Source organism: Alistipes sp. An31A (genome assembly GCF_002159425.1).
Classification (GTDB): domain Bacteria; phylum Bacteroidota; class Bacteroidia; order Bacteroidales; family Rikenellaceae; genus Alistipes; species Alistipes excrementigallinarum.
Map to the genome: position 1 here is coordinate 1 of NZ_NFIO01000012.1, position 47,892 is coordinate 47,892.

The following is a 47,892-nucleotide window of genomic DNA, read 5'->3' on the forward strand; positions in this document are numbered from 1 at the left end:
TCGAGGTGAGTGAGAAACGGCCCTTTCACTGGAGTATTGGCTCCAGTTGGGTCCAAAAATGAAAAAAGGGGCTCCGAAACGGAGCCGAAAATATAAAAAAAAGATGAGTTCGATCGGAAAAATTACCGGGACAGTCTGCCGATTGACTCATAATGACGGTATTAAACGACTGTCCCTAACTAACATAAAATTAACTAGTTACAACGCTTTTCTGCATCGAAAAGTAACGAAACCTCCTTCTGCCGGCCAATTGTTCGGCAAAATACCGCAAAGAAAACAAACAGTCAAGCCGAAGCGCCGCACACTGGCACCCCGACTTAACAGATTATTCGCCAGCGACTTACACGAACGCGCGTAACGCCCGCAGACAGCCGCGTCGCCACGCCCGCCCGCCGCCGCGGGTCAATACTTGTCCTGGATGAAGTGGGTGCGCAGACGCGGCTCGTAGTGCGGCTTCTCGATGCCGTTGCGGCGTCCGCTCTCGATGCAGCGGAGCAGCCACGCCATGTTCTGCCCCAGCACGCGCATCGTCTGCAGCCCCTCGCGGTCCTTGCGCACATCGTCGGGCGTAAAGCCGTGGACCGAATTCCAGTACTGCGACGAGACGATGGGCATGCTGCAGATGGTGAAATACTGGTTGAGCTGCTCGAAGGTGGCCGAGGCGCCGCCCCGGCGGCACGAGACAACCGCAGCGCCGACCTTGCCCGCCATGCGCCCCTCCGTCGCATAGAAGAGCCGGTTGAGGAAGGAGATAAGCTGCCCGGTCGGGCCGCTGTAATAGACCGGAGAGCCGATGACCAGACCGTCGAACTCCTCCAGCCGTGCCTGAATCTCCTGCACCACGTCGTCGCGGAAGCAGTGCCCCGTCTTGAGGCAGTTGCCGCAGGCGATGCAGCCCGCCAGGGGCTTCTTGCCCAGATAGAGCATCTCGGTCTCGATTCCGTTCTTCTGCAGCGTGGCGGCCACCTCGCTCAGGGCCGTATGGGTGCAGCCCTCACGGTTGGGGCTGCCGTTGACAAGCAATACCTTCATCTTCGTTCGTTTTAATTCACGCGCGGGACCGCGCCGCATTCCGCATCGGACGGCAGGCCCCTTCGCCGTTCATTTCCAAAGGTACGTCAACGCCGCCGCTTGTGCAAGCAGCGAAAAATTTTTCAGTGTAGCTTCCCCGGCAACCGGTCAAAGCTCTCCGCAACACCGAAAGCACGGGCCGCGCCGCCCGCCGCCAACGGAGCTGCCGCCCGGCGACGCCAAATGGCAACATATTCGGGCCGCTGCAACCGAACTTCGCGCAAAAGTGCTATCTTTGCAGCGGAAAAAACCTCAAACACAATGAACGCTATCACTCGCACCGATTTCACCTTCGAAGGACAGAAGAGCAAGTATACGGGAAAAGTCCGCGACGTCTACGACATCGACGACAAGTACCTGGTCATGGTGGTCACCGACCGCATCTCGGCCTTCGACGTCGTCCTGCCCGAGGGCATTCCCTACAAGGGCCAGGTTCTGAACCAGATTGCCGCCAAGTTCCTCGACGCCACCGCCGACATCCTCCCGAACTGGAAGCTGGCCGTGCCCGACCCGATGGTCACCGTCGGCCGCAAGTGCGAGCCGTTCAAGGTGGAGATGGTCATCCGCGGCTACCTCTCGGGCCACGCATGGCGCGAGTACAAGGCCGGCAAGCGGACCATCTGCGGCGTGGAGATGCCCGACGGCATGGTCGAGAACCAGAAGTTCCCCGAGCCGATTATCACCCCGACCTCGAAGGCCGCCGAGGGCCACGACGAGGATATCTCGAAGGAGGAGATTATCGCGTCGGGACTCGTAAGCCGCGAGGATTACGAGCAGCTGGAGCGCTACACGCGCGCCATCTACCGCCGCGGCAGCGAGATTGCTGCAAAAATGGGGCTGATTCTCGTCGACACGAAGTATGAGTTCGGCAAGAAGGACGGCGTCATCTACCTCATGGACGAAATCCACACGCCCGACTCGTCGCGCTACTTCTACGCCGAGGGATACGAGGAGCGCCTTGCACGGGGCGAGCGCCAGCGCCAGCTGTCGAAGGAGTTCGTCCGCGAATGGCTCATGGCCAACGGTTTCCAGGGTCAGCAGGGGCAGCGGGTTCCCGAGATGACTCCGGAGATTGTGGCGGGCATCACCGACCGCTACGTGGAGCTCTACGAGCACATCACCGGCGAGAAGTTCGTCAAGGCCGAGGCGGCCGACGCGCAGAGCATCCTGCAGCGCATCGAGAAGAACGTTTCGGAGTGCCTGAAGAGCCTGCGCCAATAGGCGTCCCGACACCACACTACAACGCGAGAGCGGCACCCTCTGCAACAGGGATGCCGCTCTCGTCGTTTCGCCCCGCCCGCATCGTCCGAAAATTTATGCGGCCGAAAGGGTTCCATATCCCCGTTTTTTCGTACCTTTAGAATAAATTGAGCTCCATCCCGGCCACACGGCCGGCAAACGCGGAGCGGATGTTGAACCTTGCTGATATTTGCGGAGCGCTTCTGCCCCCACAACCGAATGTGGCTCCGCCGTTACAAACCATGAAATCGACCCTGCTGCTTCTGCTGCTGAGCCTTGCCGGCAGCTTTGTTTGCGCCCAGGAGCGCATCGACTCACTCTACTACGACCGCAACGGAATCGCCACCGGCAACCGACTTTTTGCCGACTATCTGCGCATTGCCCGCTATCCGGCCGATACGCTTGCCCGCCGTGAATTCAGGGATTTCTACCCGACGGGCGAACTGCGTCGGGAGGGATATTTCCGGACCATCGACTCGCTCGACGATGCCCGCAGCCGCTTCGACGGTGAAAACACCACCTACTACCGCAACGGCCATGTGCACGAACGGCTTCACTATGCCAACGGGCTGCTCGACGGCGAATACCTCCTCTACGACGAGGAGGGCGGACTGCGCGAGGAGCGCTTCTACGTGGCGGGGGCCGAGACGGGGCTGCGCCGCACCCACCTCGACGACGGCATCTGCCGCATCGAGGAGTACAACGCCGGGCAGCCGCTCCACGACTACTACCTGCTGGCCGACAGCCAGGGCAATACGCTCAAGTTTTCACGGGCGGACAACTCCCAGATTATGGAGTCGCCGCAAATTACCGAACGAGCCGTCAGCTACCACGACGGAAGGCCCTGGCAGTTCTACTTCAAGAACGGTATCACGGTCGCCCTCTCCAACTCCGTCGTCCGGGACTACGGCAAATGGCACCGCATCGAGCTGTCCATCACCAACAATTCGCTCACCCCGATTGACTTTATCCCCGAGCGGGACATCACCTCCTTTTCGATGGACGACAACGCCGCACCCGATTCCATCCGCACGCTGAAGGTCTGGTCGTGCGACGAATATCTGAAGAAGGTCAACCGGCACCAGACCTGGGCGGCCGTGCTGGTGGGGCTGAGCGAGGGTCTCGCCACAGCCGGAGCCGGGTACTCGACCTCCTACACGACGGGCTACAGCTCCGACGGCGGATTCTCCACCTACACGACAAGAAGCTACAGCCCCGCTGCAGCCTCGATGGCTTCGATGGCTTCGGCCGAGCGCGTGGCAAACTTCGGGCTGGCGATGGAGCAGGAGCAGAACGTCAAACGCATGGGCTATCTCAAGCGAAACACCATTCAACCCGGCGAGACCGTCACCGGATTCGTCCATGTTGACTGGGAACGGGGAACGCGCGTCTATTTCATCATCGACATCGAAGGGGCTCAATACATCTATGAATGGGGCTTCGACCGGAAAAGCACCTTCCCCAGATAACCGACGTCATCACCGCTACAACTCTCCCACGGCAGGGCCCTTTCGCCCGGGCGGAAAGGTGGTCGCGAACCCGACGGACATCGGCTCCGCCGGGAGGGTGTGCGCCTGTCCCGAGGAGAAAAATGGACAACAATTTGGATAAAACGGAAAGTTTTCCTATCTTACCAACGACGCGACCCTCCCTTCCGCCGGTCGAACCGGGACGAAAGCGTGCTGCCGAAACAGGTCGGCACGACGAAAACGGCAGCATTCCAGAGCGATGAAGTTCACAGGCGGGAAGGGACAAGCCAGCCACAAGAGAGAAAGAGAGCAAGCAACAAAAACGACAAAGAGCCGGGCGCCTGAAAAACGCCCGAAGTGCAAGAGACCGAGCGAGAGCGATGAAGAGTGAATGAGGTGAAATGAAGTGACGGAAGCGTGTGAATGTCGGAGGCAGTGTCCGGTCCGCAGCGCGGCGACGCAGGGCAAATAACACCCGGCGGCCGAGCGGGACGGAACCGGATGAACGGGCAGAACAGGACGGAACGGACGGGACCGGCTGAACGGACAGAACGGAACGGAACGGGCCGCGTCGCAAAGTGCAAAGAACCACACCCCCGGCAACGCCTCACGGGGCTGCAGAACCGACGCCGGGAGATTGTTAACCCACAAAACCCTCATCCCATGAAACACCTCAACACTCTGTTGCTCCTTGCGGCTCTTTTGCTCGCACTGATGCCCGAACGGGCCACGGCCCAACGGTTCGAAATCGACCCGCTCTTCACCGATTCGGTCAAGGTGGTCCGCGTCGTGCGGGCCGAAAGCGGATGGACCGAGTACCAGCCCTACTCCTTCGCCACGCTGCCCGACGGCTACACCTTCGACCTGGTCGAGATGGACGAGGGGCGTCTGGTCTTCGATATGGACGGTGTCCACTACCGCGTCATGCCGGGTTCTGTCCTCTTCAGCAGCGACAACGCCCCCGACGTGGCCAACCCCCTTCCGAAAAAGATTGTCCGCCGGCATTCGCCGCTGGCCCACCTCTTCGCCAGTTCGGCCCCCTACCTGGCCATCGTGCTGCTGGTGGTGGCCGGCACGCTGCTCGGACTGCTCGGCCAGCGCAGCCGCGCCCTCCGCTCGGTGGCACTCAAGGCGCTTCCGCTCTGTCTGGCTGCAGCCTCGCTGCTCGAGGTGGCCGCCTTCATCGTCCTGGGGTCCGACATGGCCTGGTGGTGCGACGACGAGCTATGGGGCTTCTGGGGCGCTCTGTGGCGTGCCATCCCCTTCGTGGTGGTCGTGCTGATGCAGTACTACAGCATCCGGCTCTATGCGCGGCTGCTCTTCGACGGCCGTCGCACCGAAGAGGGCGACGAGCCGCGCATCTCGCTCCGTCCCGTAGCGTGGGCCATCGGACTGCTGCTGCCGATGCTGGTGGTGGCCATGCTGCTCTTCCAGCTCGCGGGCTTCACGGGCTTCGTGGCCGACCTCCTCTCGCTGCTGATTCCCGTTGCCGTCTCGGCACTGCTCATCGGCCGCGGCGCACGGAAGAACATCGCCACCTTCGGCCGCTCGAACGGCATCCTCATCACGCTCTTCAGCATCGTCTATCTGCTGGGACTCATCATCTCGGCCGTGATGCTGGCGGTGGTCATCTTCAAGATTATCCTGCAGATTATCATCATGGCGGTGCTGGTCGGCCTCTGCATCTTCGCCGTCAACGTGGGGGCCAAGGAGTCGCCCCAGCCCCAGATTTACCGCGCGAAGGACGGCTCGCAGCACAGCACCCTCTACGGCGCCCGGGAGCAGGACCGCAAAATCGACGCCCGGCGCAAGGATTAGATTCGAACCGGCACCGATACACACGACCGCGCTCCGTCGACCCGATACCACAGATACGAATACCCACAAATACCCACAAGCCTATAAAAAAGTATCTCTTACTGATTGCAATGTCCGCCGCGCTGCTGACAGGCTGCAAGAACGATGACTCGGGAACGACGGAACAGCCGACCGACGCCCCCGAAATCGAGGTCGGAGCACAGACCCCGCAGACCATTCCGGCCGAGGGTGGAACCGTCACGCTGGCCTATGAAATCGTGAATCCCGTACAGGGAGGTCTCCTCTCCGCCACGTCGGCCGAAGAGTGGATACACGACTTCGACTGCGACCAGGCCGGCCAGCTCACCTTCACGGCCGACGCCAACGAAAGCGACCAGAGCCGCAGCCAGACGCTGACGCTGACCTACACCTACGGCCAGGGGAAGAGCGTCGAGGCCCGCATCACCGCCGTGCAGGATGCCACAACGGCTTCGGAGCAGTATGACTTCGACCTCACGCTGGATATCTTCACGGGGACCTACTACGGAGACGATTTCGGAAGCAACGGCGAACACAACTGGTACATCTGGATTTCCGACAAGGAGTTCACCCCGGACGGCTACGCGCAGAACGGCGGCACCTACTATCTGTTCGACACCTACGGTCCGGCTCCCCAGGCCGGCACCGGCATCGCACTTCCGGCCGGCGAGTACAGGCCGGGGGCATCCGGAGCGACCGCCGAGATGACCTTCTCGTCGGACTACTCGAAATTCATGCAGGTCGACGACCAGGGCAATACCATACACGACGCCGAATTCACCGAGGGACGGATGGTTGTCTCGTACGAAGGTGAGACGCTGCTTCTCGAGGCCTTCCTGACGGACCTCGAGGGCAATACCCACCACGTCGTATACAAAGGCCCGGCATCCTACGCGAGCGACACCATCTACGAGGACATCGACCTGAAGGCCACCTCCTGCTCGGCAACCTACGAGGGCAGCGACGGTGAACTGATGGAGCTTCTCATCGAGATGAGCGACATGGCGTCGGGTTCCGTCACGGCCCCGGGAACCACACTGACGCTCAACGCCTTCATGCCTGTCAACGACACGGGAGAGCCCGTCGCCGGGACCTACACCGTATCCGACGGAGGAGGCTCCATGACGCTGCAGCCGGGTTCGAGCTACTACGGAATCCCCGACGGAAGCTATGCCCTCTACTTCAAGGACGACGTAAGCATCCAGACGGGACTCATCGCCTCGGGAAGCATGACCATCACGGGCGGAGGCGACAGCTACACGGTAACGTGCGACCTGGTCACCGCCGAAGGGTGCAACGTAACGGCCAGCTACACGGGCTCCATCGCTCTGACCGACTCGTCCGGCGAGACGGGCGACGCCGTCTCCACCCTCACGGGCGACTACACGCTCGACCTCGATGGGGCAACGGCCGAAGCCTCCTTCTACGGGGACTACTACGGCACCGGCGGTGGAAACTGGACCATCTCCATCCTGCCCACGACGGGTCCCGACGGCCTGCTCATCGACCTGGTAGCCGGGGAGGGCAGCTTCGACGGCGGCATCACTTCGGGCACCTACACCGCAGCGGACAACGACTACCCCGCACCGGGCGAATATCTTCGCGGCATGGTGAGCAGCGACGGCGGACTGGGTGGAACCATCTACGTCGGCGACTTCGACTCGGAGGGCTACGTATATGCCTATGCCCCCGCCATGTCGGGCAACCTCGACATCACCAACAACGGCGACGGAAGCTACACCCTCTCGTTCGACTTTGTCGACGACCAGGGATATGCCTGGGACGGAAGCTGGAGCGGAACCATCTCGACGGCCGATTACTCCTATTACAGCGCATCGGCCATGACGCGCAGCCTGCTCCGGGCTCCGCACATCGGCGTTCGGGAGCAGGGACCGTCGGTGCGACCGCTCGACCGCCTCAGGGAGCGCAGCGCAAAGGCTCCGGGCTCCGCACAGCGGATATCCAGGTACAAGAGATAGCCGCATCGCGCAACGCAACAAAGAAAGAGGGAGGTCTCCTGCAACAGGAGACCTTCCTCTTCGTTTCGGGCCGGTTCGCAGGCACGGCTCCGCAACGGGACGCAACGGTACAGGCAGAAGCACGGCGGGATGCAACCGAAGCTCGGCCGGTCACCTTACCCGGTTACCGCACACCCGGTCACCGCACACCCGGTCACCGCACCCGAACGGGCGTTACGGGCTGCTCGCGGACACGGTCGAGCGGCTCGGAGCGGTACTTCACCCGCGCGAAGTCGATATCCGTCAGGTCGAAGCAGCGGATGGCGCTGTCGTACATCGTCCGGTAGTAGAGCCGGCAGTGGGTCAGGTCGGCCGCCGCGGTCCACTGTGTGGCGCTGGGGATGTCGGTCGGCTGCTGCCCGGCCGCGAATTCGACTCCGATGGGGATATCGAAGTTGTTGAGAATCTGGAAGCAGCAGCGCACGGCCGCCTCACCCGTCGCCTGACGGGGCGCCGTGGCCTGGTAGAAGGCCGCCCGCACGAAGCGCGACGGCGGAGTGACGTCGCCCGGCAGCCCCAGCATGCCGCTGCCCGCCCCGAAGGGGGCCAGCGCCACGGAGTCGAGTGACTGCCCGGGGGCCGAACCGCCGTGCAGGTTGACGTAGTTGCAGAGGTTGGTCATCTGCCACTCGAAGCCGGGCGAATTGGTCAACACCCCGAGCCGGTTCTCGTAGAAGTGCGCCTGTCCGTCGACAATCTCCAGCACCAGCTGACTGCCCGAAGGGTCCGTAAAGCGCCAGTGGACGGTCGACGCCCCGGGATAGACGGAGACAATCCGTACGCGGGCGACGGCCTGCCGCACCTCATCGAGCGTGCGGCAGCTCCCCAGAATCCAGGGAACGACCTGCAGGTCGGCGATTGTCACGTCGCGCTGCGCGGCGTCGAAGTCGACGTAGCGCCCGTAGCCGGGGAAGTAGAAGAGGCCGGCCGAGAGCCCCTCCTCGTTGAGCCCCTCGGCAACGAACTCCGGCCGCTCGACGGCCAGTCCGACGTAGCCGTAACGGGCCGTGAACGACATGCCCGTACCGCCGTCGGGGGCAAACGAGTGCTGGGCATAGCCGCGCGGGGTGACCACATAGCGGCTGTTGAGGTCGCTGCCGCCCCACTCGATGGTGCGCGCGACCACCTGCGACCCGTCGGCGGCCCGCAGCGTGATGCCCGTGCAGGCCTCGGCCCGCAGGGCGCCGAGCCCCGCCGCAAGGAGCAGCCCCCCGGCCGCAAGGCTCCAGAAAAGTCTCTTTTCCATAAGCTGAACTATCTTATCAGGTTTCACTACTCGCTGCGGGGGCCCGTCGGACCTCCGCATTGTTCTTGCCTCCTGCAAGAGTCGGGCCCCGATTGCCGGTCCAAGGCACGACGGCAACATTTTTCCGCACCGCGGCTGCCGGCGCCAACCCTGCCCGGGAGAGGGAACGAACGGTCTTCCCGCAAACAAACGGGGACCCCGCCGTGCGGAGCCCCCGTTCAATCGGGAAAAGTGACCCGGCTCCGCCTATTCGGCCGAAGCGGGGAAATACTTCATGTACTGCACGCGCTGCGCCATGGCTGCCGTGTCGTCGCCGAACTTGAGCCGGCCGCGGAACTCCTCGAGCGAGGAGAAGCCGTGACGCGAAGCCCACGCGTCGAGGTATTCGTTCATGCGGGCCACCACCTCGTAGCCGCCGCGGTGGAGCGCCGAGCATACCTGCACGCTCCGGGCGCCGCAGAGCAGCGCCTTGACCACCGCCTCACCGTCGTGCACGCCCGTCGAGACCGAAAGGTCGAGCTTGGGGAGCACCGTCGAGCAGATGGCCGCCGTACGCAGCACGTTGCGCAGCTCCGAAGGCTCGCTGTAGGGCGAGCTCTCGATGAACTGCATCCGCTCGACGTCGATGTCGGGCTCGAAGAAGCGGTTGAAGAGCACGACGCCCTTCACGCCGCGGGCCTCCAGCGAGTCGGCCACCGCAAAGAGGTTGGTGAAGCGCATCGAGAGCTTCACCGAGACGGGCACCCGGACGGCCGAGGCCACCTTGCCGGCGATTTCGGCATAGCGGCGCTCAAGCTCCTGCGACGAGGTGTGGATGTCGGTCGGCTGGAGGAAGATGTTCAGCTCGAGGGCCGAAGCGCCGGCCTGGGCCATCAGCGTGGCGTAGTCGACCCACTCGCCGTCGAGACCCACGCAGTTGATGCTGGCGATGAGCGGCATCGAGCACTTGGCGCGGGCGTCGGAGAGCAGCTGGAGGAACTCCGCCTTGTAGTTGTCACCCAGGTAGCGCTGCAGATAGAGCTCCGCATCGCCGTAGTAGGACTCGGACTGACGCCCCAGCGAGGCGGCGTGGTGGAGAATCTGCTCCTCGAAAATCGACTTCAGGACGGCGGCGCCGGCGCCATTCTCGGCGCAGCGCACCAGCCCCGACACGGTGGAGGTATAGGGCGAGCTGCCGACGATGACCGGACTGGAGAGCTCCAGTCCCAGGTATTTGGTTTTCATAATCGTTATGTGTTTGTATTGTTGACCGAATCTGTCTGTTCCGCACGCTGCGAAAACACAGCGAATATAGGAAGAAAGTCGCTAACGGCCAAGAAAAAGCGTGAAAATCGCCCGTTTGCCCCTTCGGAGCGGAAATCCGACCGGGCGGCGCACCGCAACGGCCGCGCGGTGCGAAGCGGCGCGTTTTCGCGTTTTTATTCGTACCTTTGGGCCGCCCAAACCGATTATCGTCATGCCTGCAATGCTTCGAGAGGGTGCCGGATTTCCGCGCAGCCTGCTTCTGACGCTGGCCGTCATTGCCGGCGTCTCCGTCGCCAACCTCTACTACAACCAGCCGCTGCTGGAGATGCTCCGCACGGAGCTCCACACCACGACGCTCGAGGCCAACCACATCGCCCTCTACACCCAGGGAGGCTACGCCCTGGGGCTCTTCTTCATCATTCCGCTGGCCGACCTGGTGAGCCGCCGCCGCATCGTGCTGGTCAACTTCTCGGTGCTGGTCCTCTCGCTGCTCGCCATCGCCGCCGCCCGCGACATCCGCACCATCCACCTCTTCTCCTTCCTGACGGGGCTCTGCTCGGTCATGCCCCACATCTTCATCCCCTTCGCCGCCCAGTACTCCCGGCCGGCCGACAAGGCCCGCAACGTGGGCATCATCCTCTCGGGACTGCTCAGCGGCATCCTCGCCTCGCGCGTAGTGAGCGGTGCGGTGGGCGAGGTGCTCGGCTGGCGCGAGATGTACTGCATCGCCGCGGGGCTTATGGTTCTCTCGGCGCTGGTCATCCTGCGCGTGCTTCCCGACACGCCGCGCAACTTCACGGGGGGATACGGCGCGCTGATGCGCTCGCTGGCCACGCTCTTCAGCCGCTACGCCGCGCTGCGGCTCCATGCGCTGCGCGCCGCACTGGCCTTCGGGTCGTTCATGTGCTTCTGGGCGTCGCTCGCCTTCAAGATGGCCGGGGCTCCGTTCCACGCCGGCAGCGACGTGGTGGGGCTGCTGGGGCTCTGCGGCATCGCAGGGGCCGTCACCGCCTCGCACGTGGGGGTCTACATCCCGCGCTACGGCGTCCGCCGCCTGAGCGCCGTCGGGGCGCTGCTGCAGCTTGCCGCCTGGGGGCTCTTCGGCGCGGGCGCCGGGAGCTATGCGGCCATCGTGGCGGGCATCGTGCTGATTGACATCGGCATGCAGGGCATCCAGCTCTGCAACCAGGCCCCGCTGTTCGAACTCGAGCCGCAGGCCTCGAACCGCATCAACACGCTCTTCATGAGCATCTACTTCATCGGCGGCGCCTTCGGCACACTCCTCTCGGGGCTGGCGTGGAGCCGCTGGGGCTGGCCGGGCGTGGTGGCGGCCGGCGCCGTGCTGGCCTTCGGTTCACTGCTCACCACCCTCACGCCGAAGCGGCCGCAGCAATAGCCCGGCAACAACCCCTCTGCCGTCCCGACCGCATCCCTTCCCGCCGCTGAAAAGCGGCGCGACCGCCCGCCATATCCCATGCACGGGACAAAAAAGGCGGAGCGAACGCAACAGCCACGTTCGCTCCGCCGATGCCGACATCGTCGGGCCGCTCGCTACAACGGCGAGTACATGTCGGGAAGGTCGTTCTCCAGCAGCACCTGCTTCTTGGCCGCGAAGTCGAGGAAATCCTCCTCGGAGTAGCATCCGCGGAAGGCGCCGAAGTAGTGGCCGCCGTTGCGCGGGAAGTCGCCGTTGCGCCATACGAGCACGAAGCTGACGGGCTGCCCCTCGATGACCTTGTAGAGCATCTGCGTCCACCACTTCTTGTTGAAATAGTCCGAATCCTCGGGGCTGTTGTTCTCCAGACCCGTCTCGGTCAACGCCAGCGGCTTGTTCTTCGTGTAGGCGATGTTCTTCATCAGGCGAACCATCTGCAGCCCCTTGTGGCCGTAGTCCTCGCCGTCGCGGTCATAGGCGTCGAGTCCCAGGATGTCGACCCACTCGTCGCCGGGCCAGTACTCGAGGTAGGCATCGCGCGAATTGATGTGAATCATGTCGGGCGAATAGGCCCAGATGATGTTGTGCAGCCCCTTCACGTCGCGCAGATAGGTGATGGTGAACTGCCACAGGGCGATGAACTCGTCGGCCGAGGCGTTGCCCTTGCCTCACCAGAAGCCCGAACCCGAATGCTCGTGCCAGGGGCGGAAAATCACCGGAATGAGCTCACCGTCGGAGGACTTGAGGCTGCCGATGAAGTCGGCTATGCGGTCGAGCCAACCCTTGAACTTCTCGTGGTTCGCACCGCCCGGGATGATGGTGTAGACGGCACGCGTAACATCCCACGCATTGCCGTCGGTCACCGGGTTGGCGCAGTGCCACGAAAGGGTGTTGATTCCGCCGCGCTCGAAGGCGGCGATGATGTGCTTGCGCACGTCGTCAAAGACATCGCCGTCGATGTTGGCATCCAGTCCGAACTCGAGGTTCGAGAGCTCCCAGCCGCAGACGGCCGGATGGCTGCCCGTCAGATACTTGGTATCCGAGAGGTCGGTCCGCTCACCGGCATACCACTTCTGGTTGTTGTCCAGACCGTAGAGTGTGGGAATCTGGCGGCCGAACATCGTGCCGCGCTCGGCCAGCACGAAGAGGTTTTCGTAGAGCGTCCGCGTGATGGCCGATGCGGCGGGGTCGACCATCGTCTTGGGACCTTCGGGATAGCCCGTCGGCGTCCGGTTCGGCGTCTCGGGTTCATCGGTGCAACCGACGGCCGTCGAAATGGCCATGGAGGCGCATGCGAGCAGGAGCGAGAATTTCAATTTCATGTCGTTCAGGGATTTAAGGTTGGTTATACGTTGATTTTCTTTTGCGAATAATAGGTCTTGAAGTCGCGCGGGGTCATCCCCTTGCAGCGACGGAATATCCGGTTGAAGTTCGAGAGGTTGTTGAAGCCGCTCATGTAGGCCACCTCGGAGATGTTCTTGGTCGGCGACTCGATGAGCAGCCGCGAGGCGGCGCCCAGCCGGATGTCGTTGAGCAGCGTGACGAAGCTCTTGCCCGTGTGCTGCTTGATGAAGCGGCGGAAGGTGGGCTCGCTCATGTTGACCAGCGCCGTCACCTCCGCAAGCGGGATGTCGCGGCGGTAGTTCTCGTTGAGGAACTGCATCACCTTCCGAATCCGGGGGCTGTTGTAGTTGTCGGGCTCGGTCGAGACGCTCCGCTGGGCCAGAATCTGGTAGTCCCCCTCACAGGCAAGGAAGTTGAGCAGCGCCAGGAAGTGGAGCACCGACGCGAAGCGTTCGCCGCTGGAGACCAGCCGCTCGAAATAGGGCTCCGCCCGCACGATGGTCTGCTCGGAGAAGGCGATGCCGCGCTGCGCATATTCGAACATCCGCCGGATGGGGTGGAACTGCTTCTTGTCGATGAAGCCCTTCTCGAAGAGCTCGGGCGAGAACTGGATGCAGACCTCGTGCACGTCGGCATCGCAGGCATAGTTGCCGTTGAGCCAGGCATGTTCGAGATAGGAGCCCGTGATGAGGGCCAAATCGAGCGCCCCGATTTCGCGGATGGAGTCTCCCACGATGCGCGTGGCTCCCTGCGCGCCGCAGACCAGATTGAGCTCGTACTCCTGGTGGATGTGCACCGGGTAGCAGAACTCGCGCTTGTAGCGGTCGAAGACCACGAAGCAGTCCTGGGGCGAGATGGGCGGTATTTCGGTCAGTATGTTGGGGTTGGACATGGCAGCAGGTGTTTAGGATTCGACAGGTTGTCCGTCTCGCAACGGATAGCGCAGCACGAAGACGAAGGCGCCCAGCGCAGCGGCGGCCGGCAGGATGCTCTGCAGGAAGCCGATGACCGAGAGCGTCGCCTCGCTCTGCACGGCATTAGCCTCGAAGCCGGCCAGCGAGAGAATCCACGCCGTGGCGGCGCTTCCGACCGACCAGCCGATTTTCTGGGCCATCGAGTAGGAGGAGAAGATGAGCCCCGTGTCGCGGCGGCCCGTACACCGCTCGGCATAGTCGGCCACGTCGGCCGACATGGCCCAGAGCAGCGGCAGCACGCCTCCGACGGTGAGGCTGATGAGTGCCTGAGCGGCCAGCAGCGCCGCCAGACCCGCCCCCTCGGCCAGGCGGAAGCCCAGCGAGAGGAGCGCCGTGACGAGCAGCACGCCGGCCAGTGCGCGCCGGCGGCCGAAGCGGGCGGCCAGCGCCGGGGTGAAGATGATACCGACGATGTTGAAGAGCTGCCCCACGGCCACGAAGAGGACCGAGCCGGTGAGGGCCACGCCTCCCAGCACGACGGAGGAGTCCCCCTCGCCGATGCAGTATTTGAAGTAGTAGACCGTACCGCTTTCGCGGAAGGCGTTGAAGAGCTGCAGACAGATGGCCGCCGCGGCGAGGATGAGCCACGGACGGTTGTGCATCAAATCGCGCAGCGAGACGGCTACCGAATGGCGTTCGCTCCGCACGGGACGTACCCGCTCGCGCGTCGAGAGGAAGGTGGCCAGCAGCAGCGCCACCACCAGCGCGCAGATGACGGCCACCGAGGCGGTCCACCCGCCGGGATGCCCTGCCTCACCGCCGAAGAGGCGCGCCAGCGGCTCGATGAGCAGCACGGCCAGGATGCTGCCGCCCGCGGCGAAGGCCATGCGGAAGGAGGCGAGCGTCGTGCGCTCCTGCGCATCGGAGGAGATGACCCCCAGCAGCGAGGCGTAGGGGACGTTGACCAGCGAATAGACGACCATCATCGCCGAGTAGGTCACCGCGGCATGGGCCACGCGGTCCCCTTCGCTCCAGTCCGGCATCGAAAAGGTGAGCACCCCCAGCAGACCGAAGGGCAGCGCGCCCCACAGCAGCCACGGACGGAACGTTCCCCAGCGGCTGCGCGTCCGGTCGCACACGAGCCCCACGAAGGGGTCGAGCAGCGAATCCCACACGCGCGTCACCAGAAAGAGCAGCCCCACCACCCAGGCGTCGAGGCCACAGATGTCCGTATAGAAGAACATCAGGTAGACGCTGAAGAGCTTCCAGAACATCGAGCAGGCGGCATCGCCCAGTCCGTAGCCGATTTTTTCGGAGAGACGCATGGCCGGCGGCATCAATGTTTGACAATGCGTGCGGCGAAGCCTCCGCCGGGGGCGAGCTCCACGTCGAGCCCCTCAGATGCGTCGAGCGTCAGCACCTCGCGACGGTAGTCGCGCGCGATGCGGCGGGCATTGGCCCCGTCGCGGAAGAGCTCCACGTCGTACGTACCTTCGGGCAGGAACGAGAGGTCGAGATGCACGGTGCGGGCCTTCCAGCCCGTCATGCCACCCACGTACCACACCTCGCCGCTGCGGCGGGCCGTCACGATGCAGTGACCCACCTCGCCTTCGAGCACGCGGGTCTGGTCCCAGACGGTCGGCACGCCGGCAATGAAGCGCAGGCACTCCTCCTCGCGCTCGTACTGCGAGGGAGCGTCGCACAGCATCGACAGCGGCGCGTCGTAGACGACGTACTGCGCCAGCTGGCGGCAGCGCGTCCCCTGGCTCATCGGCTCGCCGTTGACCGGGCGGAAGTTCTCGCGCACGGCGTTGCGCATGGCCCCCTGCGTATAGTCGACCGGACCGGCCATCATGCGGATGAAGGGCATCGTCACGTCGTAGGTCACCTGGTCCACCTCGACGGGCGACCACTTCACCTGTTCGAGGCCGTGCACGCCCTCGAAGTTGATAACGTTGGGATAGGTGCGCTGCACGCCCGTCGGCTTGTAGATGCCGTGCAGGTCGAGCAGCAGCCCGTAGCGGGCGGCCGTACGCGCCGCCTCGTAGACGAAGTCGGTGAGCAGCTGGTCGTCGCGGTCCATGAAGTCGACCTTGAAGCCGCGGATGCCCATCTTCGAGTAGTGGGCGCAGAGCTCTTTGGATTTGTAAAATGTTGGCGGAAATGGCGTTCAGATAGAGATTCAAATCCTTTCCGCCACGGCATTTTTCGTTGGCTTTTCCTTTATCCGAGTTCCAGGCGTGCGGTTCGATAAATCGCTTGATTGAAGCATCTGCGCGTTCTCCATTGATTGTCAGACGCATAAATACGGGAGCTTCGCCTCTTTTGTTGAGCTTGTCCCGCCGAATGTAAAACAACAGGCTGAAAGCAGTCCTTTCCATAAGTACACCGAATTAAGGGTTACAAAATTAGTTTCCCAAGTGTCTTAAGTCAAGAGGAAGACCGCTGCAAATAAGTGCAAACCAATCTGTTACGAGCAATTCGGTGTACTTTTTCGGCCCGAAAAAAAGTACACCGAATAGGCCACAGATAACCTGCTTTCAAATGCCTTTTTCAGCACTTTTGCCAAAAATAAAAAAACCTGTAAATGCGTGATTTACAGGGTTTTTCGCTACTTTTCTAAGTGTGCCTTGCGGAGAGAGAGGGATTCGAACCCCCGGTACAGTTGCCCGTACACCGCATTTCGAGTGCGGCCCGATCGACCACTCCGGCATCTCTCCAGATGTTTCCCGCAACCGAAAACCTCTCGGTTTGGGACTGCAAATATAGACATATTTTCTGAAAAAAGATATTTTTGGCCAAAAAAAATGCATTCACCCCGATTTTTTCGATTCGGGAGGTGATTTTTCCTATCTTTGTAGAGGATGCCGGAGGCCGCTGCAGCGCACCGGAAGGCCATCTGCGGGGCAGACCGGCTTTATCCGGGCATTCGGGCGGCCGGGCAAGGAGCGGGCCAGGAGCCGGGCCAGGGCCGGACAAAGAACGGCCGACAGCGGAAGGCCGCGACGCCACACGAGGCGGGAAACGGTCGGCCGCGACGCCACACGAGGCGGGAAACGACCGGCAATGGAGGGCCACGATGCAGTATTTGTCGCCCGGGACCGTTTATATAAAGGAGACGAATCCCGGGGCCGCAATATTGGAAAAGCCCGGGACCGTAACACTGGAAAAGCCCGGGACCGCAACACTAAGCCCGGGACCGCAATGCCGGAAAATACTAAAAACGGTACGGTTTTCGTTTTCTTGACAAAGAGACTTCCGTCCCAAAAAACAGGATACCATGAAAAACAGAACCATCATATTCGGACTGCTCCTCGCGCTGGGAGCGACGGGGTGCTCCTCGTCCTTCTACCGCGAGGCAAGCTATGCGTCGGACGACCTCTACGGGCTACACGACCGCACGAGCATCGCCCATGAGCAGCAGGCGCGGGCCGAGGCGCGCAAGGCCGAGGCCGAAGCGCGGCGCGCCGAGTGGGAGGCCCTGCTGGCCGAGGCCAACGCGGCCGACGCCGAGGCGGCCTACTACGATTCGAACCCCTACGAAGGGGTGCTGGCCGACACCTACGAAAGCGCCTATGCACGGCGTCTGCGCGGCTTCGAGTCGCCCACCTACCGCCTGCCGTCGAGCTACTACAACTTCTGCTACAGCGGCGAGTTCACCTACCTGACGGCCTACGACCCGGCCTTCTACAACATCATGATTTCGGGCGACGAGGTGTGGGTCGAGCCCAAGTACATCACCTCGATGTTCGGCACGTGGGGCGCCACGCCCTACTACGGCAGCTGGTACTACGGCTGGGATTACGGCTGGCCCTACCGCTACGGCTGGTGGGGATGGGGATACCCCTCCTTCGCCATCGGCAGCTGGGGCTGGAGCCTCGGATTCTATCCGTGGTACAACCCCTGGTACTACTACGGGTGGTATGACCCGTGGTGGGGACCCGCCTGGGGTCCGGGCTGGGGCGGACATGTGCACTACCGTCCGCACAACATCGTCAACCGACCCTCCTACTCCCGTCCGGGCGGCTCGCTGTCGGGCCGCGGCAGCTCGTTCAACCTTCGTCCGGGACGCGCCACGGGTCTCTCGGGCCGCGGCAGCGCATTGCAGGGCGGCCGTACCTTCAACAGCGGAACACGCGGCGGCAGCTCGTTCAACCGAGGCTCCGCATCGTCGTTCAACCGAGGCTCCGCATCCTCCTTTAACCGCGGCTCCTCGTCGTCGTTCGACCGGGGCTCGTCGTCGTTCAACCGGAACAACAACCGGAACACAACGAATTTCAACCGCGGTACGACGAACTTCAACCGCGGCAGCAGCCCGTCGTTCAACAGCGGCAGCTTCGGCGGTGGCGGCGGTTTTGGCGGCGGCGGTGGCGGCAGTGTAGGAGGCCGCAACGCCGGAGGTCGTTAACACAGTGCAGTAAAGAAAGGAGTGCAACAGATGAAAGGATTCGTAAAAGCAGCAGGCCTGCTGCTGGCCGGGGCGCTCTTCGCAGCCCCCGCAGCGGCACAGAGCCACCTGGTAACGGGCGGTCTGATGGCCAACAAGGACATACTCATGCCGTCGAACTTCGCCGAGCTGTCGCAGACACAGTTCAACTTCGGCACGGCCCGTTCGATGGCCATGGCGGGGGCCTTCACCTCGCTGGGCGCCGACCTCTCGTCGATGGCCATCAACCCGGCCGGACTGGGCATGTACCGCCACAACGAGATATCCATTACGCCCCTCGTCACGATGACCCGCGCGCAGAACAGCGCCGAAGCGTGGAACTCGAACGCCAGCAACCGCTTCGCGTTGAGCAGCTTCGGCTTTGTCTTCAACCTCTACGAGGGGACGGGGCGCACCACGAGCGTCAACTTCGGCTTCGGCTACAACCGCCTGGCCGACCTGAACTACCGCTCCTCGTTCCGCTCGACGGGCAACATGGGCTCGATTGCCGACATGTACGCTCTGCAACTGGGTCAGGCAAAAATCAAGGCCTACGACATCACGGGCGACAACCTCGACTGGTTCAACCAGAGTCCCGAGCTCTGGCCGGCGATTCTGGGCTACAAGGCGGGTATGGTCGACGATTTGAGCGCACCAAAAGAGGACCCGTTATGGAACCCCTCGTGGATTGGCAGCGACCGCAACAACATCGACATCGGCCACTATGCAGGGGTCGAGAGCCGCGGCTCGGTGGGTGAATACGACCTCTCGCTGGGCGCCAACTTCGGCAACAAGCTCTACGTGGGCGTCACCCTCGGTATCCAGGCGATTCACCAGGAGCTGCAGTACACCTACGCCGAGGACTACTACTATCCGGGCGGTACGACGGAGCGCCCCGAGGGCGTGGCCTCCGACCTGCGCTTCCAGCAGCTCTGGTCGAAGCTCAACCAGGCGACCGTGACCGACGGCGCGGGGGTAAACCTCAAGCTGGGCCTCACCTACCGCCCCATCCCCGCCCTGCGCATCGGCGTGGCCTTCCATACGCCGACCTACTACTCGCTCGAGACGCGCTATCAGGGGGCCTCGCTCGGCGTGGCCGTCTGCAACGACCCCGACTACAACCCGGGGCCGGGCGAGTACCCGCAGCCCGACGGCAACGGCTACATCAACTGCCCGGGCGAATCGCCCGTGCTGAGCAGCAAAAGTTGGGCCTTCACCACCCCCGCACGGCTGCTCTTCGGCGCATCGTACAGCTTCGGCGGCCGAGCGGTCATCTCGGTCGACTACGAGCGGGCCTGGTTCAACGGCATCCGCGTGAAGGAGTCCCCCTCGTTCGCCTACGCCCCGGCCGACTACAACGGCATCTTCCGCAGCAGCTTCAAGGGGTCGAACACCCTCCGCGTCGGTGCCGAGTTCAAGCCGCTGCCCATCCTCGCCCTGCGTGCCGGCTTCGGCTACAGCGGCTCGTGGCTCGCGGGTGAGGATGCGGACTACTCCTCGCCGCTGGCCCGTGAAATCATCTACTACGGCGCAGGCGTGGGCATCAACCTCTCGCGCACGGTGACGCTCGACGTGGCCTACAGCTACCAGAAGACCAAGCAGAACGCCTACTGGCTCTACTACGCCGACCTCTACACGGGTTCCAACGTGGAGCAGAACAGCAGCGCCCTCTACAAGACCGACTATGCGCGTCACGCCGTGGCGCTGACGCTCGCCTTCCGCTTCTGAGCGGGCCGGCAAGGGGGGGGGAGCCGCCCGGCCCCGTGCCGGGAAGAACGGCGACGGCCGAGCAGTCGCCCGGCTCCGGACCGACCTCGCTCCGACATCATCCCGACACCATCCCGACACCATCTCGGCGTCGCTCCGGCACCGTACAGACAAGGCAAACTTGAAGGCCTTCCGCCCCGGCGGAGGGCCTTTTTTGCACGCCGCGCGATTCTCACGCGGGGAATGAGGTGAAAATTAAATTAAAATCGTTAATTTTGCGCTCCGGAACAACCATTCGAACTCAAAATAGACAACAGATATATGGCAAAGGAACTTAAAGACCTGACCAAGTCGGAGGAGAACTACTCGCAGTGGTACAACGACCTGGTCGTGAAGGCGGGGCTGGCCGAAAACTCGGCCGTCCGCGGATGCATGGTCATCAAACCCTACGGCTACGCCATCTGGGAGAAGATGCACGACGCGCTGGACAAGATGTTCAAGGAGACCGGGCACCAGAATGCCTACTTTCCGCTCTTCATCCCCAAATCCTTCTTCTCGAAGGAGGCCCACCACGTCGAGGGCTTTGCCAAGGAGTGCGCCGTGGTGACGCACTACCGCCTGAAGAACGACCCCGAGGGCAAGGGCGTGGTGGTCGACCCCGACGCCAAACTCGAAGAGGAGCTCATCGTCCGCCCCACGTCGGAGACCATCATCTGGAACACCTACAAGAACTGGATTCACTCCTACCGCGACCTGCCGATTCTCTGCAACCAGTGGGCCAACGTCGTACGGTGGGAGATGCGCACGCGTCTGTTCCTGCGCACGGCCGAATTCCTCTGGCAGGAGGGCCACACGGCCCACGCCACGCGTGAGGAGGCCATCGCCGAGGCCGAGAAGATGATTCACGTCTACGAGACGTTCGCCCAGGATTGGATGTCGCTGCCGGTCATCGTGGGCCACAAGTCGCCCAACGAGCGCTTCGCCGGCGCCGAGGATACGCTCACCATCGAGGCGCTGATGCAGGACGGCAAGGCGCTGCAGAGCGGTACGTCTCACTTCCTGGGTCAGAACTTCGCCAAGGCCTTCGACGTGCAGTACGTCACCAAGGAGGGCAAGCTCGAATACGTCTGGGCCACCTCGTGGGGCGTCTCGACCCGTCTGATGGGCGCCCTCATCATGGCCCACTCGGACAACAACGGTCTGGTGCTGCCGCCGCGTCTGGCCCCCATCCAGGTGGTGATGATTCCCATCTACAAGGGCGAGGAGCAGCTCGTGGAAATCCGCAACCGCTTCGAGAAGCTGGCCGCCGAGCTGCGCGCCAAGGGCATCAGCGTGAAAATCGACGACCGCGACAACGTCCGCTCGGGCTTCAAGTTCGCCGAGTACGAGCTCAAGGGCGTACCCGTGCGTCTGGCGATGGGTCCCCGCGACATGGAGAACAACACCATCGAGCTCATGCGCCGCGACACGCTCGAGAAGGAGACCCTTCCGCTCGAGGGTCTGGTCGCCCACATCGAGCAGCTGATGACCGACATCCAGAAGAACATCTACCTCAAGGCGAAGGCCTTCCGCGACTCGATGATTACGAAGGTCGACACGTGGGAGGAGTTCAAGGAGGTGCTCGATACGAAGGGCGGCTTCCTGCTGGCCCACTGGGACGGCACCGTCGAGACCGAGGTGGCCATCAAGGATGCCACGAAGGCAACCATCCGCTGCATTCCCTTCGATGCACCGGAGGAGGAGGGACGCTGCATCTACACGGGTCGTCCGTCGCACCGCCGCGTGCTCTTCGCCCGCAGCTATTGATGCTCGGCCGGAGCGCTCACCGGACTACGGGCGGAACGGATGCATGGGAAGCCATGCACCGCTCCGCCCTTTTTCCCGCCCGGGGTGCCCGCTGCCGTGCAAAAAAATCCGACGCCGGGATACCAAAGCCGCACCCCGCTGCGTTTCCCGCAATGATTCTTCTTTTTAGCTACGCACAACAATGGATTCCGCTGAATTCCGCAAACGTGAGATTTACCGCGTCACCTTCGTCGGTTTCGTGGCCAATCTGCTGCTGACGGCCGCCAAGTTCGCCGCCGGCATTCTGGGCCGAAGCGGAGCGATGGTCGCCGACGCCGTCCACTCGCTCTCGGACATGGCCACCGACATCGTGGTGATTGTCTTCGCCGGCATCTCGGCCAAGCCGCGCGACGACGGCCATGACTACGGCCACGGCAAGTACGAGACGCTGGCCTCGATTCTCATCTCACTGGCGCTCGTCGCCGTCGGCGTGGGCATCCTCCTGCAGAGCATCCGCTCCATCCGCATGGTCGTGGCGGGCGAGGAGCTTCCGCGCCCGGGCGTCATCGCGCTGGCGGCGGCAGCCGTCTCGATTCTGGTCAAGGAGCTGCTCTACCGCTATACGGTGCGGGCCGGACGCCGGCTCGAGAGCCCCAGCGTGGTGGCCAACGCCTGGCACCACCGCAGCGACGCCTTCTCGTCGATGGGCACGCTCGCGGGCATCGGCTGCGCCTACTTCCTGGGTGAGAAGTGGCGCATCGCCGACCCGATTGCCGCCATCATAGTCTCGTTCTTCATCTTCCGCATTGCCCTTCAGCTGCTCCACTCGGGCATCGGCGAGCTGCTCGAAAAGTCGCTCCCGGCCGACACCGAAGCCGAAATCCTCTCAATCGTCACCCACGACCCCGCCGTGCGCGAGCCCCACAACCTGCGCACGCGCCGCATCGGTTCGTGCATCTCCATCGAGGTGCACATCCGCGTCGACGGGCGGATGGATGTCAAGCATGCCCATGAACTGACGCGCGACATCGAGCGTCGGCTCCGCGCCCGCTTCGGCGAGGGGACCATGGTGGCCATCCACGTCGAGCCGCTCCACGCCTCGACCCCCTGCAGCGACGCCCGCTGACCGGGGCCCGGGGTACCGTCCCCGAACCAAGGCAGGGAGAAACAAGGCTGTCGACCGCACCCCGAACGGGCAGAACTGGCTTCCTACCGCACGGCATTCGACCGCGCCACACCCTGCAGAACAAAACCGACGATGCGGCACCCGACTGCTCCCCGCTGCGCCGACACACCGCACGCCATACCCATCGAAAAGCCGTCCTCCAAGTGCGGAGGACGGCTTTTTTGTAGTTTTGAAACCGCATGCAGGCGTTTCGCCCCCGTATGCCCCGGCTGCCGGGTGGGCGTTTCACCTGCCATTTCGGTCGTTTCACCCCTCAGCCTACCACACCATCCGTCGTACGCCGACTGCCAAAATCGCCCCCTCAGGGCCCACGGCACGGTTTTTGACCGCTGCGCAAGGGGAGAATGCGGACGGCGCCGACCGCCCGTGCGCACGGCGCGATTTGGAGATTCGGAGAAAAGTGACTATCTTGCACCCGAATCGTAGACGCCCCGACGCGTTTCCGATATTTGAAACTGAGTACAAACCCAAAAACGGATTGCCTATCGGAAAATATTCTACTCTTTAAACCAACGGAAAGAAGAGTATGAACGTTCAAGCATTGAGTGACCAGGCATTGCTTCATCACTACCTGTCGGGGGACCGGAGCGCGATATCGCAACTGATAGAGCGCCACAGCCGCCGGGTTCGTGACTACATCAACATGATGGTCAAGGACCGGGACGTCGCCGAAGACATATTTCAGGAGACATTCATCAAGGCGGTCCGCGTCATCGACGACGGACGCTACACCGACAACGGGAAGTTTCTCTCGTGGGTGTTGCGCATCGCACACAACCAGGTCATCGACCACTTCCGCGCCCAGAAGCAGGAGAAGGAGGTCAACGAGTCGGAGTCGGGGTACGACATGTTCGGCACGCTGCGGCTGGCCGAAGGGAGCGTCGAGGACGCCCTGGTTTCGGAGCAGATTGAACGCGACGTCCGTGCGCTGGTCGAGCTGCTGCCCGGCGAACAGCGCGAAGTGGTGATGATGCGCTACTTCTCGGGACTTAGTTTCAAGGATATTGCCGAACAGACCAACGTGAGCATCAACACGGCGCTCGGACGCATGCGATATGCGCTGATTAATCTGCGTCGGATGATTAAGGAGAAAAATTTGGTTTTAAGCTGAAATCCGTGCAATATTTCCCCATGGGGTGCGTTAGTTAAGTGTAAAGCCTAAAGGATGCTGCCTATGGAGGAGATTGACAAAACCGATTTTTCGAACGCCATCTCGGACGATGAGGATTTGATGATGAGGGAGGTGATACAAGGTGATGTTGATTTGTATTACCTGCATCACTACCTCACGGAACTTTATCGTAAGGGATAATTTTTTTTAAGGGTTAATTTTTGATGGGAGAAGGGGACCGGGGGGCCGGTTCCCTTCATTTTTTTGTGCCCGGCCCCCGGGTGAGGGGCGGCTGCGGCCGGAGCGGAAACGGGAGCCATGCTCCACCCGGAGAAGCCGGAGCGGAAGCCGGTTCCCTTCATTTTTTGTGTCCGACCCCGGGAGAGGGGCGGCTGCGACGCGGCAGAAGCGGAGTCCGAAACGGAAGCGAAGCCCCATCAGGAAGAGCGGCGAAAGGGCCGGACGGCACGCGCAAAAGCACGGGCGAGAAGAGCCCCCGGGCGGAGAGGGCCGCGACCGGAGCAGAAGCGGAGTCCGAAACGGAAGCGAAGCCCTATCCGGAGGAGCGGCGAGGGGTCGGACGGCACGCGCAAAAGCACGGGCGAGAAGAGAGTTCCCCGGGAGTCCGATATTGTCGGACTCCCGGGGAACTCTCCTTTACCGGTGCATTGCCGGCCGCACTACCTGCTCAACATGCCGGCATAGTAGTCGTAGAGCGCCGTCTGGCTGCGGAGCGGTGCCTCGCCCGGCAGGGCCTTGACGTAGGAGTTGCCCGTCTGGTCCGCAAGGTCGCGCGCCTTGACGTTGTCACTCCACTGGATATCGAAGACCCGGCGCAGCAGCCTCTGAATCTGTCGGTCGAGAATCGGGGTGCAAACCTCCACGCGCCGGTCGAGGTTGCGCGACATCCAGTCAGCCGAACCGATGTAGATGCGCTCCTCGCCGTCGTTGCAGAAGATGAACAGCCGGGCGTGCTCGAGGTACTTATCGACGATGCTGATAGCCCGGATGCGGTCGCTCATCCCCGGCACCGAGGGTCTCAGACAGCAGGCGCCCCGCACGATGAGGCGCACTTCGACCCCTTCGCGTGCGGCCCGGTAGAGCCGCTCGATGGTCCGTTCGTCGGTCAGCGAGTTGCACTTGGCGTAGATGTAGGCCCGGCGCCCCTTGCGGGCGTTGCGCGTCTCGCGGTCGATAAGCTCCTCGAAGGCCTCGCGCATGTAGTAGGGCGACACGAGCAGGTGCTTGTACTTGAACTGCTTATGGCTGTTGGAGAGGAACTGGAAGACGTTGCGCACATCCTCGACGATGCCCTTGTGGGAGGTCAGCAGACCGAAATCACCGTAGATGCGCGCCGTATCCTCGTTGAAGTTGCCCGTTCCGATGTAGGCATAGCCCCGCACGCCGGAGCTCTCGCGCCGCTCGACCAGGACGATTTTGCTGTGTACCTTCAGGTCCTCGATGGCATAGATGACCTTGACCCCCTCGCGTTGCAGCAGGTCGGTGTACTCGATGTTCTGCTCCTCGTCGAAGCGCGCCTTCAGCTCGACGAGCACCGAGACCTGCTTGCCGTTTTTGGCGGCGTTGACCAGCGCGTTGATGACCTTCGAGTGCTCGGCCGTGCGGTAGAGCGTGATGGCAATCCGCTCGACCCGGGGGTCGATGGCCGCCTCGCGCAGGAAGTCGATGAAGTGCTGGAACGAGTGGTAGGGGAAATTGAAGAAGATGTCGCGCTTGCGCACCACCTTCAGGATGCTCTGGAAGGGGATGATGTCGCAGTGCTGCAGCGGTGCCGGATTGACCGTCAGCAGGTCGGGGCGCACCTTCGGGAAGCGCATCAGGTCTTTCATCAGGTGGTAGCGGTCGCCCGGTGCAAGCGTTCCGGGAGCCGTCAGCTTCAGCTTGCCGGCCAGCATGTCGAGCAGGTCGACGGGCATCTCGCGGTCGTATATCAGCCGGATAGGCAACCCGTAGCGGCGGCTCTCGACCCCCTCGGCAATCCGCTCGAAGAGGCTCTTCGAGACGTCATCGTCAATCGAGAGCTCGGCGTCGCGCATAATTTTGAAGGTATGGACCGAGATGTGGTCGTAGGTGAACATGAAGAAGACGTCGTCAATCATCAGCCGGATGATGTCGTCGAGGAAGATAACCTCGCTCCGCCCCTCGCGCGCGGGAAGCACCACGAAGCGCGGGCAGGCCGAGCTGACCGGTATCCGAATCACGGCGTAGCGCGGCGCCTTGCCGTCGTTCGAGGACATGCGGACCCCCAGGTAGGCGTTGCCGTCGGGCAGGAAGGGAATCCGGACCGACTTGCGGAGCATGAGCGGCACGAGCCGCGGCGAGACGACCGTGGCGAAGTAGTCGCGGCAGAACTCCCGCTGTTCGGGCGAGAGGTGTCGCTCGTCGACGACGAAGATGCCCTGCTGCTCCATCTCGTGCAGCAGCTCGTGGTAGGTCTGCGTGAAGAGCCCCTGGGCGCGCTCGGCGCGGCGGCTCACCTCGGCCAGCAACTCGGCCGGCGTATAACCGCCCGTGAGACGCTGCTGCCGCCGGGCGCGGCAGAGCCGCATGAGGTTGGCGATGCGGACCTTGAAGAACTCGTCCTGGTTGTTGGAGAAGATGCCGAGGAACTGCAGCCGCGAAAGCAGCGGCACGCTTCGGTCCTGCGCCTCCTGCAGCACCCGTTCGTTGAAGGCGAGCCAGCTCAGCTCGCGGTTGTTGTATGTGAAATCCATATTACCCATCGTTGGTGGAATCAGTGTGTCAGCAATTCGATGAAGCGCTCCTCGGCCGAATCGACCCAGGCGCGGAAACGGTCGTCGCCCGTCGCGGCCCCGCGGCGGGCGAGGTAGTCGACCAGCCGGTCGAGGTCGAAGCCCGAAGCCTCGATGCCGGCCCCCGAGGCGACGGCATCGGCCGCATTGATACGCTGCTCGATGTGGGCCGGGACGAGCAGCATCGGCTTGCGGTGGTACATCGCCTCGCAGACCGACTCGAAACCCGCCGTGGTGACGTATGCGCGGCAGCGGCGCATGCACTCCAGAAAGAGCCGGTCATCGAGCCGGTGGAACGTCAGCCCGGCGCCCGACTGCCACGTCTCGGGACGGTCGCGGCGGTCCCAGAAGACATGGAGCCGCTGGTCGGGATGGCAGTCGCTCCAGCGGCACAGCTCGTCGGCAAAGCCGTTGTTGACCATGTAGCCCAGAATGAAGCCCCCGTCCGAGGAGTCCCCCGTGAGCGCCTCGCGGCGCAGCAGCGGCGGCACGACGCGGATGCGGTGTCGGCAATCCTCCTCCATGGGTCGGAACGAGAGGGCCAGCAGCCGGTCGCAGCCCCAGGCCGTCATGCGGGCGTGGAGCCGCAGCAGCCACCCCTCGACACCGCGGCCGCGGCCGTAGGGATAGTTCGCATGGTTGAGCAGAAACTGATGGGCGACGCCCGTCATCGGCACCCGGATGGCGAAACGCCTGAGGGCGAGGCCCGTGAGCAATTCGTAAAAGTTGACGATGTGGTCGGGCTTCAGTTCGGCAATACGGTCACGGATGAGCCGCATGCTGCGGTCGTAGGCCGCCAGACGGGCCGGTGCGGCGTTGAGCAGGAGCGTGCGCAGCATGCTGACGCTCCGGTTGGCGTAATCGAAGGCGAAGCGCGGCGCCTCGAACTCGGTGACCGGCGCCCCGATGCGCTCGAAGAAGAAGTCGGGCAGACGGCGTACGGAGCTCCGCCCAACGAGCACCCCCACCACCTGGTGGCCGTGGCGCCGCAGCATGGCGGCCAGCGAGAGGGCCTGCGTGAGGTGGCCCCGACCCTCACCCTGTATGGAAAAGAGGTAACGCATGGTCATCCCCTCTCCTGCTCTTCGGCGTCGTAGCGCAGAATCGACCAGTTGCCGTCGTAGTCCTCGGCCAGGGCGGTCAGCGATTCAACCCAGTCGCCAGAATTGAGGTAGAGGATATCGCCCACCATGCGTTTGTCGGCCTGGTGGATGTGGCCGCAGATGACCCCCGAGCACCCCTTCTGGGCCGCCACGCGCACCAGATGCTCCTCGAAATCGCTGATGTAGGAGACCGACGCCTTGACCTTCTGCTTGATGCGCTGCGAGACGGAGTAATAGGGCAGCCCGCGGCGGAGACGCCGCCGGTTGTAGAGCCGGTTGAACCACATGAGCAGCGAGTAGCCCACGTCGCCCACCTTGGCCAGCCAGCGCATCGACGAGGTAACGTGGTCGAAGACATCGCCGTGGAGCACGTAGTAGCGCCGCCCGCCGCTCACGTAGATGTAGTCGCGCAGCAGCGTGATGTTGGCGAAACGCATCGGCAGGATGCGGTCGAGAAAGTCGTCGTGGTTGCCGCGCAGGTAGATGATGTGCGTGTCGTGCTGAATATCCAGCAGCCGGCGGATGAAGTTGGTGTGGCGGCGCTTCCACTTCTCGCGCCGGCCGCGCAGCAGCTCCCAGCCGTCGATGACATCGCCGCAGAGAATCAGCGTGTCGCAGGTGTGGTACTTCAGAAAACGGTTGGCCTCACGGGCCTTCGACCACTTCGAGCCGAGGTGGATGTCGGACATGACAAGGGTCCTGTAATGTTTCGATTCGGTCATTGACTTCCAGAAAATCCGGTTTTGACACCGCAAATGTGCGCTCCGCATCTTTCAGTCTTGCGACGGGAGGGTTAAGATTCGGTGAAATCCGACGCTGCAACCGAATTGTAACGGAGACGAAAGGGGTCCGAAACAGCGGTTCGGCATCTTTGCGCCAAAAAATAAGAGGGCACATTCAAACAAATCCGTCCAAAAATGGAGACCGTCTATCTGGGAATCATTCTGTTTCTCTTCATGCTCGCCGTCTTCGACCTGGTGGTCGGCGTGAGCAACGACGCGGTGAACTTCCTCTCATCGGCCGTCGGCGCAAAGGTCGCCCCCTACCGCGTCATCATGTGGATTGCCGCCACGGGAATCCTCTGCGGCGCCCTCATGTCGAACGGCATGATGGAAATCGCCCGCCACGGCATCTTCCGTCCCGAGCAGTTCTTCTTCCAGGAGCTGCTCTGCATCTTTCTGGCCGTCATGGTGACCGACGTCATCATCCTCGACGTCTTCAACACGCTGGGACTCCCCACCTCGACCACCGTCTCGATGGTCTTCGAGCTGCTGGGCGGCACCTTCGCCCTGACGCTCGTCAAGATGGCGGGCACCGAGGGGATGCATTTCGCCGACTACCTCAACACCGAGAAGGCCCTCTCGGTCATCATGGGCATCTTTCTCTCGGTGGCCGTCGCCTTCTTCTTCGGCATGGTGGTGCAGTGGCTCGCCCGACTGCTCTTCACCTTCCGCTACCGCGAGCATCTGAAGTGGAGCATCGGATTCTTCGGAGGTATCGCCACGACGGCCATCGTCTACTTCATGCTCATCAAGGGGGTCAAGCAGACCGCCTTCATGACCCCCGAGGCGAAGGAGTGGATAGCCGCCAACAGCGGCACGCTGCTCCTCGCCTGCCTGGCCGGCTTCACGGTCGTGATGCAGGTGCTCCACTGGCTGCACGTCAACGTCTTCCGGATTGTCGTCCTGCTGGGCACCTTCGCGCTGGCGATGGCCTTCGCGGGCAACGACCTGGTCAACTTCATCGGCGTGCCGCTGGCCGGCTACGACTCCTATCTGGACTATGCGGCCAACGGCGCCGGAAGCGACAGCTACCTCATGGGGGCGCTCAACACCCCGGCCCGCACCCCCTTCCTCTTCCTTGCGGCCGCCGGCCTTATCATGGTCTGGACACTCTGCACCTCGAAAAAGGCGCAGAAGGTCATCAAGACCTCGGTGGACCTCTCGCGCCAGGACGAGGGCGAGGAGATGTTCGGTTCGTCGGCCGTGGCGCGGAGCATCGTCCGCACCTCGATGTCGCTGGCCAACACCGTTGCGAGCATCACCCCGCCGCGCCTCAAGGCGTGGCTCGACACCCGCTTCTCGCAGGAGGATGCCGTCATCGCCGACGGCGCCGCCTTCGACCTGGTGCGCGCCTCGGTCAACCTGCTGCTGGCCAGCCTGCTCATCGCGCTGGGCACCTCGCTCAAGCTGCCGCTCTCGACCACCTACGTCACCTTCATGGTGGCGATGGGTACGTCGCTGGCCGACCGCGCCTGGGGCCGCGAGAGCGCCGTCTTCCGCATCACGGGCGTGCTGTCGGTCATCGGCGGATGGTTCATCACCGCCGGCGTCGCCTTCACCGTCTGCTTCTTCGTGGCGCTGGCGATGTACTACGGCGGCGCGGTGGTCATGGCCGCCATGATTGTGCTGGCCGTCGCACTGCTCATCCACAGCAACATCCGCTACCGCCGCAAACTCAAGTCGGAACACGAGGACAACCTCTTCCGCCAAATCCTTGCCGAGAAGGACAAGAACCGCGTCTGGGAGCTGCTGCGCACCCACGTGAGCGGCACCTTTGCCGGCATGCTCGCCTACACGGCCGACAACTATGCGGGAGTCACCGACGGCTTCATCGAGGAGGAGCGCCGCACGCTGCGCCGCGTGGCCCAGACCATCGACCGCAAGAAGGAACTGCTGCGCAAGGTGCGTCGCCGCGAGCTCATCGGTCTGCGTCGCACGAACCGCAACACGGCCATCGAGAAGAACATGTGGTTCCACCTGGGAAGCAACTGCTGCGTGCAGCTTCACTACGCGCTCAAGCGCATGTGCGACCTCTGCCGCGAACACGTCGACAACAACTTCAATCCGCTGCCCGCCTCCTGCGCCGCCGAATTCATCCCCGTGCGCGACCGTGTGAAGCGGCTGCTGTTGCGTGCCGAGGCGATGATTCGCACCAACGACTACTCGCACGTCGAGGAGCTGATGAGCGAGAGCGCCGCCGTCAATGAGCAGCTCACCGAACTGCAGCAGCTCCAGCTGAACCGCATCCAGGAGGAGCAGGGCAGCATCAACGTCTCGCTGGTCTACCTGAACGTGCTGCAGGAGTCCCAGGAAATCATCTCGGCGCTGCGCCACATGCTGCGCGCCAGCCGCAACTTCCAGCAGTAACCCACGGTGACAGCTGCCACCTCCGAGCCGCCGACCACCTCCACCCGACACCGCCCGGAACCACCCCATACGAAACGGCGGGCAACCCTTTTGTGGGTTGCCCGCCGTTGTTGCAGCGGTCCGATGCACGGGGCGGAGCCTCATCCGAAGAGCCTCTCCCCGGCGGTTCCGGCTCTTCAGAGGGAGATTTCGTCCTCGATGGTCCCCTGACTGCCCCACCCCTCGATGGTCAGCCCGTCGAAGAGAATCGCACCGTCACGGATTGTGAGGTTCACCGTCAGCTCCTTGCCCCCTTCGAGCATTGCGGGGCAGGCGTCGAGCTGCGAGAGGGTGCACTGCTTCGAGAGGCTGCCGGCACGGATGTCAAGCGCGACACCGTCGGCCGCCTGCGGCACGAGCAGCAGCGTCACCTGCCCGCCCCGGGCCGAGAAGCTCTCCTCCGTCGAGCCGCACTCGAGGCTGTTGGCCGCCAGGTCGACCGTGCAGCTGTTGCGGGCCGTGCACGAGGTCTCAATCGCGGAGGCATCGACCGAGGCATCCTCGACCGTATACTTCACCACCAGGCGGTGCATGGCGTGGCGGAAGTGGAGCGCAACGGGCAGCTCGCTGCCCACCTTCACGCCCCGGGCCGAGGCCATCAGCAGGTCGCCCGACGCATCCTGCCGCACCGTAAAGTCGAAGCGGCCGCCATCGAGCGTCCGGGTCGGGTAGCAGGCGGCAAAGTCGACCGTCGCGCCCTCGGCGGCAAAATCCAGGTCGCTCCAGCGGAGGGTCGTGGTGCCGAGCGTGTACTCGAGCGTACGCGAGGCGCTGCCGCTGCCGGCCAGAAGGGTAAAGCTGTCGCCCGGAGTGAACGACCCGCTGCCGTCGGCATCGAGCTGCGGGGCGCGCGTGAGGGCCCCGATGTCGGTCTTAAAGGTGATTACGCGCTCCCCGGCAGGGGTCGGCTCGTTCGATTTGCTGCTGCAGGCTGCAGCGAAGAGGGCCGTCAGGGCGGCCGCACCGCATATTGCAATTCTTTTCATGTGTTTCATGTCGTTTGAGTTCGATGGATTGTTTCGGTTTGATTGTTTGCCGGCCGCAACCCGTTACTTTTCGGGCTGCACCGAGGGGTATTTCCGGGCCCAGATGTCCCGGCGCAGGTCGACGGCCCCGACGCTCATGACGGTCATTCGGGCCGTAGGGCGGTAGAGGGGCTGCATGTAGGTGTAGCCCTTCGACATGTCGGCGTCGTAGACAATCTGGTAACGCGAGATGACGGCCCCGTTGGCATCCTGGTCTCCCAGGTTGTTGTCGCAGAAGTAGACGTGCGAGATGATGCCGTTCTCGTCGTACTCGGCCCCCCAGAGCGTCAGCTGCTTGCCCGCCTCGAAGCGCTCGAGCGGTGCACCGTCGAGCTGCTCGGGAGCCTTGTAGATGATTTCACGCTCCGAGGTGGTGATGCGCAGCAGCCCCTCGTCGCTGCGGAAGGCCTCGACCGACTGGGGAAAGATGACCGCCTCGTAGCTGCCGTCGGCATTCCGGCGCGGCGTTATCCACCCGAACTCATCGGCCGGGGTGAGCCCGCCCGTAAGCAGCTCGAGGCTCCCCTTCATCCGGCTGCGGAGCTCGACCGAGAGCACCTGCTCGTCGCCCGAGAGCTCGATTCGGAGCCGATGCATGGCATGCGTGAAGCTCAACTCGGCGCGGTTGCTCCCCGCCGGCAGGCTCCGCTGCGCAAAGAGCAGGTCTGCGGCCGCAAGACCCTCGGCGCTCTGGTCTGCGGCAAGGGTGAACTCCGCAACCGGGCTCTTCCCCGCGCCGGCACCCTGCACCGGAGAGCAGGCCGCGAGGGTCAGCTCCCCTGCCCCGAAGTCGCTGCGGCGCAGCTGCGGCTACCACTCCCCGCCCGTAAGGGTGAGTTCGCGGTAGGCCACCTCCGTTCCGTTATCAATATAGAGCCCCACGCGGTCCCCTTCGGAGAAGCTGCCGGCTCCCGAGTCATCGAGGCTGGTGCGCGTGGCGGCAATCGAGAAATTCAGTTCAAGGAGGTCATTGCCGCCTCCTGCGGCAGGGTCGTTCAAATCACTGGTGCAGGCCGCCAGCAGGCAGGTCTGAAGCCCCAGCATCATCCATACGGCTCTTTTCATCATCTTCATCGTTATCTTCATGGTTCGTTTGAGGGACAGGCTCGCGGCAGCATCCGGCGGAAGGCTTCCCGACGAAGGCGGAGCGGTCGTCGGAACGGTGTTGCGGAGGTGCTCCCCGGGAGATGTCCCGGCTGCAAAGATAGGGCATTATCCCGATTCTGCAAATCGGCACCCCCTACAGGCCGGCCGGAGCCGTTCCGCAGGGGGTGGGAAGAGCAGGAAGCAATCCGTGGCGGGCGGATGCGGGAAATGAGGTGCAGGTGGAGGGAGCGGCCGGCAAACTCCGAAACGGGGGCACGGGAACAGAAGGCACGAGCGGAGGCACGAGGCAGGAGCGGAACAGGCACCGGACTGGCCGCGTGCCCCGGGCAGGCAGAATCAGTCGGTGCTGACAGGGTCAGTCGGTGCAGCCGGTTCCCGACGGCTCCGGTTCCGACAATTCATACTGACGGTAGAGTTCGTGGATGATGCCGTCGGCCAGTCCCATGCGCGGAACGCAGACCGTATCGATGCCGCAGAGGTACATCACCTCGGTGAAAATCCGCAGTGCCGGCACGATAACCTCCGCGCGGCTCTGGTTCAGATAGAGCTGCTCCATACGCTGCGCCACCGACATGGCGCGCAGCCGGTTGTAGAGTCCCGTGAGCTCCTTGGCGCGGATGCATTCGCGCGACTTCTTCTCGAGCATCTTGTGCAGCTTGTTGATGTTGCCGCCCGAGCCGATGATGGACGAAGGATGCCAACGTGCGGCGATGTCGCGCAGCCACGCCTCGAAACGCACCCACTCCTCGGGCTCCTCCGCGCCGCTGAAGATACGCACCGTGCCGAGCCGGAACGAACGGGCCTCGACCTTGCCTCCCCGGGCGTAGACGACAACCTCGGTGCTGCCGCCGCCCACGTCGACATAGAGATAGGTCTTCGAGGGGTCGAGCGTCTCCTTGAGCCCGCCGGCGGCGAAGATGGTGTCGGCCTCGCGTTCTCCGTCGATGATTTCGACCGAAATGCCGCTGCGGTTCCGAATCAGCTCGACGACCTCCGCCCCGTTGGCCGCCTCGCGCATGGCGCTGGTGGCGCAGGCGCGGTAGTCACGCACGGCAAAGGCGCGGAAGAGCGCCGCGAAGCCCTGCAGTGCGTCACACAGCGCCCCGGCCTTCGCCGCACTGACATGTCCCCGCAGGAAGACGTCGTCACCCAGACGAATAGGCACCCGCACGAAGGCCGCCTTCTTGTACTCGAGGCGGCCGTCCTCGTAGCGTTCGACATAGTTGATGAGCAGCCGGATGGCATTCGAGCCGATGTCGACGGCTCCAAAGGTATCTCTTTTCATCGCATTGCGTTTTTCGGAGAGCGCGGCGCAGGACCCGGGTCCGGAGCTCCGGGCCCGATGCCCGGCAACCGCCCGAGGGGAGGCTCGGCAGGGAGCCCTTCCGCACGCGTCGTCCTCCCCGCAAAGATAGTGCATTTCGGACAAAGAGAACCCCGTGCAGCGGTATTTCGCCGCCGGAGCACCACTTTTTTGGGGGTCTCCCTCGAGCCGTCCGGTCACAACTCCGCGAGGCCCTCCGTTCTCGCCGCAGCATGCGCCGCAACCTCCGGCCGCAAACGCGCCGCCCCTGCCGAACGCCGCGCGAGGGGTCTGCAACGGCGAATTTTGCCCCTCGGCCGCCGCACGCACCCCCGCGGCAGACTCCGCCGCCGCACTCCCGAAACGGAAGATGCTGCCTCAAAAGCCGATAGGCCGCGGGGGCGAGCCTGCCCGCGCGTATCGCAAATGATACTGCGCATTTCCCGAAAACACCCCATTTTTGCCGAAATTTGCGACGTCGGCATCCTCACGGAACAGACGCCCGTCCGCGAATGAGTTGTGTGCATGTTATCTAAGGAAATCAATGAGTAGGAGAATCATTCTGACGGTTCTGATGACGGCGTTCGTCTGTCTGGGAGCCTCGGCCCAGCGGTGGGCCGCCAAGACCAATCTGCTCTATTGGGCCGCAACGACTCCAAATATCGGAGTTGAGGTGGCGCTGGGCAAACACTCCACACTGGGAGCCACCGTCAACTGGAACCCCTGGACCATCGGCTCGGACAACAAAATCCAGCACTGGTTCGTACGCCCCGAGTACCGCTACTGGTTCTCGGCTCCCTATACGCGCTTCTTTCTGGGGCTGCACGCCATGGGCGGAGGCTTCGAGGTGGGCGGCTTCAAGCTGCCGCTGCTGGGCGACAAGCTGCTCACGGGGCTGCCAGGCAACTACTACAAGGGTTCGTTCGCCGCGGCGGGCGTGAGCTTCGGCTACGCCTTCTACCTCTCGCCGAGGCTCAATCTGGAGCTCTCGGCCGGTCTGGGCGTGGCGCGCATCGCCTACCACACCGAGCCCGTCAACGGTCCCAAACCCAGCACGAACCTCAACCGGGTGCGCTACCTTCCGATGCCCACCGAGCTGGGCATCTCGCTCGTCTATCTGTTCAACGCCAAAAAATAGCCTCCGACCATGAAAAAATACTGCCTTATGCTGCTTCTGCTCCTGGCCGCATGGTCGGCCCGGGCACAGTTCGTCGGAGACATCTCCGTGGTGCGCAAGAAGCTCAGCGCCCGCGACGGCGAACTGACCATGGTGCTCGAAATCCGCGTGCGCGACCGCGCCGTCACCCGCTCGCAGAGCCTCGTCATCATCCCCGAGCTGAGCACCGCCGACCGCCGGTCGGTCAAGCTCTTCCCCCATATCCTCATCGAAGGCCCCTACCAGCGCCACATGCGTGAGCGCCGCCGCGTGCTGACCGGCCGCCGCTGGATGGAGCGCGAACCCTACCGCACCATCGAGGCCGTGCGCGGCACCGACGAGACGATTCACTACGAGATGAAGGTCCCCTATGAACCGTGGATGGAGCAGGCAACGCTCGTCATCCGCCAGATTCTGACCTCGGCCGACCGCTCGCAGCGCATCGCCACCATCGATGTCAACGGAGCCGTCGAACGTCCCTAAAGGTTGCAGGATATGAACTACGGATTTGAAAAGAGGATGCGCCGGACACTCGGCGCACTTGCGGTCGCACTCCTGGTCGCGGCGATGCTCCCGTCATGCAGCGGCCTGCGCCGCCTGGCCCGCAGCGAACCGGAGGTGGGGCTCAACCTGCCGGCCCGTGCCACCGTGCCCGACGCCGCACCGGCCGTCGACACGGCCCGTTCGGCCAACCGCATCATCACCTTCCGCCGTCAGGACGGAACCCAGATTTACCTCACACCGATGGAGGTCGACACGGCCACCGGCCAGAAGATGATTTCGGTGGCCATCGACGAGGTGGTCATCTCGGCCTCGAACCGCCGCAACCTGGTCGAGCGCAACGGCAAAATCAACGTCGAATTCGTCGTCACGGTGCCCGAGGCGTTCCAGGAGAAGGACTGGCGGCTGCAGCTCCACCCGATGCTGCTGAAGGGACCCGACACGCTGGAGCTCGACCCGCTGGTCTATACGGGTGAGCGCTTCCGCGCCATGCAGGAGCGCGGCTACGCCCGCTACGACGCCTACCGCGCGCGGATTGTCGACAGCGCCGACTACTTCGAGGCCTTCGGCAACCGCCGCGCCTACGACCGCTACATGCAGCGCGTCGCCCGCAGCCGCGAGCGATACACCTCCTTCGAGGAGCGCCTCGACGGGCTCTCGCCCCGGGAGGCGATGACCGACCCGCAGGTGGGCTGGATGGCATCGGGCGACTACCGCGGCCGCATGCGCCAGCTGCGCCGCTACGCCCGCTCGACCGACCGCTTCGTGGCCCGCAACACGCCGTACCGCCGCGACACGACGAACGAGTACGACCATCTGAACGACTACTTCGCCCCGCGCTACCGCTACGCCACGGAGGACCCGCTGCCGGGCGGCGCCATCTTCACCCGCGTCGAGGGGCGCTACGAGCAGCAGCGCGAGCAGCAGCGCGAAGGCTACTTCCAGCAGGCGGCCCGCTCGCCGCACCGGCTCGGCACCTGCCTGGCCCATGCCGACGACGAGTCGCTCTACTACGCCGCCGCGATGCGCCGCGACTATACGGGACGGCGCAACACGACGGCCGAGGCGACGCTGCGCGAGCTGTCGGACAGCACCGTCGAGCGGCGCTATGAGCAGCGCCAGGAGCGCGTCGGGGCGGTGCTCGGACGGCTCAACAACCTCGACACGAACCAGATGCGGCTGAACTCGATTCCCCGAGAGCGCATCGAGCGCAACGAGCGGCTCGACGCCCGCAGCGGCGAAGTCTTCGCCCGCCGCGTGCGCTACCCCTACCTCCCCTCGCCGCGGCTCGACACGGTCATCCACCAGCCGGACGGTTCGGTGCAGTACCACTACACCGAGCTGGTGCAGGCCGACGAAAACACCTCGAAGCTCTACCTCTACCTCACCGGCCGGGTTGACGATACGGGCGGCGGCCGCTATGTGCTGCCCAAGTCCGACACGCTGACCTACTCGGTGGCCTCGATGACCACCTTCGTCGACGAGACGACGCGCTACATGCAGCGCATCATCACGCGCGACGCCGAGGCCAACGCCCGCTTCTTCTTCACCTTCCCCCAGGGCAAGGCGACGCTCGACAGCTCGCAGGAGGAGAACCGCACGCAGATTGCCGCCGTACGCCGCCTCACGCACGACCTGATGACCGACCCCGTCTACATCATCGACAGCATCACGCTGCGGGCCACCTCCTCGCCCGAGGGTTCGTGGAGCCTCAACGAGCGGCTGGCACGCGAACGCGCCGAGGCGCTGCGCCGGGTGCTGGTGGGCGAATTCCGCACGCTCTACGACTCGCTCAAGGTGGCGGCCAACTATACGCTCGACGAGCGGGGACGCGTCGTGGCCGGGCAGGCCGACGACGGGCTGCCCGACCTGCCCAACCTGCTGCGCACACAGTCGCTGGCCGAAGACTGGGCCGAGCTGCGGCGGCTGGTGGTGGCCGACACGCTGCTCACGCGCAAGGAGGAGCTGCTTGCGGTCATCGACTCCGACATCGCGCCCGACAGCCGCGAGTGGCGCCTCCGGCTCAAGTATCCGCGCGAGTACGACCGTCTGCGCAAGGTGCTCTACCCGCAGATGCGCGCCGTCGATTTCCGCTTCAACCTCCACCGCCGCGGCATGCGGCAGGATACGGTCTACACGACCGAGGTCGATTCGAACTACATGCGCGGCATGGAGCTGCTCAAGCGGCGCAACTACGAGGCGGCGCTGACGATTCTGCGCCCCTACGAGGACCGCAACACGGCGCTGGCCTACCTCTCGCTGGGCTACAACGAGGCGGCCTACCGCATCCTGCGCAACGTGCCCGACGCCCACTCGATTGCCGACGTGCAGTACATGCTGGCGGTGGTTGCCTCGCGGCTGGGTGACGAGGAGCAGGCCGTGCAGTACTTCCTGCGGGCCGTCGAGCTGAGGCAGAACCTCAAGTTCCGCGGCAACCTCGACCCCGAAATTTCGAGGCTGATTCGCAAGTACGGACTCTTCCGCGAGGACTTCGAATAACCGGCGCTCCGGCATACGCAAGCGGGACGGCCGCCCATGCAACGATGGGCGGCCGTCCCGTTTTTGCATGCCATACAGAGGCTGCGGTCAGAGCTGCTTGTCGGCCACACGATGCGCCGTGCGGAGCTGCAGGCCGAGCAGTGCGGCCGAGGCGCCGGCCAGCAGCAGCGAAAGGCCCACCCAGACCACGACGGCCGTCGAGCCGAAGACCAGCGGCTGGAAGAGAATGCCCAGCGCGCAGAGCAGCAACAGGATGCCGCAGAGGATGGTCCATCCGGCGCCGCGGATGCCCACGGCGCGCATGTCGCCGCCCAGCCCCACGGCGCTGAAGCCGCGCATGAGGAGCCAGAAGCCCAGGACGACGGGGAGCGTCGCCGAGGAGAGGGCCACGTTGAAGACCAGGATGAGGCCCAGGACAATCTCGATGACGCCCCAGGCGAGCATCCATCCGCGGCCGGTCACATAGTGGGTGTTGCGCGCGGCGACAATCGTCTCGACCACCCCCGTGAGGAGCATCAGCCAGCCGAAGAGCACGGCCATGCCGACGTAGCTCTGCACCGGGAAGGCGAAGACGACCACGCCGATGAGGAAGAGAATGACCCCTCCCGCAAGCAGCAGCCACCAGTAGCGGACGGCCTGCCGCGAGCCTTCGAGGTAACGGAACAGGGAATCTTGCATAGAAACTCAGGTTTTGATTCAACCCCGCAAGGGTGCAAGGAGTGTGCCACGGAGCGCCACGGAACGCTCCCGAACGGGCGAAAAGCGCCCCGGAGCATACAAACACGCCGAATATCGTCTATCTTTGCAACCGTAAATCGAACAGAACGAGTACACATGGCGATTTCGAAGGAGATGACCTCGGGGCGGCCGCTGCCCCAGATTCTGAGTTTCACGCTGCCCCTGCTGCTGGGCAACCTGCTCCAGCAGACCTACTCGCTGGTCGATGCGGTCATCGTGGGCAAGTTTCTGGGCATCAACGCTCTGGCCTCGGTAGGAGCCAGCACGTCGGTCGTCTTTCTGATTCTCGGCTTCTGCAACGGATGCTGCGGTGGATTCGGCATTCCGGTGGCCCAGAAGTTCGGCGCGCGCGACTACGGCGTCATGCGGCAGCTGGTCTTTGTCAGCCTGAGGCTGGCCACCGTCATGTCGCTCTCCATCGCCCTCGTCACCTCGCTGCTTTGCCACGACATCCTGCAGTGGATGCGCACGCCGGAGAACATCTTCCAGGGGGCCTACGTCTACCTGCTCATCACCTTCATCGGCATCCCCTGCACCTTCTTCTACAACCTCCTCTCGAGCATCATCCGCGCGCTGGGCGACAGCCGGACCCCCTTCTGGTTCCTGCTCTTCTCGACCCTGCTCAACATCGTGCTCGACCTCTTCTTCATCCTCGTGCTCGACTGGGGCGTGGCCGGCGCCGGCATCGCCACGGTCCTCGCACAGGGCATCTCGGCGCTGCTCTGCTACCGCTACATGATGCGCCACTTCGAGATTCTCCAGCCCAAGTCGCGCGAAGAGCGGCAGTACAGCCCCCGTCTGGCCCGCACGCTGCTCACCATCGGCGTCCCGATGGGGCTGCAGTTCTCCATCACGGCCATCGGCAGCATCATGCTCCAGAGCGCCAACAACGCGCTGGGCACGGCCTGCGTCGCCGCCTTCACGGCCGCCATGCGTATCAAGATGTTCTTCATGTGCCCGCTCGAGAGTCTGGGCATCGCCATGGCCACCTACAGCGGCCAGAACTACGGTGCCGGAAAGCCCGAACGGGTCTGGGCCGGCGTGAAGGCCAGCACGCTCCTGATGCTCATCTATTCGGCCTTCTCGTTCGTCATGCTGATGCTCTGGTCGCAGAGTTTCGCGCTGCTCTTCGTGGAGCCCACCGAGCACGAGATTCTCGCCGATACGGTACGTTTCCTCCACATTTCGGTCTCGTTCTTCCCGGTGCTGGGCATGCTCTGCGTACTGCGCTACACGATTCAGGGGGTCGGATACACCAATCTGGCGATGCTCTCGGGCGTCTCGGAGATGGTGGCCCGCATACTGGTGAGTCTGCTGGCCGTCCCCTCGCTGGGCTACATCGCCGTCTGCTTCGGCGACCCGACGGCGTGGGTCTTCGCCGTCGCCTTCCTCGTGCCGGCCTTCGCCTGGGTCTACAAGCGGCTGCTCCGCATCCGCGACTCGAAGTGGAGCGCCGAGGATGCGGCGGCGCGCAGCTGAGCCCTCCCGACCGCTCCGCAACGATACAAAAAAGGCGTCGGACAACCGAGGTTGTCCGACGCCTTGTCGTTCATACAGGCCGCTACGCGTGCACGGCACCCTGTTCGCTGCCGTTCTGCTCGCTGCTGCTTTGCTCGTTGCCACCCTGTTCGCTGCCACCCTCCGGGCCGGTGCTGCGCACGAAGTCGAGCAGCGCACGGGCCGTCTTCTCGGGCTCCTCGAGGAAGCCCATGTGACCCGAGTGTTCGAGCCACACCACCCGCGCCTGCGGATGGGCGGCCACCATCGCCTCGGCCTTCTCGACCGGGATGTAGCCATCCTCGCGTCCCAGGATGAAGAGCTGCGGCACGGACGAGGCGCGCAGCATCTCGTTGCGGTCCTTGCGCGCCAGCATGCCGTTGAGCAGCGCCACGATGCCCTCGTCCTCCGTGACGAAGACCTGCTCGGTGAGGTCCTCGATGGCATCCTTCATCCGCGCCCGGTTCTCGGGGGCGAAGCCCGCCTCGGGGGCCACATGCGCCAGCAGCTCCTTGCGGCCGGCGCGCACCAGCGCGATTTCACGCCGCCGGTTCTCCACCTTCTCGGGCGTGTCGGCATTGGGCGTCGAGCTGAGCAGCACCACGCCGTCGAGCATCTCGGGATGGCGTTCACTGAAGGCCAGCGCCACGTAGCCGCCCATCGAGTGGCCCACCAGCGTGCAGCGCGCAATGCCCAGCGCACGCAGTCCGTCGGCCACCACGTCGGCCAGGAACTCCATCGAGTGCTCCTCGCCCGTGACGACCGAGATGCCGTGGCCCGGCAGGTCGAGCGTCACCACGCGCACCTCTTTGTAGAGCAGCGGCACGAAGTCGTCCCAGACGAGCATCGATTCCAGATAGCCGTGCAGCAGCACGACGCAGCGCTCACCCTTCTCCGAGTCGCAGACATGCAGGGCAACCGGCCCCGCCATGATGAATTTTTCGGTCATTTTCCGTCAAGATTACTCCTCTTCGTCGTCGAAATAGTCGAGGGCCGACTCCCGCTTGGGGCGTACCTCGTACGTTTCATCCTCCTCGTCGTCCAGATGACGGTAGAGCGTATGACGCTCCTTGCCGCTCTTGTGCAGCGGTTCGAGGCGCTTCGCCTTGCGAAGCTCGTCCGTGTCGTGCGCACGGCCCCCCTTGGATGTTTTCATGGATGGATGGAAAAGATAAGGAAAAAAGATGTTGTACTGAATTGAATATACGCAGAATCAGAAGTTTTCGGTATCGAATTCACCCTCGAAGACCCGGCGGGCAGGGCCCGTGAGCCGGATGTCGGTATAGTGCTGCGTCCCGGCCTCGTGGCGGAAGCGCACCTCCAGCTCGCCGCCCGGCACCTCGATGCGGAAGCGGTGCACGGCGGGCTGACGCACGTACGAGGTGACAATGGCCGCCGCCGTGACCCCCGTACCGCAGGCCAGCGTCTCGTTCTCGACGCCGCGCTCGTAGGTCCGCACGCGCAGATGCCCTTCGCCCAGCTCCTCAACAAAGTCGACGTTCGTTCCGCGCGGGAAGCGGGCGTCGTGGCGAATCGTACGGCCGCGGCCCACCACGTCGACGGCCGAGACATCGGGGACGAACTCCACGAAGTGGGGCACTCCCGTGTCGAGGGCCCACCACGAGCCGCCGTCGCGAATCTCCGAGACGTTGAGCATCCCCACCTCGATGTCGCCGGCGAGCCCCCGCGTGCGCAGAATCCGCGCCATGTGCAGCCCGTCGGCCGCGTCGAAGAACTTCACCTCGCCGCCGACACCGAGGTGCTCGGCAAAGAGCGTGAAGCAGCGGGCGCCGTTGCCGCACATCTCGCCCTCGGAGCCGTCGGCGTTGTAGTAGCGCATCGAGCAGTCGAGCTCGGAGCTGCGCCGCAGCGTCATCAGCCCGTCGGCCCCGATGCCGAAGTGGCGGTCGCAGAGCCGCGCAATACGCGCGGGGTCGGGCGTGAAGCGCTCCTCACGGTCGTCGAGCAGGATGAAGTCGTTGCCCGCACCCTCGTATTTGGCAAACTTGAGCAGCATGTGCAGCGGTGTTATATCCTCACAAAAATAATAAAACTTCTAAAAGTTTTACTACTTTTGTAAAAAATTGTCTCCCCCGTTCCGCACCCGCCGCCCGGCGCGCCGCGTGTGGCAAAGGAATTGTTAATTGACACAACATCATGAAAAGTCAGCTCTTCAAGCACCGCTCCATCCGCAAGTTCAAGTCCCGCCCGATACCCGTCGAAACGCTGCGCGAAATCCTCGAGGCCGCCACGCGCGCCTCGACGTGCGGCAACATGCAGCTCTATTCGCTCATCGTAACGCGCGACGAGGCGCTGCGCAACGAGCTCGCGCCCTGCCACTTCAACCAGCCGATGGTGCGCCAGGCCCCCTGTCTGGTGACCGTCTGCGCCGACGTGCACCGCTTCTCGATGTGGTGCGAGCAGCGCGACGCCGACCCCGCCTACGACAACTTCGAGTGGTTCCTCAACGCCGCCACCGACGCCCTGCTGGCGACGCAGAACCTCTGCATCGAGGCCGAGTCGCACGGACTGGGCATCTGCATCCTCGGCACGACGCTCTACACGGCGGGCGACATCGCCCGCATCCTCGAGCTGCCCAAGGGGGTCATCCCGCTGACGACCGTCGTGATGGGCTACCCCGACGAATCGCCCGAGCTGACCGACCGGCTGCCGCTCGAGGCGGTGGTCCACTACGAGAAGTACACCGACTACACGGCCGCCGAAATCGACGAGCTGTGGGCCGAGCGCGAGGAGTCGGCCCAGACCAAGCAGCTGCTCGAGGAGAACAAGCTGCCCAACCTGGCCCAGATTTTCACGCGCAACCGCTACCGCCGCGAGGACAACATCGCCGTGTCGAAGGCCTACTTCGCCCTGCTGCGCGAAAAGGGATTTTTCAACAACTGACCGAACCGGGTCGACAACCGACGCCGAGACACCGATGGGAACAAGGGGAGTGCGCACGCTGGCCATCGCACTGCTGAGTCTTCTGGGCTCGGCCTGTAGCGTCACGCGCCACATTCCCCAGGGCTCCTACCTGCTGACGAAGGTCTCGGTGGAGACCGACCATGAGGCTCCGCGTTCGGAGCGAATCACCTCGTCGGAGCTCGAGAAGTACATCCGCCAGAGCCCCAACAAGCGCTTTCTGGGGACCTACTTCTACGTCTGGCTCTACGAACAGGCCGATACGGCGAAGCACAACCGCTGGAACAACTGGAAGCGCAAAATCGGCGAGGCCCCCGTGCTGCTCGACATGAACCTCACGGAGCGCTCGGTGCAGAACTTCAAAATCTACCTCGACTCTAAGGGATTCTACGCCTCGGAGGCCTCCTACGAGCTCGACACGACGCGCCACCCGCGCAAGGCGAGCATCACCTACCGCATCCGGCAGGGGGCGCCCTACCGCATCGACACCATCGCCTACGACTTCCGCGACCAATTTCTCCGGCCGCTGATTCTGGCCGATACGGCCCACTCGCTCATCCATGCGGGCGACATCTTCGACATCACGCAGCTCGACGCCGAGCGGACGCGCATCGCCACCTACCTCAAGCAGCGGGGCTACTACAACTTCTCGCCGAGCAGCATCGAATACGTAGCCGACACGCTCGGCGGCGGACACCGCGTCGGGGTGACGATGGTCATCAAGCCCTACCTTGCGGGCTACAACGCCCAGGGCGAACCCATCTTCGAGAACCACAAGGTCTACCGCATCGGGCGGGTGAACGTCTACCCCGAATACGACGCGGCGGCCGTCCGTGTCGACTCGTCGCTCCTCGAGCGGCTCGACACGACGCTCTACGAGGGGCTGCGCATCGTCTACGAGGGTCGGCCCCATCTGCGCCCCGTGGTGCTGCGGCAGGCCATCCCCATCTACCCCAACTACCTCTACAACGCCTCGCAGGTCAACCGCGCCTACTCGGACCTCATCGGGCTGGGCTACTTCAAGAGCGCCCGCATCGCCTTCACCGAGATGCCCCGCCTGACGGCCGACTCGACGCAGAGCTACGTCTCCTACATCGGCGCCCTGGCCGACTCGACCTCCAACCGCTACACGCGCGAGGAGTACCTCGCCTGCCACATCCTCTGCACGCCGGCCCTCAAGCAGAGCTTCAAGGCCGACGTCGAGGGGAGCACCACCTCGAGCTTCTACGGACTGAAGGCCACCGTCGGCTACCAGAACCGCAACATCTTCCGCGGCGCCGAGTCGTTCGACGTCTCCGTCACGGCCGGTTACGAGTTCATGAAGGCGCCCGACGCCCGCAAGAAGACCGCCAAGGAGTTCGGCGTCACCACGAGCCTCCTCTTCCCGCGCTTCCTCGTGCCGTGGAGCGCCTCCCGCTTCCAGAACATCAACCAGCCCAAGACCAAGCTCGAGGTCTCGGTCAACTACCAGGACCGCCCCTTCTACCGCCGCACGCTCTCGAGCGCCAGCCTCTCCTACCTGTGGAGCAACAAGCGCTACTCCTCCTTCGCGCTGCGCCCCATCGACATCAACGTGGTCGACGTGAGCTACCTCGACGCGCAGTTCCTCGAGGATACGGAGAACGAGTACCTGAAGAAGAGTTACGAGTCGCAGTTCATCGGCGGCCTGAACTTCAGCTACACCTACAACGGCCAGCTCAAGAATCTGGGCGGCAACAGCACGCTCGTCCGCTTCAACTTCGAGACGGCGGGCAACCTCATCGACGGCCTCGAACACCTCTTCTCGCGCCCGGTTTCGGGGACCGACTACTACCACATCTTCGGACTGCGCTACGCCCAGTACTTCCGCACGGACCTGAGCGTGAGCCGCACCGTAATGCTGGGCGACAAGGTCGCGCTGGCGGGGCGCCTCTACGGCGGTGTGGGCATGGCCTACGGCAACTCGAAGGGGGTGACCATCCCCTTCGACCGGCTCTTCTATGCGGGCGGCAGCGGCGGCATGCGCGGCTGGACGCCGCGTACGCTCGGCCCGGGCTCCGTGCCCAAGCCCAGCGACACAAGCTACCCCACGCAGCTGGGTGACATGAAGCTGGAGGCCAACCTCGAGCTGCGCTTCCCGATTTGGGGCATCTTCCACGGGGCCACCTTCTTCGATTTGGGCAACATCTGGTATGTGCGCCAGACCGACGGCTCGATTCCCGAGGCGGCGCTCTTCCACTTCGACACCTTCTACAAGCAGCTGGGCTTCAACACCGGTCTCGGCCTGCGCCTCGACATCAAGTTCGTGGTGCTGCGTCTGGACTGGGGCATCCAGCTCCACAACCCCAACAACCCGGCCGGAGAGCGGTGGATTCACAACTTCCGCTGGAGCAATACGGCGCTCAACTTCGGCGTGGGCTATCCCTTCTGACGCCGGGCGGCAGCAGGCAATGGAGTCGCTCCGGCAGAAAATGCGGAAAAAACGGCCCGACGATTTGGATTTTCGGAAATTCGTATTACCTTTGCAACCACAATCGGGGGATTAGCTCAGCTGGCTAGAGCGCTTGCATGGCATGCAAGAGGTCACGAGTTCGAATCTCGTATTCTCCACCAAACGAGGCCGAAAGCAGGCCTGAAAGCTGTAAACGACTTGTTTACAGCTTTTTTTTGTTGTATTCCTCCTCATCGGACAACGGCAAAAGAGCGGGAGAAAGTTCCCGCCTCCGCACGCCCACAGGCAAAAAAAGAGAGGCGCCGGACGGAATACTCCGTCCGGCGCCTTGCTGTCAGCATCTCGGATTGCCGCTATTCGTTGCGGAACATCGTCTTGAGCTCCTCCGTCGAGAAGAGCTTGCCGAAGTTCGTGCCGTCGCAAATCCAGAACATCATGTTGGTGATGTTGTCGGCACCGGCGCCCTTCACCACGTTGTCCGCGATGGTCAGGTTGTCGTGCATGAAGCCGCAGATGGTCACGGCGCTGTCCTTGCAGTAGGCGCTCGATACGTTCTCGAACGTGCAGCCCGTAACGGTCACCTTGGCCTGGGCGTTGGCGTAGTAGTCGCTGCCGTTCCGCAGCTCGAGGTGGATGTAGCGGTAGCCGCCCTCGACCGTGTTGCGGAAGGTGCAGTTGGTAATCTCAATCGACTCCACATCCTTGTCCGTCAGCTGGATGGCATCCCACTGCGCGTTGGAGAAGGTGCAGTTGTCGAAGACCAGCGTCCGGCACTTCTGGCTCGTGACGTAGACCGCCGAAGCCTGGCCCGAACTGCTGGTGCCGTTGGCAAAGTGGATGCCGCGCACCACCGTGTTCTCACCGTTGAAGTAGACCGGAGCACCCGTCAGCGTCACGTCGCCCTGGGCCGTCAGCGTCACATCCTTCGGGAAGGAGAGCACCTCGCTCAGCGCGATGTCGCCGACCAGCGTGATGACCGGCTCACCCTCGGCGATGGCAGCTTTCAGCTCGTCGGCCGTTGCTGCACCGGCGCCCTCGATGACCTCATAGGTTGCCGGGTCGTCGCTCACCTTGACCGACGAATAGCCCTCAACCAGGAAGTCGCCGCCGCGTCCGGGGTCACCCGTTGCCGGGTCGTAGTTGACGAACGTACCGCCCTTGATGGCGACCGTTCCGGGGTCGGAGTCGAGCTGGTTGAGCAGGTACCAGTGTCCATCCACCATCTGCGTTACGGAGAAGTGGCCGCCGTTGATGGCCAGCGAACCGCCGTAGACCTGGATGCAGTTGACATCGGAGCTGAAATCGCCGCCGTTGATGACGAGCGAACCGTTCTTGTTGACAATCAGAATGCCGCCGTTCTTGTAGGAGATGTTGCCGGGGCCGTTGATGACCATGTCGCCGTTGACGTTGAAGGCGGTGTAGAGCTCCTCGCTGTCAAAGACGATGTCATGGCCGTTCAGGTTGAGCTCCATCTTCTTGCCCTCGGCAACGGTAATCTCCTGCTCGAGGGTCATGTTCTCCTCAAGCTCCACCGTACCGCCGTTCTCGGCCGCAAAGAGCAGCTGCGAGAGGTTGTGGTCCGGCTCGCCGAAGCCCGGGTCGATGTCGATGTCGAA

At 63.6% G+C, this 47,892-nt stretch carries 33 protein-coding genes, 2 tRNA genes and 4 pseudogenes; 18 read left to right on the forward strand and 21 right to left on the reverse strand.

Annotated features, from left to right (window positions below; all coding sequences use genetic code 11):
- Window positions 1–402: 402 nt before the first annotated feature.
- The gene (locus B5F90_RS09310) at window positions 403–1,032 is read right to left on the reverse strand and encodes a flavodoxin family protein (RefSeq protein WP_087362534.1); all 630 of its coding nucleotides are present in this window, start codon (window positions 1,030–1,032) and stop codon (window positions 403–405) included.
- A 300-nt stretch (window positions 1,033–1,332) separates the two neighbouring features.
- Between B5F90_RS09310 and B5F90_RS09315 the strand changes: the two genes are divergently transcribed.
- The 4 genes from B5F90_RS09315 (at window position 1,333) to B5F90_RS11010 (ending at window position 7,594) form a co-directional block, all read left to right on the forward strand.
- Window positions 1,333–2,292, forward strand: a complete 960-nt coding sequence (locus tag B5F90_RS09315) for a phosphoribosylaminoimidazolesuccinocarboxamide synthase (protein ID WP_087362535.1) — start codon at window positions 1,333–1,335, stop codon at window positions 2,290–2,292.
- A gap of 260 nt (window positions 2,293–2,552) precedes the next feature.
- Window positions 2,553–3,779, forward strand: a complete 1,227-nt coding sequence (locus tag B5F90_RS09320) for a membrane-binding protein (RefSeq protein WP_143256155.1) — start codon at window positions 2,553–2,555, stop codon at window positions 3,777–3,779.
- A gap of 663 nt (window positions 3,780–4,442) precedes the next feature.
- Complete coding sequence (locus tag B5F90_RS11005; protein ID WP_162607772.1) at window positions 4,443–5,597, forward strand: hypothetical protein; 1,155 nt, start codon at window positions 4,443–4,445, stop codon at window positions 5,595–5,597.
- Between the two features lie 110 nt (window positions 5,598–5,707).
- The gene (locus B5F90_RS11010; protein WP_087362537.1) at window positions 5,708–7,594 is read left to right on the forward strand and encodes a BACON domain-containing carbohydrate-binding protein; all 1,887 of its coding nucleotides are present in this window, start codon (window positions 5,708–5,710) and stop codon (window positions 7,592–7,594) included.
- Between the two features lie 193 nt (window positions 7,595–7,787).
- On the opposite strand, the gene B5F90_RS09335 is transcribed toward B5F90_RS11010, so the two are convergent.
- Window positions 7,788–8,879, reverse strand: coding sequence for a choloylglycine hydrolase family protein (locus B5F90_RS09335; RefSeq protein WP_087362538.1), 1,092 nt, complete (start codon window positions 8,877–8,879; stop codon window positions 7,788–7,790).
- 246 nt (window positions 8,880–9,125) lie between these two features.
- On the reverse strand, window positions 9,126–10,103 hold the full coding sequence (locus B5F90_RS09340; protein WP_087362539.1) for a dihydroorotate dehydrogenase-like protein: 978 nt from the start codon (window positions 10,101–10,103) through the stop codon (window positions 9,126–9,128).
- A 232-nt stretch (window positions 10,104–10,335) separates the two neighbouring features.
- Here B5F90_RS09340 and B5F90_RS09345 point away from each other — a divergent pair, with 232 nt between their 5' ends.
- Complete coding sequence (locus B5F90_RS09345) at window positions 10,336–11,520, forward strand: MFS transporter (RefSeq protein WP_087362540.1); 1,185 nt, start codon at window positions 10,336–10,338, stop codon at window positions 11,518–11,520.
- Window positions 11,521–11,675: 155 nt separating this feature from the next.
- Here the strand turns inward: B5F90_RS09345 and B5F90_RS09350 are convergent.
- The 6 genes and pseudogenes from B5F90_RS09350 to B5F90_RS09375 form a co-directional block, all read right to left on the reverse strand.
- Window positions 11,676–12,881 (reverse strand): annotated as a pseudogene (locus B5F90_RS09350) (glycosyl hydrolase).
- Between the two features lie 23 nt (window positions 12,882–12,904).
- Window positions 12,905–13,795, reverse strand: coding sequence for an AraC family transcriptional regulator (locus tag B5F90_RS09355; RefSeq protein WP_087362541.1), 891 nt, complete (start codon window positions 13,793–13,795; stop codon window positions 12,905–12,907).
- Between the two features lie 12 nt (window positions 13,796–13,807).
- Complete coding sequence (locus tag B5F90_RS09360) at window positions 13,808–15,142, reverse strand: MFS transporter (protein WP_087362567.1); 1,335 nt, start codon at window positions 15,140–15,142, stop codon at window positions 13,808–13,810.
- An 11-nt stretch (window positions 15,143–15,153) separates the two neighbouring features.
- A pseudogene (locus tag B5F90_RS09365) lies at window positions 15,154–15,957 on the reverse strand (glycoside hydrolase family 97 catalytic domain-containing protein); the annotation flags it as partial.
- A 49-nt stretch (window positions 15,958–16,006) separates the two neighbouring features.
- Window positions 16,007–16,198, reverse strand: a pseudogene (locus tag B5F90_RS11280) (Arm DNA-binding domain-containing protein); the annotation flags it as partial.
- Window positions 16,199–16,450: 252 nt separating this feature from the next.
- Window positions 16,451–16,537 (reverse strand) — tRNA-Ser (locus B5F90_RS09375).
- Window positions 16,538–17,097: 560 nt separating this feature from the next.
- On the opposite strand from B5F90_RS09375, the gene B5F90_RS09380 reads away from it, so the two are divergent.
- The 5 genes from B5F90_RS09380 (at window position 17,098) to B5F90_RS09400 (ending at window position 24,032) form a co-directional block, all read left to right on the forward strand.
- Window positions 17,098–18,225, forward strand: coding sequence for a hypothetical protein (locus tag B5F90_RS09380; protein ID WP_087362543.1), 1,128 nt, complete (start codon window positions 17,098–17,100; stop codon window positions 18,223–18,225).
- A gap of 30 nt (window positions 18,226–18,255) precedes the next feature.
- On the forward strand, window positions 18,256–19,971 hold the full coding sequence (locus B5F90_RS09385; RefSeq protein ID WP_087362544.1) for an outer membrane protein transport protein: 1,716 nt from the start codon (window positions 18,256–18,258) through the stop codon (window positions 19,969–19,971).
- Between the two features lie 300 nt (window positions 19,972–20,271).
- Window positions 20,272–21,756: a proline--tRNA ligase gene (gene proS / locus B5F90_RS09390; RefSeq protein ID WP_087362545.1), complete on the forward strand. Its 1,485-nt coding sequence runs from the start codon at window positions 20,272–20,274 to the stop codon at window positions 21,754–21,756.
- A gap of 181 nt (window positions 21,757–21,937) precedes the next feature.
- Complete coding sequence (locus B5F90_RS09395) at window positions 21,938–22,861, forward strand: cation diffusion facilitator family transporter (RefSeq protein WP_087362546.1); 924 nt, start codon at window positions 21,938–21,940, stop codon at window positions 22,859–22,861.
- A gap of 586 nt (window positions 22,862–23,447) precedes the next feature.
- On the forward strand, window positions 23,448–24,032 hold the full coding sequence (locus B5F90_RS09400; protein WP_087362547.1) for a sigma-70 family RNA polymerase sigma factor: 585 nt from the start codon (window positions 23,448–23,450) through the stop codon (window positions 24,030–24,032).
- A gap of 680 nt (window positions 24,033–24,712) precedes the next feature.
- On the opposite strand, the gene ppk1 is transcribed toward B5F90_RS09400, so the two are convergent.
- The 3 genes from ppk1 to B5F90_RS09415 are packed head-to-tail and all read right to left on the reverse strand — an operon-like array spanning window position 24,713 to window position 28,631.
- Window positions 24,713–26,767 carry a polyphosphate kinase 1 gene (gene ppk1, locus B5F90_RS09405; RefSeq protein WP_087362548.1) on the reverse strand — a complete coding sequence of 685 codons (2,055 nt, stop codon included), beginning with the start codon at window positions 26,765–26,767 and terminating at the stop codon, window positions 24,713–24,715.
- Between the two features lie 20 nt (window positions 26,768–26,787).
- Window positions 26,788–27,870: a glycosyltransferase family protein gene (locus B5F90_RS09410; RefSeq protein ID WP_162607773.1), complete on the reverse strand. Its 1,083-nt coding sequence runs from the start codon at window positions 27,868–27,870 to the stop codon at window positions 26,788–26,790.
- 2 nt (window positions 27,871–27,872) lie between these two features.
- Window positions 27,873–28,631 carry a UDP-2,3-diacylglucosamine diphosphatase gene (locus B5F90_RS09415; protein WP_087362550.1) on the reverse strand — a complete coding sequence of 253 codons (759 nt, stop codon included), beginning with the start codon at window positions 28,629–28,631 and terminating at the stop codon, window positions 27,873–27,875.
- Between the two features lie 195 nt (window positions 28,632–28,826).
- Here B5F90_RS09415 and B5F90_RS09420 point away from each other — a divergent pair, with 195 nt between their 5' ends.
- On the forward strand, window positions 28,827–31,058 hold the full coding sequence (locus B5F90_RS09420) for an inorganic phosphate transporter (RefSeq protein WP_087362551.1): 2,232 nt from the start codon (window positions 28,827–28,829) through the stop codon (window positions 31,056–31,058).
- A gap of 176 nt (window positions 31,059–31,234) precedes the next feature.
- Here B5F90_RS09420 and B5F90_RS09425 read toward each other — a convergent pair whose 3' ends face one another.
- The 4 genes from B5F90_RS09425 to B5F90_RS09440 form a co-directional block, all read right to left on the reverse strand.
- Window positions 31,235–32,083, reverse strand: coding sequence for a fimbrillin family protein (locus B5F90_RS09425; RefSeq protein ID WP_162607774.1), 849 nt, complete (start codon window positions 32,081–32,083; stop codon window positions 31,235–31,237).
- 63 nt (window positions 32,084–32,146) lie between these two features.
- The gene (locus tag B5F90_RS09430; protein ID WP_343213196.1) at window positions 32,147–32,926 is read right to left on the reverse strand and encodes a fimbrillin family protein; all 780 of its coding nucleotides are present in this window, start codon (window positions 32,924–32,926) and stop codon (window positions 32,147–32,149) included.
- Window positions 32,927–32,932: 6 nt separating this feature from the next.
- Window positions 32,933–33,208, reverse strand: a complete 276-nt coding sequence (locus tag B5F90_RS09435) for a fimbrillin family protein (RefSeq protein ID WP_087362554.1) — start codon at window positions 33,206–33,208, stop codon at window positions 32,933–32,935.
- Window positions 33,209–33,584: 376 nt separating this feature from the next.
- Window positions 33,585–34,514, reverse strand: coding sequence for a hypothetical protein (locus B5F90_RS09440; protein WP_087362555.1), 930 nt, complete (start codon window positions 34,512–34,514; stop codon window positions 33,585–33,587).
- 562 nt (window positions 34,515–35,076) lie between these two features.
- On the opposite strand from B5F90_RS09440, the gene B5F90_RS09445 reads away from it, so the two are divergent.
- The 3 genes from B5F90_RS09445 to B5F90_RS09455 are packed head-to-tail and all read left to right on the forward strand — an operon-like array spanning window position 35,077 to window position 38,688.
- Window positions 35,077–35,670: a DUF3575 domain-containing protein gene (locus B5F90_RS09445; RefSeq protein ID WP_087362556.1), complete on the forward strand. Its 594-nt coding sequence runs from the start codon at window positions 35,077–35,079 to the stop codon at window positions 35,668–35,670.
- A gap of 9 nt (window positions 35,671–35,679) precedes the next feature.
- Window positions 35,680–36,171 carry a DUF3868 domain-containing protein gene (locus B5F90_RS09450; protein ID WP_087362557.1) on the forward strand — a complete coding sequence of 164 codons (492 nt, stop codon included), beginning with the start codon at window positions 35,680–35,682 and terminating at the stop codon, window positions 36,169–36,171.
- A gap of 12 nt (window positions 36,172–36,183) precedes the next feature.
- A complete protein-coding gene (locus tag B5F90_RS09455; RefSeq protein WP_087362558.1) occupies window positions 36,184–38,688 on the forward strand; it encodes a tetratricopeptide repeat protein in 2,505 nt (834 codons plus the stop codon).
- Window positions 38,689–38,775: 87 nt separating this feature from the next.
- Here the strand turns inward: B5F90_RS09455 and B5F90_RS09460 are convergent, their stop codons facing one another.
- Window positions 38,776–39,366 carry a DUF308 domain-containing protein gene (locus B5F90_RS09460; protein ID WP_087362559.1) on the reverse strand — a complete coding sequence of 197 codons (591 nt, stop codon included), beginning with the start codon at window positions 39,364–39,366 and terminating at the stop codon, window positions 38,776–38,778.
- A gap of 156 nt (window positions 39,367–39,522) precedes the next feature.
- Here B5F90_RS09460 and B5F90_RS09465 point away from each other — a divergent pair, with 156 nt between their 5' ends.
- Window positions 39,523–40,905: an MATE family efflux transporter gene (locus B5F90_RS09465; RefSeq protein WP_087362560.1), complete on the forward strand. Its 1,383-nt coding sequence runs from the start codon at window positions 39,523–39,525 to the stop codon at window positions 40,903–40,905.
- 82 nt (window positions 40,906–40,987) lie between these two features.
- Here the strand turns inward: B5F90_RS09465 and B5F90_RS09470 are convergent, their stop codons facing one another.
- The 3 genes from B5F90_RS09470 to dapF are packed head-to-tail and all read right to left on the reverse strand — an operon-like array spanning window position 40,988 to window position 42,940.
- Window positions 40,988–41,872: an alpha/beta hydrolase gene (locus B5F90_RS09470; protein ID WP_087362561.1), complete on the reverse strand. Its 885-nt coding sequence runs from the start codon at window positions 41,870–41,872 to the stop codon at window positions 40,988–40,990.
- A 12-nt stretch (window positions 41,873–41,884) separates the two neighbouring features.
- Window positions 41,885–42,079 (reverse strand): hypothetical protein, encoded by a 195-nt coding sequence (locus B5F90_RS09475; RefSeq protein ID WP_087362562.1) that lies wholly within the window; start codon window positions 42,077–42,079, stop codon window positions 41,885–41,887.
- A 57-nt stretch (window positions 42,080–42,136) separates the two neighbouring features.
- Window positions 42,137–42,940, reverse strand: a complete 804-nt coding sequence (gene dapF, locus B5F90_RS09480) for a diaminopimelate epimerase (RefSeq protein WP_087362563.1) — start codon at window positions 42,938–42,940, stop codon at window positions 42,137–42,139.
- Window positions 42,941–43,080: 140 nt separating this feature from the next.
- Here dapF and B5F90_RS09485 point away from each other — a divergent pair, with 140 nt between their 5' ends.
- The 3 genes from B5F90_RS09485 (at window position 43,081) to B5F90_RS09495 (ending at window position 46,437) form a co-directional block, all read left to right on the forward strand.
- Window positions 43,081–43,827, forward strand: coding sequence for a nitroreductase family protein (locus tag B5F90_RS09485; RefSeq protein ID WP_087362564.1), 747 nt, complete (start codon window positions 43,081–43,083; stop codon window positions 43,825–43,827).
- Between the two features lie 34 nt (window positions 43,828–43,861).
- Window positions 43,862–46,255, forward strand: a complete 2,394-nt coding sequence (locus tag B5F90_RS09490) for a BamA/TamA family outer membrane protein (protein ID WP_087362565.1) — start codon at window positions 43,862–43,864, stop codon at window positions 46,253–46,255.
- Window positions 46,256–46,360: 105 nt separating this feature from the next.
- Window positions 46,361–46,437 (forward strand) — tRNA-Ala (locus tag B5F90_RS09495).
- Between the two features lie 192 nt (window positions 46,438–46,629).
- Here B5F90_RS09495 and B5F90_RS11015 read toward each other — a convergent pair.
- Window positions 46,630–47,892, reverse strand: a pseudogene (locus B5F90_RS11015) (hypothetical protein); the annotation flags it as partial.

Bases quoted from the DNA above. Each gene is read 5' to 3' on its own strand.
- B5F90_RS09475 (WP_087362562.1), bottom strand. From the start codon at position 42,079: ATGAAAACATCCAAGGGGGGCCGTGCGCACGACACGGACGAGCTTCGC.
- B5F90_RS09400 (WP_087362547.1), top strand. From the start codon at position 23,448: ATGAACGTTCAAGCATTGAGTGACCAGGCATTGCTTCATCACTACCTG.
- B5F90_RS09460 (WP_087362559.1), bottom strand. From the start codon at position 39,366: ATGCAAGATTCCCTGTTCCGTTACCTCGAAGGCTCGCGGCAGGCCGTC.
- B5F90_RS09410 (WP_162607773.1), bottom strand. From the start codon at position 27,870: ATGCGTTACCTCTTTTCCATACAGGGTGAGGGTCGGGGCCACCTCACG.
- B5F90_RS11005 (WP_162607772.1), top strand. From the start codon at position 4,443: ATGAAACACCTCAACACTCTGTTGCTCCTTGCGGCTCTTTTGCTCGCA.
- B5F90_RS09315 (WP_087362535.1), top strand. From the start codon at position 1,333: ATGAACGCTATCACTCGCACCGATTTCACCTTCGAAGGACAGAAGAGC.
- B5F90_RS09380 (WP_087362543.1), top strand. From the start codon at position 17,098: ATGAAAAACAGAACCATCATATTCGGACTGCTCCTCGCGCTGGGAGCG.
- B5F90_RS09490 (WP_087362565.1), top strand. From the start codon at position 43,862: ATGGGAACAAGGGGAGTGCGCACGCTGGCCATCGCACTGCTGAGTCTT.
- B5F90_RS09465 (WP_087362560.1), top strand. From the start codon at position 39,523: ATGGCGATTTCGAAGGAGATGACCTCGGGGCGGCCGCTGCCCCAGATT.
- B5F90_RS09335 (WP_087362538.1), bottom strand. From the start codon at position 8,879: ATGGAAAAGAGACTTTTCTGGAGCCTTGCGGCCGGGGGGCTGCTCCTT.
- B5F90_RS09395 (WP_087362546.1), top strand. From the start codon at position 21,938: ATGGATTCCGCTGAATTCCGCAAACGTGAGATTTACCGCGTCACCTTC.
- B5F90_RS09455 (WP_087362558.1), top strand. From the start codon at position 36,184: ATGAACTACGGATTTGAAAAGAGGATGCGCCGGACACTCGGCGCACTT.
- B5F90_RS09355 (WP_087362541.1), bottom strand. From the start codon at position 13,795: ATGTCCAACCCCAACATACTGACCGAAATACCGCCCATCTCGCCCCAG.
- B5F90_RS09425 (WP_162607774.1), bottom strand. From the start codon at position 32,083: ATGAAAAGAATTGCAATATGCGGTGCGGCCGCCCTGACGGCCCTCTTC.
- B5F90_RS09360 (WP_087362567.1), bottom strand. From the start codon at position 15,142: ATGCGTCTCTCCGAAAAAATCGGCTACGGACTGGGCGATGCCGCCTGC.
- B5F90_RS09435 (WP_087362554.1), bottom strand. From the start codon at position 33,208: ATGAAGATAACGATGAAGATGATGAAAAGAGCCGTATGGATGATGCTG.
- B5F90_RS09450 (WP_087362557.1), top strand. From the start codon at position 35,680: ATGAAAAAATACTGCCTTATGCTGCTTCTGCTCCTGGCCGCATGGTCG.
- B5F90_RS09470 (WP_087362561.1), bottom strand. From the start codon at position 41,872: ATGACCGAAAAATTCATCATGGCGGGGCCGGTTGCCCTGCATGTCTGC.
- B5F90_RS09415 (WP_087362550.1), bottom strand. From the start codon at position 28,631: ATGACCGAATCGAAACATTACAGGACCCTTGTCATGTCCGACATCCAC.
- B5F90_RS09445 (WP_087362556.1), top strand. From the start codon at position 35,077: ATGAGTAGGAGAATCATTCTGACGGTTCTGATGACGGCGTTCGTCTGT.
- B5F90_RS09310 (WP_087362534.1), bottom strand. From the start codon at position 1,032: ATGAAGGTATTGCTTGTCAACGGCAGCCCCAACCGTGAGGGCTGCACC.
- B5F90_RS09420 (WP_087362551.1), top strand. From the start codon at position 28,827: ATGGAGACCGTCTATCTGGGAATCATTCTGTTTCTCTTCATGCTCGCC.
- B5F90_RS09345 (WP_087362540.1), top strand. From the start codon at position 10,336: ATGCCTGCAATGCTTCGAGAGGGTGCCGGATTTCCGCGCAGCCTGCTT.
- B5F90_RS11010 (WP_087362537.1), top strand. From the start codon at position 5,708: ATGTCCGCCGCGCTGCTGACAGGCTGCAAGAACGATGACTCGGGAACG.
- B5F90_RS09340 (WP_087362539.1), bottom strand. From the start codon at position 10,103: ATGAAAACCAAATACCTGGGACTGGAGCTCTCCAGTCCGGTCATCGTC.
- B5F90_RS09440 (WP_087362555.1), bottom strand. From the start codon at position 34,514: ATGAAAAGAGATACCTTTGGAGCCGTCGACATCGGCTCGAATGCCATC.
- B5F90_RS09320 (WP_143256155.1), top strand. From the start codon at position 2,553: ATGAAATCGACCCTGCTGCTTCTGCTGCTGAGCCTTGCCGGCAGCTTT.
- ppk1 (WP_087362548.1), bottom strand. From the start codon at position 26,767: ATGGATTTCACATACAACAACCGCGAGCTGAGCTGGCTCGCCTTCAAC.
- B5F90_RS09385 (WP_087362544.1), top strand. From the start codon at position 18,256: ATGAAAGGATTCGTAAAAGCAGCAGGCCTGCTGCTGGCCGGGGCGCTC.
- B5F90_RS09485 (WP_087362564.1), top strand. From the start codon at position 43,081: ATGAAAAGTCAGCTCTTCAAGCACCGCTCCATCCGCAAGTTCAAGTCC.
- proS (WP_087362545.1), top strand. From the start codon at position 20,272: ATGGCAAAGGAACTTAAAGACCTGACCAAGTCGGAGGAGAACTACTCG.
- dapF (WP_087362563.1), bottom strand. From the start codon at position 42,940: ATGCTGCTCAAGTTTGCCAAATACGAGGGTGCGGGCAACGACTTCATC.